The organism is Pseudomonas sp. GW821-FHT01C01, from assembly GCF_059422645.1.
Map to the genome: position 1 here is coordinate 1 of NZ_JBWKXF010000047.1, position 46,984 is coordinate 46,984.

Sequence of the window (46,984 nt, forward strand, 5' to 3'; positions counted from 1 at the left end):
AGCGGTGGGTCAGTCGACATCAATGTTGAATGTCCGACCGCTTTCGCGAGCAAGCCCGCTCCCACAGTAGGTAGGGGGCGCCCGGCAGAATTGTGTCAGCCGAGCATTTCCCGCATCCGATACCAGAACATGCCAATTGCCAGCAGTGGCGAGCGCAAGGCACGGCCGCCGGGGAAGGTCATGTGTGGCACGGCGCTGAACACGTCGAAGCCTTTGCTGTGTCCGGCATGGATCGCTTCGCCCAACAGTTTGGCGCACCAGTGAGTCACGTTCAGGCCATGACCGGAGTAGCCCTGGGCGTAGAACACGTTCGGGTGCTGGCTCAAGCGCCCGACCTGCGGGAAGCGGTTGGCCGAGATGCCAATCATGCCGCCCCACTGAAAATCAATGCGCGCTTTGGCCAGTTGCGGGAACACCTTGAGCATCTGCGGGCGCATGTAGGCAGCAATGTCCGCCGGGTCGCGCCCGGAGTAATGGCAGGCGCCGCCGAACAACAAACGCCGATCCGCCGAGAGCCGGTAGTAATCCAGTCCGACTTTCTGATCGCACAGCGCAACGTTGTGCGGGATCAGTTGCCTGGCGGCGTCTTCCGACAACGGCTCAGTGGCGATGATGTAGCTGCCTGCCGGGAGTACTTTGCCGCTGAGCTTCGGTTCGAGTTCCTCGAGATGGGCATTGCAAGCCAGCACCAACGTGCCCGCACGCACAGTGCCACCGGCACAGCGCACTTGCACGGTGCTGCCGTGGATCAACTCCAGCACCGGGCTCTGCTCAAAGATCTGCACGCCAAGGGACTCGGCGACTTTCGCTTCGCCGAGTGCCAGGTTCAGCGGATGCAGGTGGCCAGAGCCCATGTCTACCAGGCCGCCCGCGTAAACGCCGGAGTCCACCACGTGCTCACGGATCTGGCCAGGTTCGATCAAGCGGGTTTCATGGGCATAACCGGACTCAAGCAATTCAGAGTGTTCGGCCTTCAGCCCGGCGAAATGCGCCGGGGTGTTGGCCAGTTCGCAAAAGCCCCAGCGCAGATCGCAATCGATGCCGAACTCACGGATACGATTGCCGACCAATTGCACCGATTCCGTCCCGGCATGCTCCAGATACCGCACCCCTTCGGCTCCGACATGCCTGGCAAAACCGCTGACATCATGGCCGATGCCACGAATCAACTGGCCGCCATTGCGCCCGCTGGCACCCCAGCCAATCCGTCGGGCCTCCAGCAGGATCACCGAGAGTCCGCGCTGGGCCAGTTCGATGGCGGTGTTGATGCCGGTGAAACCCGCTCCGACCACACAGACATCCGCCACCAGGTCCGAGGCCAGCGCGGGACGCTGCTTCATGCCCCTGGCGGACGCCGCGTAATAGGAGAGGGTGTGTTCCTTGGTGTACTGATTCATTGGTTGGACTTCACTTTGCTCCACGAACGGGTCATCAAACGCATGATCGACTGGGGTGGAGTGGTGGAAATATAGAGCTTGTCGAGGACTGCCTGGGATGGGTAAACCTCTGGGTTGTTCACCAGTTCAGCGTCCATGTACTGCTTGGCGGCCGGGTTCGGGTTGGCGTAACCGACCGACGCGCTGACCTTGGCAATCACTTGCGGGTCCAGCAGGTAGTTGATGAAGGTGTGGGCCTGTTGCGGATTGCCGGCATCAGCGGGGACGGCCAGCAGGTCGAACCACAAATTCGCGCCTTCCTTGGGAATGGCGTAGGCGATGTTCACGCCGTTCTTGGCTTCCTTGGCGCGGTTGGCAGCCTGGAACACGTCACCCGAATAGCCGAAGGCTACGCAGATATCGCCGTTGGCCAGGTCCGACACGTATTTGGAGGAATGGAAGTAGGTGATGTAAGGGCGGATGGCCAACAACTTGGCTTCGGCCTTTTTGAAGTCCTCAGGGTTTTCGCTGCGCGGGTCCATGCCCATGTAGTTGAGGATCGCCGGGAACACTTCATCGGCCGAGTCCATCATCGATACGCCGCACGCGCTCAGCTTCTTGATGTTTTCCGGTTCGAACAGCACGGCCCAGGAATCGATGTGGTCGATCCCCAGCACCTGCTTGACCTTGTCGACGTTGTAACCGATGCCGTTGGTGCCCCACAGGTACGGCACCGAGTGCGAGTTGCCCGGATCGTTTTTCTCCAGCAGCGCCAGCAGTTTCGGGTCGAGGTTCTTGAAGTTCGGCAACTGCTCGCGATCCAGCTTGAGGAACGCGCCGGCCTTTACCTGGCGGGCGAGGAAGTGGTTGGACGGCACCACCACGTCATACCCGGTGCGACCGGCGAGCAATTTGCCCTCCAGGGTTTCGTTGGAGTCGAAGACGTCGTAGATCACCTTGATCCCGGTTTTGGCCTGGAAGTCGGCGAGGGTGGTTTCGCCGATGTAATCGGTCCAGTTGTAGACACTGACCTGGGGTTGAGCCTGGGCGCCGGCACTGAACATCGTTGCCAGCGCGACCGGAACCATGGATTTCAATAGACGCATATCGATACCTTTTAGAGTTATTGGATTCTTCAGGTGATGTCTGGATGTTCTCGCTCTCTGTAGGAGCGGGCTTGCCCGCGAAGGCGGTCTGTCAGTCAATGATGATGTTGAATGCACCGGCCTCTTCGCGGGCAAGCCCGCTCCTACAGGGAATGTGTGATCAGCGGGGTTATCAGACGCTGAGCATCAGGAACTCACGTTCCCAGGAGCTGATGACCCGTTTGAAGTTCTCGTGCTCGGCGCGTTTGACCGCGACATAGCCCCGTACGAACTTGCTGCCCAGGTAGCGGCTGATGGTGTCGCACTCTTCCATCTGGGTCAGGGCGTCCTCGATGGTGATCGGCAGGCGCAGGTTGCGACGCTCATAGGCGCGGCCCTGTACCGCGGCACTCGGTTCGATGCGTTCGACCATGCCCAGGTAACCGCACAGCAGACTGGCAGCAATCGCCAGGTACGGGTTGGCGTCGGCGCCCGGCAAACGGTTCTCGACGCGCATGGCGTCCGGGCTGGAGGTCGGCACGCGCAGGCCGACGGTGCGGTTTTCTTCGCCCCATTCGACGTTCACCGGTGCCGAGGTGTCCGGCAGGAAGCGGCGGAACGAGTTGACGTTCGGCGCGAACATCGGCAGCACTTTCGGGATGTACTTCTGCAAGCCACCGATGTGATGCAGGAACAGTTCGCTCATGTTGCCGTCGGCATCGGCAAAGATCGGCTGGCCGGTGGCAATGTCCACCACGCTCTGGTGAAGGTGCATGGCGCTGCCAGGCTCATCGCCAACCGGCTTGGCCATGAAGGTTGCCGCTACGTTGTGCTTGAGCGCCGCTTCACGCATGGTGCGCTTGAACACGGTGATCTGGTCCGCCAGGTCCAGCGCGTTGCCATGACGGAAGTTGATTTCCATCTGTGCCGGGCCGTCTTCGTGGATCAGCGTGTCGAGGTCCAGACCTTGCAGTTCGCACCAGTCATAGACGTCTTCGAACAGTGGATCGAATTCGTTGGCGGCATCGATGGAGAACGACTGGCGTCCGCTTTCGGCACGGCCCGAACGGCCCATCGGCGCCTTGAGCGGCAAGTCCGGGTCTTCGCAGCGCTGGGTCAGGTAGAACTCCATTTCCGGCGCGACGATCGGCCGCCAGCCTTTGTCGGTGTACAGCTGCAGGACTTTCTTCAGTACGTTGCGCGGCGACAGTTCGATCGGGTTGCCGAACTTGTCGAAGGTGTCGTGGATCACGATGGCGGTCGGCTCGATGGCCCATGGCACCACGTAAACGGCATCGGCGTCCGGCTTGCAGACCATGTCGATATCGGCCGGGTCGAGCAGGTCGTAGTAGATGTCGTCGTCGACAAAGTCCCCGGTTACCGTTTGCAGAAGGACACTTTCCGGCAGGCGCATGCCTCGCTCATGCAGGAACTTGTTGGTCGGTGCAATTTTGCCGCGTGCAATGCCGGTCAGGTCGCTGACGACGCACTCGACTTCGGTAATCTTGTGATCTTTCAGCCAAGTGAACAGCTGATCGAAAGGGACATTCATAAAGACCTCGTTATTGGTTTTATTAACGCCAGGAGAGGCCGGTTTCATCCGCCGGACACTTCCCCTGTAGCGCGTTGAGGTCTATCTTGGGCGACCCTTGCGGTTCCATCTATCCACTTTAAGCAGTACAAAACGCACCAAAAGAGTGCGTAAGGTCGCCCCATGACAGGTTCCAACTCCCTCCAGGTCCAAGCGTTCAACACCGCCGATGTCGCCGAGCAAATCCGCGCCACGCCGGGTTGGACTCAACATTACCAGCAGATGTCGCCGGGGCATTTTGCGGGTCTGGTGCGCTATCTGGATCTGCAGGGTGTGGAGATTTACGAAGAGTCGATGAACACCCGCGTCGAGCAGAATTTCAGCGCGCCCCAGGGCTCGCTATCGTTCTGTTTCGATCGCGGTGACAACGCGCTGTACGTGTTGAATGGCGAGAGCCGCAACATCTGGATCACCCCGGAGAACTACCAGGAAATCGCCGTGGTGTTCGGCCCGGAGTTTGTACAGCGTCACAGCCTGGACATCGCCCGGCTCGAAGGGCTGTTCATGGCGCCGCTCAACTCCCAGCAGAACGCGCTGTTCTGCCGTTGGCTCAGCGGGACGTTGACGCGGTTGTCGCAGACCTTCGATCCACCCAGCCGCGAAGCGCTGACCCAACAGTTGCTGGAAGACTGCCTGTTCATTCTCGACAACGCCTGTGTCGGCCTCGACCAGGGTGCCTTGCAGCGTCGGGCCGGGGAGCGGGCGATCATGAAACGGGTCGGGGAATGGGCGGCGGACACCCCGGAAGAACACCTCAACCTGTTGGAGCTGTCCCAGGTTGCAGGGGTTTCACTGCGCCAGTTACAGCATGCATTCAAGACCTACACCGGCATGGCGCCGACCCAATGGCTGCGTCTGCGTCGACTCAACAGCGCCCGCCGCGAATTGCTCTGCCGCACGCCGACGCAAACCACCGTGGCCGAAGTGGCCATGCACTGGTCGTTCTGGCATCTGGGGCGGTTTTCCAGCAGCTATCGCGCGCTGTTCAAGGAGTTACCGAGTGACACCCTCAAGCGTGCGAGTGTCATCCAGTCAAGCGGTCGCGGCCGACGTTAGAAGGTCGGCGGCGTAATCACCCAGATCACTACCGCATCGACATCGCCGGGGTTGCCGTAGCGATGCGGTTCCTGGCTGGAAAAGCTGAAGCTGTCGCCTTCATTGAGCTGGAAATAGCGCTCGCCGACCCACAGTTCGAAGCTGCCGGACAGCAGGTAACCGGCTTCTTCGCCTTCGTGGCTGTAGCTTTGCTGGCTGTAGGTGCCGGGCGGGAAACGCGAGTGCAGCATTTCCAGTTGGCGGTTGGCTTGCGGCGTCAGCAACTGGTCGACGATGCCGTCTTCGTAATGCACGTTCAGGCGGCTGTGCTTGCGCACGACAATGCCGTCATCTTCCGGGTCGGTGACCGCTTCGCTGGCGAAGAACCACTGGATGGTGACGCCGAGACTGCGGGCAATGTTGAACAGCGCCGGAATCGACGGGTAGGCGAGGTTGCGTTCCAGCTGGCTGATGTAGCCGGCGGTGAGTTCGCTCTGGTGCGCCAGTTCCGCCAGGGTCATGCCCCGACGCTTGCGCAGGCCGCGAATGCGTGTGCCGAGAAAATGCGGTTCGGCGTTGCCGGGTGCGGGCTGTGTGGTGCTTTTGTTGCTCATTGAGAGATCCAAACCGGGCCGAACGTGAACCCTTGTAGGAGCTGGCTTGCCAGCGAATGCTCCAGCTCGATGTATCTGATACACCGCCTTCGCTGGCAAGCCAGCTCCTACAAGGTGATTGGAAAGCCCCGGAGTATAAACAGCCTCAGAGCTCCCACGCGACTTTCAGGCCTTCATAAATCGCTTCTTCGGCGGTGCGCGGTGCCAGGCAGTCGCCGATGCGGCGAAACTCCACCAACCCTTGTAGCTCGGCGCCCAACGTATCCACCGGTTGATGGCCCTGGCACAACACCAGCGTATCGATGTTTTCCATCAGCATCGGTTCGCCACTGGCGGTGTGTTGCAGGTAGACCGTGTTGTCATCGCAGCCATACAGCCGCGCATACGGTGTGATCGGCACGCCCAGTTTATGCAGCTCGCCGGCCAGTTGATCGCGCACGTACAGTGGCAGGTTTTCCCCACAGTGGGTGCCATTGACCGCCAGTTGCACCTGATGCCCGGCGCGTACCAGGCGCTCGGCGATGCCAGGGCCGATCCAGTCGCAGCGCCAGTCGACCACCACCACCGAGCGGCCGATTTGTACTTCATCGCGCAATACTTGCCAGGCATCCACCACCTGCAGCTCACCGCCGCGTTCGAAGGGCGGCCAGTAAGGCTCGGCACCGGTAGCGACGATCACCATGTCCGGTTTTTCCTGTTCCACCAGCGCCCGGTTGACCCGGGTGTTGCGCACCACGCGTACGCCGGCCAGCTCCATTTCCCGCTGCAGGTTGGTGCTGGCACCGCCAAACTCACTGCGCCGTGGCAGCAGCTGCGCGAGCAACACCTGGCCGCCCAGTTGTGAACCGGCTTCGTAAAGGGTCACGTCATGTCCACGCTGGGCCGCGACGGCAGCGGCTTTCATGCCGGCCGGACCGCCGCCGGCGATCATGATGCGTTTGCGATTTATCGCTGGTCGGCGTTCAGCAAAAATCAGTTCGCGCCCGGTTTCCGGGTGCTGGATGCAGGAAATCGGCAAGCCTTTGTGAAAGTGCCCGATGCACGCCTGATTGCAGGCGATGCAGGCACGTACATCTTCAACGCGGCCGGTGTCGGTCTTGTTGGGCATCTGCGGATCGCAGATCAACGCCCGGGTCATGCCGCAGACATCGGCCTGACCCCGGGCCAGAATCAGCTCGGCTTCCTGGGGCTGGTTGATACGCCCGGTGACGAACAGCGGAATGTTCAAACTGGCCTTGAAAGTCCCGGCTTCCTTGGCCAGGTACGCCGCTTCGATCGCCATCGGCGGCACGATATGCACCGCGCCACCTAGCGACGCCGAAGTGCCGGCGACGATGTGCACGTAATCGAGCTGCGTTTGCAGCGACTGCACGGCGGCCAGGGATTCGTCTTCGGTCAGGCCTTCCGGGTCGCGCTCGTCGGCGGAGATGCGCAGGCCGATGATGAACTGCTCATCGGTCGCCGCACGCACGGCTTTGATGACTTCACGCAGGAAACGCAAGCGCTGTTCCAGCTCACCGTTGTAGCCATCGGTACGCCGGTTGACCCGCGGATTGATGAATTGCGCCGGCAGGTAACCGTGGCTGGCCACGACCTCGACACCATCGATTCCAGCCTGATGCAGGCGCCGGGCCGCAGCGGCATAACCGGCGACGATTTCGTCGATCATTGCTTGATCGAGTGCGCGGGGCATCACGCGGAAGCGTTCGTTGGGCACCGACGATGCGGAGTAGGCCACCGCCAGCAGGCCATCGCTGGACTCCATGATCTCCCGCCCCGGATGGAACACCTGGGACAACACCACGGTGCCGTGGGCGTGGCAGGTTTGCGCCAGTTTGCGGTAGCCCTCGATGCACGCATCGTCGGTAGCCATCAGCACGTGGGAGGTGTAGCGCGCACTGTCGTGCACGCCGGCCACTTGCAGCACGATCAGCCCGGCGCCGCCTTCGGCACGCGCCCGGTGATAGGCGATCAATTGTTCATTGACCAGGTTGTCGGTGGGCATCGACGTGTCGTGCCCGCTGGACATGATGCGGTTTTTCAGGCGCTTGCCACGGATCTCCAGGGGTTCGAACAGGTGCGCGAAGGCAGGTGTCGAGGTCGGCATGGTGCAGTTACTCCAGGCAGGCTGACCTGTGTAGGAGCGAGCTTGCTCGCGATGGACGTTAACGATAACGCTGGGTACCTGACACCCCGCGGCGTTCTCAGGCCCATCGCGAGCAAACTCGCTCCTACAGAGGTAGCAGGTTTTGTGTGTTGTTATTATTGGCCTATAGAAATTTACCTTAAGTAAAAAATCAACTTGTTTTTTTACTGTGCCTTGCAGTAATTTTGCTTCGAGCCCGTTCCTGGGGCTTACCTCACAACAATAAAAAAGGGCCTGAGCGGCATCTGTCCGCAGGGCACCTGCAAGAGGAACCACTGATGACATCGAAAACGCTCAAGCACGGTTTTTATCCTTTGGTGCTGACCTGCGCCTTGGGCCTGGGCAACGCTCAGGCAGCATCGGACATGGTGGTGGTCGGATACGGCGGAGCCGGACAAAAAGCCCAGGACGTGGCGTTCTTTCAACCGTTCGCCGCCGTGGATCAAAGCAAAGTGATCCAGAGCGAATACAACGGCGAGATGGCCAAAATCAAAGTGATGGTCGACACCGGCAACGTCGACTGGGACGTAGTGCAGATTGAAGGCCCGGACTTGATGCGTGGCTGCGAGGAAGGCATGTATGAGCGGCTGGACTGGACCCGTCTGGGCCACGCCGACCAGTTGATCCCCGACGCGGCGCAGGAATGCGGTTCCGCTGCGCTGGTGTGGAGCGTGGCGATTGCCTACGACACCGACAAACTGGCCCAGGCCCCGACCTCGTGGGCAGACTTCTGGGACGTGAAGAAAACCCCCGGCAAACGTGGATTGCGTAAACGCGCGGTGTACAACCTGGAGTTTGCTTTGCTGGCGGACGGGGTCAAAACCGAAGACGTCTACAAAGTACTCGGCACCCCGCAAGGCGTGGACCGGGCATTCGCCAAGCTCACTGAACTCAAGCCTTACATCCAGTGGTGGGAAGCCGGCGCGCAACCGCCGCAATGGCTGACCGCCGGCGATGTGGTGATGACCTCGACCTACAGCGGGCGCATCGCCGACGCGGCGCAGAAAGGCAGCCACCTCGGCCTGGTCTGGCCCGGCAGTCTGTATGGCATGGATTACTGGGCAATCATCAAGGGCTCCAGGCACGTGGATCAGGCCAAGCGTTTCATCGCCTTCGCCAATCAGCCAGACGCCCAGGTCAACTACGTGCAACAGATCCCTTATGGCCCGACCAACATCCAGGCCGCCGCACGGCTCGACGACAAGCTGGCGCAATGGGTGCCCACCGCGCCGCAGAACCTCAAGGGCGCGTTGTCGATGAACGTCGGCTTCTGGGTCGATCATGGCGAAGAGCTGGAAGAGCGTTTCAACGCCTGGGCCAGTAAATAACCTGACTGTATAGGCGCTGGCTTTGTAGGAGCTGGCTTTGTAGGAGCTGGCTTGCCAGCGAAGACGATCTCATGGTCGGCGCAAGTCTCAAGGCCGCCTTCGCTGGCAAGCCAGCTCCTACAGAATGGCGTTAGCCATATCCGTGGCTGGACGTACCCTAGCGTCCAGCCTTACTGTCCGCCCCAGCCGATCAGCCTGGAGAACCACGACCATGAACAACATCGCCAGCCACTTGGCCCCTGAGCGCAGCGCCACCGAGCAGCGCCTGCGTGAGGAACTGGCGGCCTGCTACCGCCTGATTGCGCACTTTCGCATGACCGATTTGATCTTCACCCACATCTCGGTGCGCATTCCGGGGCCGGAGCATCACTTTCTGATCAACCCTTACGGGCTGATGTTCGACGAGATCACCGCGTCCAATCTGGTGAAAATCGATCTTGATGGCCACGCTGTAGAGCCATCGCCGTACCCGGTGAACCCGGCCGGTTTCGTGATCCACAGCGCCATTCATGGCGCCCGTGAGGATGCGCAATGTGTGCTGCACACCCACACCAAATCCGGGTGTGCGGTGGCAGCGTTGAAGTGCGGGTTGTTGCCGGTCAATCAGATTTCCATGGAGTTCTATGGCCGCGTCGCTTACCACGACTACGAAGGCGTGGCGCTGGACTTGAGCGAGCAACAACGGCTGGTGTCGGACATGGGTGACAAGCCGGTTCTGATGCTGCGTAACCACGGATTGCTGACGGTGGGCGAGACGGTGAGCCAGGCGTTCCTGCGCATGTACTACCTGGAAAAAGCCTGTGAAATCCAGTTGGCGGCCATGGCGGCGGGAGAGATCGTACTGCCATCGGCGCAGGTTTGTGAGCATACCGAGCGTCAGTTCAATGATCCGGGGCGGCCGTTGGATGAAGGTGAACTGAGCGATCCGGATGCGATGCAACTGGCGTGGGCAGCATTGTTGCGAATGCTGGATCGAGCGGCGCCGGGTTACCGCGACTGATCCAGATTCTATGTTGTTTCAACTGGCCTCTTCGCGAGCAAGCCCGCTCCCACAGGGAATTGCGTCGTATGCAAAACCCTGTGGGAGCGGGCTTGCTCGCGAAGGGCGCGCCACGGTCTTTCAGATTGGCAAGTGACTGGAGACTTCCCCCGCTCTTGCTGTACAGTCGTTCAGCCCGCCGCTAACCCGCGCAGGCCCAAACGATTGAACCAAGGAGCGTGTCGCCCATGAACCAGGAAGCCCGTTTTTCCCGCATGGAACCGGAGTTGCGCAAAGCCAACCTGATCGAGGCGACGCTGGTGTGCCTCAAGCGTCACGGCTTCCAGGGCGCGTCGATCCGCAAGATTTCCGCCGAGGCCGGGGTCTCGGTGGGGCTGATCAGCCATCACTATTCCGGCAAGGATGAACTGGTGGCCGAAGCCTATATGGCGATCACCGGGCGGGTCATGACTCTGCTGCGCGACGCCATGGAGCAAGCCGCACCGAATGCCCGGGAGCGGTTGTCGGCGTTTTTCCGCGGTTCGTTCTCTGCCGAATTGCTCGATCCGCAACTGATCGATGCGTGGCTGGCGTTCTGGGGCGCAGTGAAAACCGCCGAGGCCATCAACCAGGCCCACGATCATTCCTATGGCGAGTATCGCGGCATCTTGCGCAAGGTGTTGGCGGAACTGGCCCAGGAGGAGGGCTGGGAAAACTTCGACGCCGACCTCGCCGCCATCAGTCTCAGCGCCTTGCTCGATGGCTTGTGGCTGGAGTCCGGGCTGAACCCCGGCACCTTCACCCCGGAACAGGGCATCCAGATTTGCGAGGCCTGGGTCGACGGTTTGCAGGCCGGCGGACGCCAGCGTTTTTGCGTACAGACGAGCGACTGTTGATCAGTTGTTCAGCACTGGATACTCTCTGGCGCCGATGCAGGAAAACACTCTAATAAGAAACTGGCCTTCGGGCCTGAGCCGGACACCAAGCGATGACTCCTCGGGTATTGATCGTCGATGACGATCCGCTGATTCGCGATCTGCTGCACGCCTACCTGTCCCAGGAAGGCTACGACGTCCATTGCGCTGCCACGGCGGAACTGGCGGAAACCTTTCTGGCCAGCCAGACCGTGGACCTGGTGATGCTCGACATCCGCCTGCCGGGCAAGGACGGCCTGACCCTGACCCGCGAGCTGCGGGTGCGTTCGGAAGTCGGGATCATCCTGATCACCGGGCGCAATGATGAAATCGACCGCATCGTCGGCCTCGAATGCGGCGCCGATGACTACGTGATCAAACCCCTCAATCCAAGGGAACTGGTGTCCCGGGCGAAAAACCTGATTCGCCGGGTACGTCATGCCCAAACGCCACAGCCGGCCGTTGCGGCGGCCAAACCGGTCAAGCAGTTCGCCGACTGGTCACTGGATACCGACCGCCGTCGCCTGATCGATCCGTCCGGCAACGAAACCCTGCTGACCCACGGCGAGTACCAGTTGCTCAGCGTGTTCCTGCGCAACAGTGGCCACACCCTCAGCCGCGACCAGTTGATGGACCAGATCCGCAACCGCGAATGGGTGCCCAACGATCGTTCCATCGACGTGTTGGTCGGGCGTCTGCGCCGCAAGTTGCACGACGATCCGGCCGAACCCCAGTTGATCATCACCATTCACGGTGCCGGTTACCTGTTCACCGCCGGCGTGGCGGCCTGAACCTGATGGCGCGATGGCTTTGCCTGCTGGCGGTGCTTGTGGCCGGCCATGCCGTCGCGGCGGACAAGGTTCGCTATTGCGATTACCCGGTCTACCCGCCAGTGTCCTGGAGCGATGGCAAGCAGGTGCGCGGCCTGGCACCGAACGTGGTGAAAAACCTGTTCGGCCAGTTGGGTTACGAGGTCGAGATGGTCGTGCTGGGCAACTGGAAACGCTGCCTGCTGGACGCCGCCGAAGGCCGGGTCGATGTGGTGCTGGCCTACAGCACCGCGCAACGGGAGCAGAGCATGCTGTTTTCGACGGTGCCGGTACTGCGTGAAGAAGTGGCGCTGTTCATCAACCGTCAACACCCGGTGAAATTCGAACAACTGGACGACCTGGCCCATTACCGCGGCGGCCTGTTGTTCGGCGAGAGCTACGGTGTGGAGTTCGATCGCATGGTTGCGCGCAACAACAATATCGAATGGGTTTCCGACAGCCACCAGAACTTCGGCAAGCTGATTCGCGGACGCATCGATTTCATTACCCAGGAGCGGCGCACCGGCCAGTTGTACGTGGAAAACCTGCCTGGCGGCCAGGACATCGTTGCCTTGCCCAAGGCATTGAGCGTGGACTATTTGCGGATCGCCGTATCACGGCGCTCGCCATTGGCCAATCGCATGCCCGAGATCGATGCGCAGTTGCAGCGTATGGTCGATGCCGGTGACATCGAGCGCTGGCTCAACGAGAGCGAAGTAACCTACCGCGACATGATCAAACTGCCGGCGGATGCGCAATGATTCGCGCGCGTCCTGGTGGACTATTGCGGCGCCTGTTGCTGTTCATTCTGCTGTTCAGCCTGTGCTTCACCGTGCTGGCCAGCAGCGTGCAACTGTACATCGAGTATCGACGGGAAATGCGCGACATCGATTCGCGCATGGAACTGATCCGCGCCGGTTATCTGGCCAGCCTGGAACGCAGCCTGTGGGACTTGAACCAGGAACAGCTGAACGTGCAGTTGCGCGGACTTGTGGATTTCTCCGACGTCGCGCGGGTGCACTTGACCAGCGCTGATTTCGACCTGCAGCAGGGCAATCCAGCACCCACGGGACCGCTGCGTATCGAGCGCTTTGCCCTGGACTATCAGCCGCCGTCCGGCCCTTTGCGCAACCTTGGCGAGCTGGAGGTCAGTACGGATCTGGGGGCGGTGTACCAGCGTCTCTACGCTACCGGGTTGACCAGCCTGTTGTGGATGGCGGTGTTTCTCTGCGGACTCGCGGTGGCGTTGTCGGGGCTGTTTTATCGACTGGTGACCCGGCACCTGAAAGTCATGGCCGAGTTTGCCCGGCGCATCGCCGCCGGTGAATGGCAGGAGCCCTTGCACCTGGACAAGCGCCGCGGCAGTGACGAAATCGACACCGTGGCCCACGCCCTGGACGACATGCGCCGGGCAATCCTGCGGGATATCGAGCGCCGGGAAACCGATCGCCTGGCCTTGCAGGACAACCGTGACGAACTGCTGAAAATGGTCGAGCGCCGTACCGCCAGCCTGATGCGCGCCAAAGACGAGGCGGAAGCCGCCAACCTCGCCAAGTCGCGGTTTCTGGCGACCATGAGCCATGAACTGCGCACGCCCCTCAATGGCATCCTCGGCATGGCCGAACTGCTGCGCGGCGCACGTCTGGATGCGCAGGACAGCAAACGCCTGGATGCCTTGTACAAGGCCGGCGAAGGCTTGCTGACGATCCTCAATGAAGTGCTGTACTTCGCCAAACTGGAGGAGGGCGTCAGCCACCCTGAACCGGTGGATTTCTCGCTGCGCCAATTGCTTGATGAGGTGCTGACACTGTTGGAACCGCGAGCGCTGAACAACGATACGATCCTGAGTTGCCGGGTCGATCAGCGGATTGCCAAGCAACACCACGGCGCCGAGCAGTTCCTTCGTCAAGTGCTGAGCAACCTGTTGGCCAACGCGATCAAGTTCACCGAGGGCGGAGAAGTCAGCGTCGAGGTGGCGCTTCTCACCGAAACGGGCGATCAGCCGGGGCAGCGCCTGCGAGTCAGTGTCACTGACGACGGCATCGGCATTGCCCCGGCGATGCAGGCGAAGATTTTCGAGCGTTTCACCCAGGCCAGCGAAGAAGTGGCCCAGCGATTTGGCGGTACGGGGTTGGGGTTGGCAATCTGCAAACACCTGGTGGAGCAGATGGGCGGCTGCATCGGCGTGGACAGTGAAGTGGGGCGCGGCAGTTGCTTCTGGTTTGAACTGTCCTTGCAGCCGGCCAGTGGTGTGGCTGAGATTGAGCCGGTTCGGGTGGTGGGGCCGGCACTGAAAATCCTGGTGGTCGAAGACGTGGCGCTCAACCGCGAAGTGGCCAAGGGCTTGCTGCTACGGGACGGCCATCAAGTGTGGCTGGCCGAAGAGGCGGAACAGGCGCTGGAACACTGCGCGGCGCAGGCTTTCGATCTGCTGTTGCTGGACGTGCATCTGCCGGGCATCAGCGGTGTCGAGTTGTGCCGACAGATCCGCAACCTCGACGGGCCGAACCGCAACACCCGCATCTTCGCCCTGACCGCCAGCGTGCAACCGACACTGGTGCGCGGTTATCTGGAGGCCGGCATGGACGGCGTCCTGGCCAAGCCCTTGAAACTGGAAAACCTGCGCCAGGTGCTGGAAGGGCAATCACCCATCGAAGAATCGCCTGCGGGTGATGAAACGATGGATTGGCCGTTGTTACAGACCCATCGCACCTTGCTCGGTGCGCAAAAGGTCCAGGGTCTGCTGGCGGTGCTGCGCGACTCGATCCTGCAGCACCGCGATGCGCTAAGTGAAGCCATTGCCGCCGACGACTGCACCGAGGTCGCGCAACTGGCTCACCGTCTGGCGGGTAGCTGCGATTCGCTGGGCTTTCGTGCCTTGGCCACCACGTTACGGGCGCTGGAGACGTTGGCGCTGGTCAACGATGAGTCGGCGATCCAGCGAATGACACCGGAACTGGATGAGCAATTGCAACACGCGCTGCAGACCCTCAAAGGCCTGTTGCAGAGCTGACGTACAAGTTTGTTACGACTTTGTACAACTTCGATCCTTACGGTCAACGCGAACTTACATGGCTTTCCAATAATCGACGCAACCGCCGCAGCGCGGTCTTCGAAGCTTATTGGAGATAATAATAATGAAATGCCGCAAAGCTGATTCCCCCCTGCGCCGTGACGTCCCGTCATGCGCTGTACACCTCACTGACTGCTGAGGTGCCGACATGAACGAAAACACTGATCGCAGCACGGGTCATAAAGGCATCCAGCTGACCCGTGCCCTCAAAAGCCGGCACATTTTCATGCTGTCCCTGGGCGGCGTCATCGGCACCGGGTTGTTCATGGGTTCCGGCGTGACCATCAACCAGGGCGGACCGGTCGGGGCGATTCTGGCTTATCTGGTCGCGGGTTTCCTGATGTACCTGGTGATGGTCTGCCTGGGCGAACTGTCGGTGCAGATGCCGGTGTCCGGTTCGTTCCAGACCCACGCCACCAAATACATCGGCCCGGCCACCGGGTTCATGATCGGCTGGGTGTACTGGATGAGTTGGGCCACCACCGTGGGCCTGGAGTTCACCGCGGCCGGCATGCTGATGACCCGCTGGTTCCCGCATGTGCCGATCTGGTACTGGTCGGCACTGTTCGTGGTGGTGCTGTTCGGCATCAATGCCCTGGCGACCCGCGCTTTCGGTGAAGCGGAATACTGGTTTTCGGGGATCAAGGTCGCGGCGATTCTCGGTTTCATCGTGGTTGGCGTGCTGGTGATCTTCGGCGTGATGCCCCTGAGCAGTGGTGCACCCGCGCCGATGATGACCAACCTGATCGGCGATTCGCTGTTCCCCAACGGCCTGTCGGCGGTGTTCGCGGTGATGATGACCGTGGTCTATGCGTTCCAGGGTTGCGAGATCATGGGCGTGGCGGCCGGTGAAACCGATCAGCCGGAAAAAAGCATTCCCCGCGCCGTACGCAACGTGGTGTTCCGCGTGCTGATTTTCTACGTACTGGCGATTGTCGTGCTGTCGGCCATCGTGCCATGGCAGCAGGCGGGTTTGATGGAAAGCCCGTTCGTGCAGGTGTTCGACATGGTTGGCATTCCCTACGCCGCCGACCTGATGAACTTCGTGATCCTCACCGCGATCCTGTCGGTAGGCAACTCCGGCCTGTATGCCTCGACGCGCATTCTGTGGGCAATGTCGAAAACCGGCATGGCGCCGAAAAGTCTTTCGCCATTGAGCAAGCGTGGCGTGCCATTGCGCGCCTTGAGCATCACCTTGTGCTTCGCGCTGGTGTCGCTGTTGACCAGTTTCGTCGCCGCCGACACCTTGTTCATGGTGCTGATGGCGGTGAGCGGCATGTCCGGCACCGTGACCTGGATTGTCATCGCGCTGGCGCAGTACAAGTTCCGCAAGGCTTATCTGCGTGACGGCGGCAAACTCAGCGACCTGAAATACCGCGCGCCATGGTTCCCGGTATTGCCGCTGATGTGCATCACGCTGTGCTGCTCGTTGTTCGTGTTCCTGGCCCTGGATGAAACCCAGCGTCCGTCGCTGTATTGGGGCTTTGGATTCGTTGCGCTGTGCTATGGCGCGTACTTCCTGATTCATCGCAAGCGTCAGGGCGTGTTGGCGCCGAGCTTGCCGACTGCCTGATTTCTTGAACTAAACACTTCCCCCCTGTGGGAGCGGGCTTGCTCGCGAAAGCGGAGTGTCAGTCACCATCAATGTTGACTGACAGGGCCTCTTCGCGAGCAAGCCCGCTCCCACAGTGTTTTTTGCGTACATGAAGATCCCTGTAGGAGCTGGCTTGCCAGCGAAAGCGGCCTTGAATCTTGCGTCAACATTGAAAGCGCCTTCGCCGGCAAGCCGGCTCCTACAGGTTGTGTCGCCATTTGTTCGAAGTTGTAACAGCCATCCCCGCAGCAAACCGAATTCAATCAATAAAACCTTTTAAAACAAAGTGTTAAACGATTGTTCAGTCCGTTACAGCTGAACTTTCTTCTAATTGCCGCCTTACTGAACACTCGTTTAGTATGGCCTCAAGTCGCATCACCTCAGACCAATCACAATAATTCGAGGATTCCCATGACCACTCAATCGTCGCTGCTCAGCCAGGTCGAAGCAGGCGTTGCCTGGATCACCCTCAATCGCACTGCCCAGCGCAATGCACTGGACATTCCGACGCTGAAAAACCTGCACACCTTACTCGACGGGTTCAATGCCGATCCAGCGGTGCGTGTGGTGGTACTGACGGGCAGTGGTCGCAGCTTCTGCGCTGGCGCCGACCTCGATGAATGGGCCGATGCCGAAGCCCGGGGCGCACTGGAAACCTACGGCTGGACCGAAACCGCCCACGCCTTGATGACCCGCCTGCACAGCCTGGAAAAACCGACCATCGCCGCCATCAACGGCACCGCCGTCGGCGCCGGGATGGACCTGACCCTGTGCTGCGACCTGCGCATCGCCGGGCAATCGGCGCGTTTCAAGGCCGGCTACACCAGCATGGCGTACTCGCCGGATGCTGGCGCCAGTTGGCACCTGCCACGCCTGATCGGCAGCGAACAGGCCAAGCGCCTGCTGTTCCTCGACGAATTGTGGGGCGCCGACCGTGCCCTGAGTGCTGGCCTGGTCGGTGAAGTCTGCGCGGATGATCAACTGTTGACCGTAGCCAGTGAACTCGCCGCACGCCTGGCCAGCGGGCCGACCTTCGCCTTCGCCCAGACCAAAAAACTCATGCGCGAAGGCGCCGAACGCAGCTTGCCCGAACAACTGCAGGCCGAGCTCGCCGCCGGCCTGTTGTGCGGCCGCAGCGAAGACGGCAACGAAGCCCTGCGCGCCGCCATGGAAAAACGCCCGGCACGTTTCGTCGGCCGCTAATCCGGCCTTCCACCGCCTTACACATCTTTTGTAGGAGCTGGCTTGCCAGCGAAGGCTTTTAGCCTCGTCCCCAATCTCTGTTAACGAACAACAGGTAGCACCATGAATTTCCAACTGACCCAAGAACAAGAAATGTTGGTGGACTCGGTACGCAGCTTCGTCGAGAAGGAACTGCTGCCCTATGAAGAGCAAGTCGACCGCGCCGACGAGGTGTCTCCGGAGCTGGCGGCGCAGATTCGCGGCAAGGCGATTGCCGCTGGTTTCTATGCTTTCAACATGCCCGAAGAAGTGGGCGGCGGTGGCCTGGATTACCTGTCCCAGGCGCTGATCGAGCGTGAACTGTCGAAGGTGTCCTGGGCGCTGCACGTGTTCGTCGCACGGCCGTCGAAAATCCTCATGGCCTGCACCGGCGACCAGATCAACGACTACCTGTTGCCGTGCATCCAGGGCGAGAAAATCGACTGCTTCGCCCTGACCGAGCCGGGTGCCGGTTCCGATGCCAATGCGATCAAGACCCGCGCCGTGCGTGAAGGCGACGACTTCATCCTCAACGGCAGCAAGCATTTCATCAGCCATGCCGGCCATGCCGATTTCGCCATCGTCTTCGCCGTCACCGACACCTACGAACACAACGGCAAAAAGCGTAACGCCGTGACCTCGTTCCTGGTCGACCGCAACACGCCGGGCATGACCATTCGCCGTGGGCCAAAGTGCGTGAGCAACCGTGGTTACCACACCTTCGAGATGTTCTTCGACGACTGCCGTGTGCCGGCCAGCAAAGTGCTGGGCGAAGTCGGCAAAGGCTGGGATGTGGCCAACGCCTGGCTGACCGCCGGGCGGGTGATGGTCGCGGCCAACTGCGTCGGTCAGGCCCAGCGCGCACTGGATGTGTCGTTGCAATGGGCGGCGGACCGCAAGCAATTCGGCCAGCCGATCGGCACCTACCAGGGCGTGTCATTCAAATTGGCCGACATGGCCACGCAAATCCGCGCCGCCGAACTGCTGACCCTGCACACCGCCTGGAAAATGGATCAGGGCACCATGACCGATGGCGAGGCCGGCATGGCCAAGCTGTTCGCCAGTGAAGTGCTGGGCCGTACCGCCGATGAAGCGGTACAGATTTTCGGCGGCATGGGCCTGATGGACGAAGGTCCGGTGGAGCGCATCTGGCGTAACGCGCGGATCGAACGGATCTGGGAAGGCACTTCGGAAATCCAGCGCCACATCATTTCCCGCGAGCTGCTGCGGCCGCTGCTGCGCTGATCGGACCGGAGAACAACCATGTCCCAGAAGATTCGTGACAACCTCAAACGCATGCTGGCGCCGCAACACGTCGCGTTTGTCGGTGGCCGCAGCATGGCGCGCGCCCTCAAGCGCTGTGCCGAGGGTGGCTACCAAGGGCAAATGTGGCTGGTCAATCCACAGCACGACAGCCTTGAAGGTGTGCCGTGCGTGCGCAGCGTTGCCGAGCTGCCTTGCGGCCCGGACGCCGTGTTCATCGCCACCAACCGCGAACTGACGCTGACTTGCGTGGCCGAACTGGCCGCCATCGGCGCCGGTGGGGCGATCTGCTACGCCTCGGGTTTCGCCGAAACCGGCGCCGAAGGCCAGGCCCTGCAACAGCAACTGCTCCAGGCGGCGGGCGACATGGCGTTGCTCGGCCCCAACTGCTACGGCCTGCTCGACTACCTGCACAGCTCCGCGCTGTGGCCGGTGGCCCACGGCGGTAAAGCGGTGGAGAAGGGCGTGGCGGTGCTGACCCAGAGCGGCAATTTCGCCTACAACCTGTCCATGAGCGACCGCTCGCTGCCGGTGGCCTACATGGCATCGGTGGGCAATCAGGCGCAACTGGGCGTGGCTGAATTGATGGACGTGCTGCTCGACGAGCCGCGAGTCACTGCCATCGGCCTGCACCTCGAAGGCCTGAAGAACGTGCCGGGTTTTGCCCGCGCCGCGCACAAGGCGCTGGAGAAGGGCATTCCGATCATTGCCCTGAAAACCGGCGTGTCGCAGATCGGTGCCGAACTGGCCTTGAGTCACACCAGTTCGCTGTCCGGCTCCGATGCACTGTACGACGCCTTGTTCGACCGTCTCGGCGTGATCCGCGTCAGCGGCCCGGTGAGTTTTGTCGAAACCCTGAAAGCCGCCGCATGCGGCAACCTGCCAATGGGCAACAGCCTGATCGCGCTGGCCTGTTCCGGCGGTGACGCCGGCCTGATTGCCGACTACGCCGAACGCAACGACCTGGGCCTGCCGAAACTCGATCAAGGGCAGGTCGGCGAACTCGCGCAAGTGCTGCCGAGCTACGCCAACCTGGTCAACCCGCTGGATTTCACCACGGCAATCTGGGGCGACGGCGAAGCATTGAACCGCATGCTCGACAGCGCGCTGCGCACCGAAGCCGATGCGGCGATGCTGGTACTCGACTACCCGTCGGAGTTCACCGGCGAGCGCAAGGAATGTGACCTGCTACTGGAGCTGTACTGTGCGGCACTGCAACGTCACGGCAAGACCGGTTTTGTCACGTCGGCGTTCCCCGAATTGCTGCCGGCCCATGCCCGTGAGCGTCTGCACGCGCAAGGCGTCGCGGCCTTGCAGGGCGTTGAAGACGGGCTGGCCGCGTGGGGCCGCATCGCCGGTTATCAGCGCAATCGCCAGGCCTTGCTGGCTTTGGGCGAATCGGCACTGGTGCCGCTGTGCCCGCACGCACTGGAAGGCGAGGGGCGCTTGCTCAATGAATGGGATTCCAAACAGGCGTTGAAAGCCTTTGGCCTGCCGACGCCAAACGGCGTATTGAGCACCCCGGAACAAGCCCTGAAGGATGCCGAATCACTGGGCTATCCGCTGGTCTTGAAAGCCGTCAGCGCACAGCTTCCGCACAAAACCGAGGCCGGCGCCGTGGCGCTGAACCTCAAGGATGGCGCGGTATTGAGTGCGGCGCTGGAGAAGATGCGCGCGAGCATTGCCGTTTACGCCCCGGGCGTAGCGTTCGATCAGCTGTTGCTGGAGCCAATGGCCAAACCGCCACTGGCCGAACTGATCGTGGGCATCAAACGCGAAAACGATTTCGGCCTCGCGCTGGTGATCGGTGCCGGCGGCATTCTGGTGGAATTGCTCAAGGACAGTCGCAGCCTGTTGCTGCCGACCACCGACGGCGCCATCCGCAATGCTTTGCTCAGCCTGCGCAGCGCGCCGTTGCTGCAAGGTTTCCGTGGTCGCGAGTCCGCAGACCTCGACGCCCTGGTGACTGCAATTCGCGCCGTGGCCGATTACGCCTGCGAAAACGCCGGGCAATTGCTGGAACTCGATGTGAACCCATTGTTGGTCGGTGCCCAAGGCACGACTGCGGTCGATGCGTTGATTCGCCTCGGCCACGAGTGAGGACATGAATATGCAAAGCAAAACCTTGACCGGTGGCCAGGCCCTGGTGCGTCTGTTGGCCAACTACGGCGTCGATACCGTGTTCGGCATCCCCGGCGTACACACCCTGGAGCTGTATCGCGGCTTGCCCGGCAGCGGCATTCGCCACGTGCTGACCCGTCATGAGCAGGGCGCCAGCTTCATGGCTGACGGTTATGCCCGGGTCAGCGGCAAACCCGGCGTGTGCTTCGTCATCACCGGCCCCGGCGTGACGAACGCCGCCACCGGTATCGGCCAGGCCTACGCCGACTCGATTCCGATGCTAGTGATTTCCAGCGTCAACCACAGCGCCAGCCTGGGCAAGGGCTGGGGCAGCCTGCACGAGTGTCAGGATCAACGGGCGATGACCGCGCCGATCACGGCGTTCTCGGCCGTGGCGCTGACCGCCGAAGACCTGCCGGAACTGGTCGCCCGTGCCTACGCGGTGTTCGACAGCGAGCGGCCGCGCCCGGTGCACATCTCGGTGCCGCTGGATGTGCTATCGGCGCCGATCGCCCGTGACTGGAGCAACGACGTGGTGCGTCGTCCGGGCCGTGGTCCGGCATCCGCCTCTGCGCTTGACCAGGCCGTGGCCAAACTCAAAGACGCGAAGCGACCGATGATCATCGCCGGTGGTGGTGCATTGAATGCCGTGCAGGAACTGAGCGAACTCAGCACACGTCTCGCTGCGCCACTGTTCACCAGCGTCGCCGGCAAGGGCCTGCTGCCACCGGATGCACCGCTCAACGCCGGTTCCTCCCTCTGTGTGGAGCCGGGCTGGAACCTGATCGCCGAGGCCGACGTGGTGTTGGCGGTCGGCACTGAAATGGCCGACACCGACTTCTGGCGCGAACGCCTGCCGCTCAAGGGTGAACTGCTACGCGTCGATATCGACCCGCGCAAATTCAACGATTTCTACCCCTGCGCAGTGGCGTTGCATGGCGATGCACAACAAACCCTCAGCGGTTTGCTTGAGCGCCTGCCATCGGACGTGCGTGATGCCGGCACTGCGATTGCCTCGGTTGCCGCGTTGCGTGAAGCGGTCAAGGCCAGCCATGGCCCGTTGCAGTCCATCCATCAATCGATTCTCGAGCGTATTGCCGCGGAGCTGCCGGAAAACGCCTTCATCAGCACCGACATGACCCAGCTTGCGTATACGGGTAACTACGCCTTTGACAGCCTGGCTATCCGCAGCTGGTTGCATCCGACCGGCTACGGCACCTTGGGTTATGGCTTGCCGGCGGGGATCGGCGCCAAGTTCGGCGCACCGCAACGGCCCGGTCTGGTGCTGGTCGGCGACGGTGGTTTCCTCTACACCGCCCAGGAACTGGCGACCGCCGTCGAAGAGCTGGACAGCCCGCTGGTGGTGCTGCTGTGGAACAACGATGCGCTTGGGCAGATCCGCGACGACATGCTCGGTCTGGACATCGAACCCATCGGCGTACTGCCGCGCAATCCGGATTTCGCCGCCCTCGGTCGTGCGTTCGGCTGCACCGTGACTCAGCCGCAAAACCTGACGGAGTTGCAGGCTGACTTGCGCCACGGCTTCAAGCGCAACGGCGTGACCCTGATCGAACTCAAGCACGCCTGTGCGCACTGATCTGTATTTCAAGGGGATGAAGCCATGCGCTTTTCCGATCTGACTCAACGAATCGCCGGCGACGGCGCCGCCGCCTGGGATATTCATTACCGTGCGCTAGCCTTGCGCGAGCAAGGCGCAGACATTCTGCTGTTGTCCGTGGGTGACCCGGATTTCGATACGCCGCAGCCTATCGTGCAGGGCGCCATCGACAGCCTGCTGAGCGGCAACACTCACTATGCCGAGGTGCGCGGCAAGCGTGCGCTGCGTGAAGCCATCGCCAAGCGTCATCAACAACGCAGCGGCCAAAGCGTTTCGGCCGATCAGGTCACCGTGCTGGCCGGGGCGCAATGTGCGCTGTTCAGCGTGGCCCAATGCGTGCTGAATCCGGGTGACGAAGTGATCGTCGCCGAACCGATGTACGTCACCTACGAAGCGGTGTTCGGTGCCTGCGGCGCCGTCGTGGTGCCGGTGCCGGTGCGTTCGGAAAACGGCTTTCGCGTGTTGCCTGAAGATGTCGCCGCGCGCATCACCCCGCGCACCCGGGCCTTGGCGCTGAACAGTCCGCACAACCCGTCCGGCGCGAGTCTGCCGCGCAGCACGTGGGCTGCTTTGGCCGAGTTGTGTATCGCCCACGACCTGTGGCTGATTTCCGATGAGGTCTACAGCGAATTGCTGTTCGACGGCGAACACGTCAGCCCGGCGAGTCTGCCGGGCATGGCGGAGCGCACGGCGACCCTCAACAGCCTGTCGAAATCCCACGCCATGACCGGATGGCGCGTGGGCTGGGTGGTGGCGCCGCCATCGCTGGCCGCGCACCTGGAAAACCTCGCGCTGTGCATGCTCTACGGTTCGCCGGATTTTATTCAGGACGCTGCGGTCATCGCGCTGGAAAGCAACCTGCCGGAACTGGAAGCCATGCGTGAAGCCTATCGCCAGCGTCGTGATCTGGTGTGCGACAGCCTGGCCGGCTGCCCCGGTGTGCGGGCGTTGAAACCTGACGGCGGCATGTTCGTAATGCTCGATATCCGCCAGACCGGGCTCAGTGCCCAGGCGTTTGCCGACCGTCTGCTGGATCGCCACGGCGTGTCGGTATTGGCGGGCGAGGCCTTTGGCCCGAGTGCGGCGGGGCATATCCGACTCGGTCTGGTGGTCGGCGCTGAACCGCTGCGCGATGCCTGCCAGCGCATTGCCCGTTGTGCCCAAGAACTGATGGAGGCTCAGGTTAATGCTTAATCACAACGCATTGTTTATTGATGGGCGCTGGCAAAAACCGTCGGGGCAAGGGATCGCCGAGGTGATCAACCCGGCCACCGAGGAAGTGTGCGGCAGTGTTCCGCTGGGTGATGAACTCGATGTAGAAAACGCTGTGGCAGCTGCACGCCGGGCATTCGCTTCATGGTCGCGCACGCCGTCCAGCGTGCGGGCCGGTTACATCAGCGCACTGGCCGGGCAATTGCGTGCCCGCGCAGATGAGATGGCCTCGGTCATCACCACTGAATTGGGCATGCCGGTGCAATGGTGTCGCTCGGTGCAGGTCGACGGGCCGATCATCGGCCTTGAGCAGTACGTCGAACTGGCCGGGCTGATGGACGAAGTGCGCGAAGTCGGCAATTCGCTGGTGATCCGCGAGGCAGTGGGCGTCTGCGCGTTCATCAATCCGTGGAACTACCCGCTGCACCAACTGATCGGCAAACTTGCCCCGGCCCTGGCCGCCGGTTGCACCGTGGTGGTCAAGCCAAGCCAGGAAACGCCGCTGCATGCCTTCCTGTTGGCGCAAATGATCGAGGACATCGGTTTGCCTGCCGGGGTGTTCAACCTGGTCAGCGGGCCGGGCTCGAAAGTCGGCGAAGCGCTGGCCAAGCATCCGGACGTGGACATGGTGTCGTTCACCGGCTCCACCGGCGCCGGAGTGCGGGTCGCACAAGCGGCGGCACCTTCAGTCAAGCGCGTATGCCTGGAACTGGGCGGCAAGTCGCCGTTGCTGATCGCCGAGGATGCGGACCTGGACGCGGCCGTGCGCTACGGCGTGCAGGACGTGATGATCAACTCCGGCCAGACCTGCACCGCGTTGACCCGCATGTTGCTGCCGGCCAGCCGTTACGCCGAAGCCGTGGAAATCGCCCTGCAAGAGACCCTGAGCCTGCGCATGGGCGATCCCCTCGACCCGCAAAGCTTCCTCGGCCCGATGTGTTCGGCCGGGCAACGGCGCACCGTGCTCGATTACATCAAGGTCGGCCAACAGGAAGGCGCACGGCTGCTGTGCGGCGGTGACACGCCGTCGGCGTTCGAGCGCGGCTTCTATGTCAGCCCGACGCTGTTCGCCGATGTCGACAACCGCATGCGCATCGCCCAGGAAGAAATCTTCGGTCCGGTGCTGTGCCTGATCCCTTATGCCGATGAGGCGCAAGCGGTGCAGATGGCCAATGACTCGCCATTCGGCCTGTCCAGCGGCGTCTGGGCCGGCAGTGCCGAGCGTGCCTTGCACCTGGGCCGGCAGATGCGCGCCGGTCAGTGCTTCCTCAATGGCGCGGCGTTCAATTATCAGGCGCCGTTCGGTGGCTACAAACAGTCGGGTAACGGTCGCGAATGGGGTGAGGAGGGGCTGAACGAGTTCGTCGAAGTGAAGGCGATCCAGGTGTGACGGCTGGCGATTCAAACGTTGTATGCACCGGGCCCTGGCCCGGTGTCTTGCGTGGTTTTGAACCGGTATTCCATTAGCTTTTATCAGGGGCAATGCAATGAGCGATAACAAAAACAAGATTACTCAAGCGAACCATGAATTCAGTTTTCCACGTCGAGACTTCTTGAAGTACAGCGCGGCGGCTGCGGCGATGGCCGGGGCGTTCTCCATGGGCCTGCCGTTTGGCGCTTTCGCTGAAGAAGCCAAGCCCAAACCCGGCGGCGTGTTGCGCCTGGGTCTGGCCGGTGGCAGCACCACCGACTCGAAAGATCCGGGCTCGTGGAGCGACACCTTCACCTTCGTCGGTTTCTCGGCGGTCTATAACACCCTCACCGAAATTGCCGTCGACGGCACCGCGATCCCGGAACTGGCCGAGAGCTGGACCTCGACCCCGGACGCGCGCGTCTGGACCTTCAAAATCCGTCAGGGCGTGACCTTCCACAACGGCAAGACCCTGACCGCCGATGACGTGGTGGCATCGATCCAGCATCACCTCGGCGAGAAATCCACCTCGGCGGCCAAGACCGTACTCGGTGACGTGGCCAAAGTCAGTGCCAACGGCAACGACAGCGTGGTGTTCGAGCTGCACTCGGGCAATGCTGACTTCTCTTACGTGGTCGCCGATTACCACTTGGCAATCATGCCCGGCAAAGATGGCGTGGCGGACTGGCAGGCCGGCGCCGGCACCGGTGGCTATCGTCTCAAGGACTTCGAACCGGGCGTGCGCATGACCCTGGAACGCAGCCCGGATTACTGGAAACCGGGACGGGCGCACTTCGCCAGTGCCGAACTGATTGCCATCGCCGACGGCGCTGCACGGGTCAATGCGCTGGTTACCGGGCAAGTGGATGTGATCAACAAGGTCGACCTGAAAACCGTCGCGCTGCTCAAGCGCAACCCGAACCTGGTCATCGAAGAAACCAAAGGCGCCCAGCACTACACCTTCCCGATGCTCACCGACAGTCAGGCGTTCCAGAACAACGACGTGCGCCTGGCGATGAAACACGCGATCAACCGCGAAACCCTGCTGGCCTCGGTGTTGCACGGTTATGGCCTGGTGGGTAACGACCACCCGATCCAGCCCGGCAGCCGCTTCATTAACACCGCGCTGGAACAACGCACCTACGATCCGGACAAGTCGCGCTTCTACCTGAAAAAGGCCGGTCTGGATTCGCTCAAGGTGCGCCTGCAAGCCTCCGACGCGGCCTACACCGGCGCCGTGGACGCCTCGGTGTTGTTCAAGGAACAGGCGCGTGCCGCCGGGATCGACATCGACGTGGTGCGCGAGCCGGCCGATGGTTTCTTCTCCAACGTGTGGATGAAACAACCCTTCACCACTTCGTTCTGGTACAGCAGCCTGACCGCCGACCGCATGTTCAGCATCGGCTACGCCAAAGGCGCGGCGTGGAACGAAACCCACTGGGACAACCCGCGTTTCAATCAACTGCTCAACGCCGCTCGCGGCGAAATGAACGACCCGCTGCGCCGCGAGATGTACAACGAAATGCAGGCGCTGTGCCGGGACGAGGGCGGGGCGATTGTGCCGCTGTTCGCCAGCTCCGTGGCGGCGCGTTCCAACAAGGTCGTTCATGGCGGGCAAACCGCACCCTATGGCGAACTGGATGGCCTTCGGGTGATCGAGCGGTGGTGGCAGGCGTGAAACCGGGATCTATCGAACGGTGAAGATCAACTGTGGGAGCGGGCTTGCTCGCGAATAGAGTCTGTCAGCTGACTCAGTTGGCGACTGACACGCCGCTTTCGCGAGCAAGCCCGCTCCCACAGTAGACATTTAGTGTCTTCAAAGGCGTGCCCAATTCAAGGAACTGCACGATGAGAAGTATTTTCAAGCTGTTGGGACAGCGCCTCGCATTAGGCCTGCTGTCCCTGTTCGCCGTTTCAGTGATCATCTTCCTGGCCGTCGGCATGCTCCCGGGCGATATCGCCCAGGCGATGCTCGGCCAGTCGGCCACCCCGGAAACCGTGGCGGCCTACCGTGCGCAACTGGGGCTGGATATGCCGCCATTGACCCGCTTCGGCCACTGGATCTGGCACTTGCTGCAAGGCGACCTCGGTGTATCGCTGGCCAACCAGCGGCCGATCGCTGAACTGGTCGGCGCGCGTTTGGGCAACACCTTCAGCCTGGCGCTGTTGGCGGCATTGGTTTCTGTGCCGTTGGCCTTGTTGCTGGGGATGCTCGCCGCGTTGTACCGCAACAGTTGGTTCGACCGTTTGCTCAACACCTCGGCCCTGAGCGCGGTGTCGTTCCCCGAGTTCTTCGTCGCCTACATTCTGATCCTGGTATTTGCGGTGAAGCTCAACTGGTTCCCGAGCATTTCCAACCTGGCGCCGGACGCTTCGCTGGGTACGATCCTGCAGCGCTCGGTGCTGCCGGTGGCGACCCTGAGCCTGGTGGTGATCGCACAGATGATGCGCATGACCCGCGCCTCCCTGATCAACCTGTTGGCCAGCCCCTACATCGAAATGGCCCGGCTCAAGGGCATCAGCCAGTCGCGGATTATCTTCCGCCACGCCTTGCCCAATGCCCTGGCACCCATCGTCAACGTGGTCGCCCTGAACCTGGCGTACCTGGTGGTCGGTGTGGTGGTGGTCGAAGTGGTGTTCGTCTATCCGGGCCTTGGCCAGTTGCTGGTGGACTCGGTGGCCAAGCGTGACATCCCGGTAGTCCAGGCCTGCAGCCTGATCTTTGCCGCGACCTACATCCTGCTCAACACCAGCGCCGATGTGCTGTCGATTGCCAGCAACCCACGCCTGATGCATCCGAAGGGGTAGACCATGAGCCTGTTAAAACAAGTGTGGCGGGCGCCGTTGAGCGCCAAATTCGGGTTGTCGATGATCTTGCTGTACGTGCTGGTGGCGGTGTTCGCGCCGGTATTGGCACCGTTCGGCGAAACCCAGGTGGTGGGTGAGGGCTTCGCGCCGTGGAGCGGGCAGTTCCTGTTGGGCACCGATAACCTGGGGCGTGACATGTTCAGTCGCCTGGTCTATGGCGCGCGCAACACCCTGGGCATTGCCTTCCTGACCACCGTGCTGGCGTTTCTGCTCGGTGGCTTGAGCGGTCTGATCGCGGCGATCAAGGGCGGTTGGGTCGATCAGGGCCTGTCGCGGGTGGTGGATATCCTGATGGCCATTCCGCAACTGATCTTCGCCTTGCTGATTCTCAGCGTGGTCGGCACCACGGCGACTTCACTGGTGTTGGTGATTGCGTTGCTGGATGCGACCCGGGTGTTTCGGCTGTCGCGGGCCGTGGCGATGAACGTGGTGGTGCAGGACTTCGTCGAAGCTGCGCGCCTGCGCGGTGAAGGCTTGTGGTGGCTGGTCACCCGCGAAGTGTTGCCCAACGCTGCCGCGCCGCTGATTGCCGAGTTCGGCCTGCGCTTCTGCTTTGTGTTCCTGTTCATCAGTGCGCTGTCGTTCCTCGGCCTGGGCATTCAACCGCCCACCGCCGACTGGGGCAGCATGGTGCGTGACAACGCCGTACTGATCACCTTCGGCGACATCAGCCCGTTGCTGCCCGCCCTGGCCGTGGCGTTGATCACGGTCAGCGTCAACTTCGTCGTCGACTGGATGCTGCACAAATCCAGCGGCCTCAAGGAATGCTGAACATGACGACCACAAAACCTTTGCTGGAAATCCGCAACCTGCACATCGAAGGCCACTACGAGGATGCCTGGCACCCGCTGATCAAGGGCATCGACCTGACCCTGCAACGCGGCGAAGTACTGGGGCTGATTGGCGAGTCTGGCGCGGGCAAGTCGACCCTCGGCCTGTCAGCCATGGGCTACACCCGCGACGGCTGCCGGATCACCGGCGGCTCGGTGCACTTCGATGGCATCGACTTGCTCAATGCCAAGCCTGAAGCCCTGCGCAAACTGCGCGGCCTGCGTATTGCCTACGTGGCGCAGAGCGCAGCAGCCTCGTTCAACCCGGCCCATCGGCTGATCGATCAACACGTCGAAACTGCCGTGAAAAACGGCGGCATGAGTCGCGACCAGGCCATGCGCGACGCGGTGGAACTGTATCGGGTACTGCGCTTGCCCAATCCCGAAACCATTGGCCAGCGCTATCCGCATCAAGTCTCCGGCGGCCAGTTGCAGCGAGTCATGACCGCCATGGCCATGGCTTGTCACCCGGACCTGATCATCTTCGACGAACCGACCACCGCGCTCGACGTCACCACCCAGATCGAAGTGCTCGCCGCCATTCGCGATGCTGTCGCGACCTACGGCAGCGCGGCGATCTACATCAGCCACGACTTGGCGGTGGTGGCGCAAATGGCCGACCGCATCATGGTGCTGCGCCACGGCAAGCTGGTGGAGGAGGCCGAGACCCGCCAGATGCTCGGCGACCCGCAGGAGGACTACACCAAGTCTTTATGGGCAGTGCGCAGTTTCCGCACCGAACCCAAGGCCTTACCGCAACAGGAACAGCCGCTGCTGGAACTGCGCAACAGCTGTGCCAGTTACGGCCAGCAACCGGTGCTGCACGACGTTTCCATGAAGCTCTATCGGGGCCAGACCCTCGCGGTGATCGGCGAATCCGGCAGCGGCAAAAGCTCCACGGCGCGGCTGATCACCGGTTTGTTGCCGCCGACTTACGGCCAGGTGTTGTACGACGGCGAAGCCTTGCCGGCGGACTTTCGCCAGCGCAGCAAGGAACAACTGCGGCGCATCCAGATGATTTACCAGATCCCCGACACCGCGCTGAATCCACGTCAGCGCATCGTCGATATCATCGGCCGGCCGCTGACTTTTTATCTGGGCCTCAAGGGCAAGGCCATGCGCGCCCGGGTCGCCGAACTGCTGGAGATGATCGAACTCGACCCGGCCACCTTCATGGAGCGCCAACCCCGGGAATTGTCCGGCGGGCAGAAACAACGCATCTGCATCGCCCGGGCGCTGGCGGCCGATCCGCAACTGATCATCTGCGATGAAGTGACCTCGGCACTGGACCAACTGGTGGCCGAAGGCGTATTGAAATTGCTCAACCGCATCCAGCAACAACTGGGTGTCGCATACCTTTTCATCACCCACGATGTTGCTACTGTTCGGGCGATTGCCGATGAGGTATTGGTGATGCAACGGGGCAGGGTGGTGGACCACGGCTCGCGCAGCCAGATTTTCACCCCGCCACATCAGGACTACACCGGGCTGCTGTTTTCTTCCGAACCGCAAATGGACCCCGACTGGCTCGACCGGTTGCTGGCCGCACGCGCTTCCAAACCTACTACCGATACGCTGGAAAAAGTCTAAGGAACCACCATGAAAGTACTGATCGTCCACGCTCACCCGGAGCCGCAATCCTTCACCGCCGCCCTGCGCGACCAGGCTGTCGCCACCCTCGAAGCCCAGGGCCATGAAGTGCAGGTCAGCGACCTGTACAAAATGAACTGGAACCCGGTGGCCAGCGACGCCGACTTCTCAAATCGGGAAAACCCCGAGTACCTGGTCTATGCCCTGGAACAACGCCTGGGCGTGAAAAGCCAGTCGCTGGCGCCGGATATCCAGGCCGAACTGGACAAGCTGTTGTGGGCCGACCTGTTGATCCTCAACTTCCCGATCTTCTGGTTCTCCACCCCGGCCATGCTCAAGGGCTGGATCGATCGGGTGCTGGTGTCCGGCATCTGCTATGGCGGCAAGCGCTTCTATGATCAGGGCGGTCTGGCCGGCAAGAAGGCGCTGGTGACGGTGACCCTGGGCGGGCGTGAACATATGTTCGGCGAAGGTGCGATCCACGGTCCGCTGGAAGACATGCTGCGGCCGATCCTGCGCGGCACGCTGGCGTACGTCGGGTTTGATGTGCTGGAACCGTTCGTGGCCTGGCATGTGCCGTACATCAGCGACGAAGCGCGCCAGCAGTTTTTGGTTGATTACGGCCAGCGGCTGCAACACCTGAGTGATGACCAGCCATTGGTGTTTCCGAAGTTGGCGGAGTTTGATGAGCAGCTTTATCCGCTGATGTAGATAAGCAACTGCCAGCTCCTGATTGAAACAATGCCCCATCGATTGATCCCCTGTGCGAGCACAATCGATGGCCTCTTGAATGAGCGACGTACCTGCTCCATTAACGGAAGTTTTCATCTCTAATCGATGCCAATTTGTTTTCCAGTGTGGACCTTGTTTGTCGCATGGGTGATATGCGTTGCTGATAATTTTCCGCTAGTTGCATGAATCTGCCACGGTCTCGGTTAGGATTAACGTGACTCCCCTGTGAAGCAATCCAGTCAAGATTGGAGATACTCAGCTTGTCGCTAAAATGACTACTGGTTTCTTCATAGAAATGTTTAATGGTATTAGTTTCTGATATTTTAAATTTTGCTTTGCTTTTTATGAATCTATTTAGTGGGTTTGGTAGTTGGCTGGAGTCTATTCTGCTATCTGAATTGATAGCGTCTGCCGCAATGTCTTGCAAGGAGATTTGTTGTGATTTTAGAGGTGGTGCGTAGGAGTTACTTTTGTCCGCTTTAAAGGTTTTCTGCAATAGTTCTTCAGTTGTGTCGAGTTCCTTTAATATTATTTTCATTTCCCTTCTTGCACGCATCGCCTGCACTATTGTTATTTCCGGCCGCATCTTAAAAGTTGTGCCATCTATCTTTATGGTTCGTGTAAATAGTGCTCTGAAGAAAGCCGATGGCGATTTTCCATCTGGGTCGCCTTGATTTACAGGATCTCCCAAGCAATACGCATACGAATTCAGCCCGCCTTTTCCAAACGGACTCAAGCTATCCGGACTATTAAACCGCATCAACACCGGATTAAACGCCCGATACCCATTCCCCAACAAGTAATGCCCGGTCACCGGGTCCGGTTGTTCACCGTTGAACCCCAGCAAACTGGTCAGCCCGCTTTCGGTGGGGCGATGGCCGTAGGGGGAATACGCGATGGGTTGTTTCTGGTTTGCCTTGAGCGTATGCAACACCGAACGTTGCAGGTCTGTCGCCAGCAGGGTCGTAACAAGCCCACCGTTGTGGCGCTGGTGCTGGGCCAGCAGCAAGTCACCGTGCTGAACAATGGAGTGCCCGACCGCACCTTGTACCTCGGTGGCCAGGCGGCTTTTGCAGTAGAACCGCTGAAGCTCTGGGGTCGCTGATTGGGCGTGGCCGATCAGGCGATCAAGCGGGTCGTAGCGGTACTGGCAGAGCAGGGTTTGCTGTGGGGATGGCATAGGTCGCGCTCCTGGTGTTCAGAAACTGTCAGGGCTCAAGTATCGACTTGACTGATTCGGGTGGGTACTAGCAGAACTGATAGGAGAGGGGGGCATCCAAGAATGCCTGACTGACACAATTCCCCCCTGTGGGAGCGGGCTTGCTCGCGAATGAGATCTGTCAGTTGACCCAGATGGCGACTGACACACCGCCTTCGCGAGCAAGCCCGCTCCCACAGTTTGATTTTCAGTGCGTTCGAATCCCCGCGCCATTGTTCTGAATACGCAAACACTGATGTCGCCGAGAATGGAATTGTTGGTGCAGTGGTGGACTTGTAGCCTCCATTACGCCGAACACCACGATCTGCCTACGATCGAGTGGAGCCCGGGCCAGGGCTCATCAAGACGTCATACCTTGTTTTCGGCCTCATGCCCCTTCGGGGGATTGGCGCCTAATAAAAATAAGGAAGGCAGGTATGAGTATTCGTGCATGGGTTTGCGCAGCAACCCTGTTCGCGCCCGTTCTGGGTGCGGACGTCATGTTCCCCTCAATGGCTTGCGCCGCGGACGATCCTATGGGTTCGCTGGTGCGCAATGTGTTCGGCGACAGTCTTGAGCGTGAACACGGCATCAAGATCTATGGCTGGGGCCAGGTGGGTGTGAGCTACAACAACAACGGCACGGATGACGTCAGCAAACAAAGCTTCTTCACTACCGATGAAGGCTTCAACCTCAACCAGTTCGCCCTGGCCGTGGAGAAAAAACCCAAGAGCAATGTGGTCGGTCGTGTCGGACCGTTTCCCGGGCCGATGCCGCAAGAAGCCGACTGGGGTTTCAACGTCACGGCGCTGTACGGCAAGGACGCGCGCTTCTTCAAGACCTACGGCTGGGATGAAGACCTGAGCGTCAATCGCAACAACAAGGCCGAAGATCCGGCGTTGACCATTGCCCAGGCGTACGCTGATTTTTACTTCCCGGTGCTCGGCGGTTCGGATCTGATGATCGGGATTTTCCACACGCCGCTGGAAAACGAAATCGGCTTCGCCTTGCCATCCCCGGCACCGACGGACTTCTACTCGCATACCTATTCATTCATGCACGGCCCGGCCAAACATGCCGGTGCGCTGTACTCGTTCAAACTGCCTTCGAAACCGGGCGAAAGCATGCTCGGCTTCGAACTGGGCGTGGTCCAGGGCTGGAACAACCTGCAGGATCCCAATCACTCGCCAGACGTGATCGCTAACGTACGCTGGCGCTCGGCGGACTTCGGCACCTGGATCGACTGGGAAAACATCTACGGCAACGGCGCTGGCGACAGCTTCGCCGAATGCAGTTGCGGCTCGCCGCTGCCGGCGGGCACCAAGGATGACGACTACAAGCGCCTGGCGTCTTATCTGACCCTTTCGCAAGTCATCGATCCAAACAACCGCGTGGCGCTGGAGTTGAACTACGGCAAGCAGGAGCAGGGCGCTTTCGCCGGGTTTGCCAACAAAAAAGACGCCACCTGGTACGGCACGGACGTTAACTGGTACCACAAGCTTAGCGAAAACCTGATGTGGAACAGTCGCGCCGAGTGGTTCTACACCGACGCCCCGGTCCACGTGATGATGGCCAACATCGACCCGCACACCGGCATTCCCGATCCAACCTGGGGCAGTTTCTACGGTGTCACCACCAACCTGGCCTGGACACCGACACCCAACGTGCGCCTGCGCCCGGAACTGCGCTACGACATCCATTCAGGCCCCGGCCGTGATGCCTATGCCGACGGCGAAAAGGATTCACAAGTGGTCGCGTCATTCGACGTCAGTTTCTTTTTCTAAACGGATTTCCCTGCTTTACCCCAGACCCTGCGTGATGGCCCGGCCACACGCGGCGACCCTGTTCGTCCAGGCTTTTGGAGTACTTACATGACAGACAACAACGATAAGAACCTGTTTGGCCGCGACTTCTCACGCCGTGATTTCCTGCGCGGCACCGGCGTCGCTGCCGGTGGCGTGGCGCTGTCCAGCCTGCCGTTCAACTTTGCCATCGGCAGCGAGCGGGTGATCAAGCTTGGCTATGTCAGCCCGCAGACCGGGCCGTTGGCGCCGTTTGCGGCGGCCGACAACTACATCATCGAGTCGCTCAAGCAAGTGCTGAAGAATTCGATCAATGTCGCGGGCAAGGCCTATCGACTGGAGGTCATCGTCAAGGACAGCCAGTCCAACCCCAACCGCGCGGCGGAAGTGGCGAGCGAGCTGATTCTCTCGGACCAGGTCGACCTGATGCTGGTGTCGTCGACCCCGGAAACCACCAACCCGGTGTCCGACCAATGCGAAATCAACGAGATTCCATGTATCTCCACCGTGGCGCCGTGGCAGCCGTGGTTCTTTACCCGTGGCGGCAAACCGGACCAGGGCTTTGAGTGGACGTACCACTTTTTCTGGGGCCTGGAAGATGTGATCGGTACTTACAGCGCCATGTGGGGGGCGATGCCGTCCAACAAAGTTGTCGGCGGTCTGTTCCCCAACGATGGCGACGGCAATGCGTGGGGCGACCAGAAGCTCGGTTTCCCGCCGGTACTGGCGCAAAAGGGCTTTCAACTGGTCGACCCTGGCCGCTTCCAGAGTCTGACCGACGATTTCTCCGCGCAGATTGCCGCGTTCAAAAAGGCCGACGTCGAGATCGTTACTGGCGTGGTCATCCCGCCGGACCTGAGCACGTTCTGGACCCAGGCCCGGCAGCAAGGCTTCAATCCGAAAGCCGTGTCGGTGGGCAAGGCATTGCTGTTTCCGACGGCAGTCGAGGCATTGGGCAAGGCCGGCAACAACCTGTCGACCGAAATCTGGTGGAGCCCGACGCATCCGTTCAGCTCGTCATTGACCGGCGCCAGCGCCGGCCAATTGGCCCAAGGCTTTACCCAGGCGACCGGCAAGCAGTGGACGCAACCGTTGGGGTTCGTGCATGCCCTGTTCGAACTGGCCGTGGACATCCTCAAGCGCACCGAAGAAATCGGCAACGCCCAAGCGGTCCGCGATGCCTTGCTCAAAACCAACCTCAACACCGTGGTTGGCCCGATCAACTGGAGTGGCGGGCCGGTGAAGAACGTCGCCAAGACACCGCTGGTCAGCGGCCAGTGGCGACTGGGCAAGGACAATAAATACGACCTGATCGTGACCAGCAATGCCACCGCGCCAGCGATTCCGCTGGGCGGCGAAATGCAGGCCATTACGTATTGATCGCGCAAAAGGACACCGGTGCACCATGCAACAGCCACTTCTACAAATGACCGATGTGCACAAAAGCTACGGCGAGGTGAAGGTCACGGATGCCATGAGCCTGAGCCTGCAACCGGGTGAAGCCCTGGGCATTATCGGGCCCAACGGCGCGGGTAAAAGCACGTTGTTCAACTTGATCGCCGGTGGCGTAGCGGCCGACAAAGGACAGATCCATTTCGAAGGCCGCAACGTCACCCGCGAACCCGTGTTCAAGCGCTGCCAGCAAGGCATTGGCCGCTCTCATCAGATTCCGCATCCGTTCGTGAAAATGACCGTGTTCGAGAACCTGCTGGTGGGCGCGACCTTCGGTGCGCGGCTACGTGACAACGAAGCCAGCCAGTGGTGTGCGCAAACACTGGAGCTCACCGGCCTGATGCGCAAGGCCAACGTGCTGGCCGGCTCACTGACCTTGCTCGACCGCAAACGCCTGGAAATGGCCCGAGCCTTGTCGACCCGACCGCGCCTGTTGTTGCTCGACGAAATTGCCGGAGGCCTGACCGAACCGGAATGCCTGGCACTGGTGGAAACCATTCAAGGCATCCACAAGTCCGGCGTCGCCATCATCTGGATCGAGCACATCGTGCATGCCTTGCTGGCGGTGGTCAGTCGCCTGACGGTGATCAACTTCGGTGCCAAATTGGCCGAAGGCGAACCGCGAAGCGTCATGGCCGATCCACGGGTCCAGGACATCTACATGGGCATCGGGAGCTGACGCATGCTGACCATCGAAAAACTCTGCGCCGGCTACGGTGATTTTCAAGCGCTGTTCGACATCAGCCTGACCCTGGAACAGGGCGAAACCGTGGCGATCATCGGCTCCAACGGCGCGGGCAAGTCGACGTTCCTGCGCTCACTCGCCGGGCTGATCAAAAATCAGCCGGGCGCCATCCACTTCAAGGGCCAGGCCATCGGTGACCTGGCGGCCAATCAGGTGTTGGAGCGGGGCATCGCGCTGGTGCCGGAAGGCCGCAAGCTGTTTCCCTCGCTGACGGTCGAAGAAAACCTGTTGATCGGTGCCTACAGCAAACGCCCCGGTCCATGGACCCTGGCGCGGATCTATCAGCTGTTCCCGGTGCTGGAAAAACTACGCAAGCGTCCCGGCACTGCGCTGTCCGGCGGCCAGCAGCAAATGGTTGCGATTGGCCGGGGCCTGATGGCCAACCCGCATTTGCTGTTGTGCGACGAAATCAGCCTGGGCCTGGCACCGACGACGATCAAGGACATCTACGCTGCGCTGCCCTCGATCAAGGCTGACGGCACCACGGTGATTCTCGTCGAGCAAGACATCAATCAGGCACTGAGTGTGTGTGACCGCTTCTATTGCTTCCAGGAAGGGCGCGTGTCCCTCACCGGTCGGCCTGGGGATGCGGACAAAGCGCAAATCAAAGCCGCGTATTTCGGGATCTAGATATGGAATGGCTCAATACTTTGCTGCAAGGCATGTTGCTCGGCGGCCTGTACGCGATGTTCGCGGTGGGGTTGTCGTTGATGTTCGGCATCATGCGCCTGGTCAATATCGCCCATGGCGATTTCATCGTCCTGGCGTCGTATCTGGCACTGATGGTGGTCAATCATCTGGGGTTCAGCCCGTTGGCGAGTCTGCTGATCGTGGTGCCGCTGATGTTCTGTTTCGGCTATCTGCTGCAACGGCTGTTGCTCAACCGCACGCTGGGCACGGACATCCTGCCGCCGTTGCTGGTGACGTTCGGCCTGTCGATCATTGTGCAGAACGTGCTGCTGGAATTCTTCAGTGCCGACAGCCAAAAACTCGCTCAAGGAGATCTGGAGGTGGCCAGCGTCGGCATTGGCAGCCTGAGCGTCGGCGTGATGCCGCTCATTGTGTTCTGCAGTGCACTGCTGATCATTGGTGGCCTGCAATTGCTGTTTTACAAAACATCGTTGGGCCGGGCGTTTCGCGCCACCTCTGATGACCAGCACACCGCACGGCTGATGGGCGTCAACAACGCGCACATTTTCGGCCTGGCCATGGCGCTGGCGATGGCCGTGGTGTCGATTGCCGGCGTGTTCCTGGCGATCCGCACCAGTTTTGATCCTACGGTCGGGCCGGCGCGGCTGTTGTACGGCTTCGAAGCGGTGATCATCGGTGGCCTGGGCAGCCTGTGGGGCACGTTGGCCGGAGGGGTGATTCTCGGCGTTGCGCAAACCCTGGGGGCAAAAATCGATCCCGGCTGGCAAATCCTCGCCGGTCATCTTGTGTTTCTGCTGATCCTGGTCGTGCGCCCGCGTGGCCTGTTTCCCCGGAGTGTCGACTGATGAATGCCTTGAACAACCCCGCGCTCAGGTTTCGCGTACAACGCACGACCACCAGCAGCACCATCGGCCTGTCGTTGCTGGGCCTGTGCGTATTGATCTTGCTCAGTGCACCCTTGTGGGCCGACCGGGCGAGCCTGCGCCTGGTGGTGGAGTTCGCCTATTACCTGGCATTGGCGCAAATGTGGAACTTGCTGGCGGGCTACGCCGGCATGGTCTCGGTAGGGCAGCAGGCCTTCGTCGGTTTGGGCGGCTATCTGCTGTTTATGCTGGCGAGCCAATTCGGTGTGCCGCCTTTGGTGGCGGTGTTGCTTTCAGGCGTGTTGGTGGCGCTGTTGGCGATTCCCACGGCGCTGATCGTGTTTCGTCTGCGTGGCGCCTACTTCGCCATCGGTACATGGGTGGTGGCGGAGGTCTTCCGTTTGGGCCTGGCGCAGATGAGCAGTCTGGGTGGCGGTTCAGGGCAAAGCCTGCCGGCGGCGATTGTGCGGCAGATCGGCAATGACCGGGACGGACGTGAAACGCTGATCTATTTCACTGCGCTGGCCATCGCCATTGCCGCCGTGGCAGTCGTGTTCTTTCTGTTGCGTTCACGTCAGGGCCTGGCACTGGCATCGATTCGTGATTCTGAACCAGCGTCCGGCAGTCTCGGGGTGGATACGTTCCGTACCAAGCTGATGGTCTATGTACTGGCCGCTGGTTGCACGGGTGTGGTCGGGGCGCTGATCTTCCTGCAAAAACTGCGCATTTCCCCGGACGCTGCGTTCAACCTGCAGGACTGGACGGCGGTGGTGATCTTTATTGTGATCATCGGTGGCATCGGCACCCTGGAGGGACCTTTGATCGGTACGCTGATTTACTTTGTGCTGCGCGGTTGCCTGGCGCAGTACGGTGCGGTGTACATGATTATCCTCGGCGTGGTTGCGGTGGTGATGATGCTCAAGGCTCCGCAAGGGGTGTGGGGACTGATCAGCGAACGCCTGGGCTGGCAGGTTTTCCCCATGCAGCGCCGGTTGTCCGTGTAGGAGCGAGCTCGCTCGCGATGGACGTTAACGATGATGCGGATAACCTGACTCACCGCGGTGCTCTCTGGATTTTCGCGAGCAAGCTCGCTCCTACAGGCAGGTTTTCTCACTGGATATGGAGCGACAGGCTAACCTCGCTGTTGCGACAAGAACAAAAGCCGCCAGAGAACCTGCCCCCATGGATCGTTTACTCAGTGTCGAAGCCTTTGTGAGGGTTGCTGAAACCGGCAACTTCGCCAAGGCGGCCCAGCAACTGGGCGTGACCCGCTCGGTGATCACCCACCGCATTCAGCAACTGGAACAGTTCATCAACGCGCCGCTGTTCCACCGCAGCACGCGCCATGTACGGCTTTCCGAAGTGGGCGAGACCTACTACAAGGAGTGCGCCGACATGGTCGCGGGTTTCAACTCGCTGACCGAGCACATGCGCGAACAGCGGGCCAAACCCACCGGCAAATTGCGTGTGCAGATGCTGCCGGGGTTTGCCATCGGTCACTTCGGCCGCATGCTGGCCGAGTTCACGCGGTTGTACCCGGACATCGAAGTGGACGTGATCGTCAATGACCGGGTCGTCGACCCCATCGAAGAAGGTTTCGATGTGGCGTTCCAGATGTTCCCGCCCATGGCCGAAACCCTGATCGAGCGCAAGCTGTTCAGCGTGCGCCGACTGTTCTGCATGTCGCCCGATTACGCCGGCGAATTCGGCGTACCAACCCATCCCCAGGAGTTGCTGCAACACAAGATCGCCTTGTACGAAGGCTATCCGTCGCGCAACCGCTGGATCTTCACCCGCGACGACGAGCAAGTGGAACTCAGCCTGCCGGGCCAAGTGCGCTCGAATTCGGTGCATTTGCTGCGCGATTACGCGCAAACAGGGGTGTGCATTGTCTGCCTGCCGACCCTGGTGGCCAGCGATGACTTGCTCAGTGGCCGCTTGATTCCGGTGCTGCCGGAATATGCGTTGTCCTCTTTCAACTTCTCGGCGGTGTATCCCGCCACCCAGCGCCGGGCCTTGAAGGTCCGTACGTTGATCGACTTTCTGGTGGACAACTTCGGCGATGAGCCATGCTGGGACAAGCCCTTGCTGGAGCGTGGCTGGGTCCGCTGAGTCAATACACGAACCCTGTAGGAGCGAGCTTGCTCGCGAAGCTTTCCAGTGCGCCGCGTGCATCCAGACAGAACGTGTTTTCGTTAACGTCCATCGCGAGCAAGCTCGCTCCTACAAGGGTTGCTCTGACGCCAGTGTTTGCGTTTCGCAAACACTGTTGTCGCCGGTCCTCTAATTGTCCGTCGAGCGGGTGCGACGTACTGTTGGCTCACTGTTACTACAACAACAAAACGGTGAAAACCATGAGTAGCGCTGCAATCGAAACGGTCTTCGGCTCGCTGGACAACTACACCAAAGGGTCGGTTGAAATCATCAGCGGCCAAGCCAGCCACTACGCCTTTTCCAACATTTTCGAAGTGGCGGATAAATCCCTCCCTTATGAAAAAGTCGTGGTCGGTTTCAATCTCGGCTACGTCGTCGAAACCCTGCGCGCCGAAGGCCAGTCGCCCTGGTACACCGCAACGCACGATGAGTTCGCCATCGTCATGGACGGTGAGGTTCGCGTGGACTTCCTCAAGCTCGATACGCCGTTGACAGCCGGCGAGGGCACGCGCCTGGCCGGTGAAATGCCGGCGGGCAAACCGATGGGTTATGTGTTGCTCAAGCGCGGCCATCAGTGCCTGTTGCCAGTCGGCACCGCTTATCGCTTCGAAGCCAGCCGCCCGGGTGTGATCCTGCAGCAGACCATCAAAGGCCCGTTGTCGGTCGAGAAATGGGCCGACATCTGCTTCAAGTGATCTGCCGCGCCCGACCGCCCAATCCACAAAAACCAAAGGAATCCCGTCATGGCCATGCTTGAAACCGCTGCCGACACCGCAAACTTTGCCGACGATGAAGTCCAGGCCAGCGCTCCCCACGCCATTACCGGCTACTGCTCATTCAAACTCGGCGCCTTCGAGCTGTCGCGCGACGAGTACTTCGCCCGCATCACCTGGCCGGCCAAAGGCCAGACCCGTTCGCACCTGATCCCGGTCGACGCCTTCCTGCGCGCCATGATGCGCGACGTGGCCTGGGGCTTTTTCTATGGCTGGGTCAACTTTGACCACGTCATTGGCACCCGCAACTACTACGGCAAGGTTGACCTGTACGCCGGCACCTTCAACGGCACGCTCAAGGCGGCCGGGGTCAATTACACCGAAAACTTCGAAACGCCGCTGATCATGGCCACCTTCAAGGCCATCCTGCGGGACTGGACCAACGCGACCTTCGACCCCTTTGCCGCTCCGGAAGAAACCGGTAGCGCATTCGGGCGCAAGAACGGCAACAACATCGAAGCCATCGAGCGCTCGCGCATCGCCACCAAACGCATGCCGGGCCTGAAGGATGACTCGCCGCTGCGTGACGACCTGCCGGTCAATCGCCAGTTCATCGATGTGCCGCAGGACGAACCGGAGGTCCATGCCGCCGAAGGCTTCGAAGGCGAACTGCACGCCTTCAACCTGTTCAAGTACCTGTCGCGTTCCGACGTGACCTGGAACCCGTCGGTGACCTCGGTGTGCAAGGCCAGCCTGTTCTGCCCGACCACCGAGGAATTCATCCTGCCGGTGTTCCACGGCAACGACCGCATCGAATGGTTCTTGCAGATGTCCGACGAAATCATCTGGGACGTCGGCGACAAGGACGATGGCAATCCCCGGGCGCGCATCACCATGCGAGCCGGCGACATCTGCGCCATGCCCGCGGACATCCGTCACCAGGGCTACTCGACCAAACGCTCGATGCTGATGGTTTGGGAAAACGCCACGCCAAACCTGCCGCAACGCTACGAAAGCGGTGAACTCAAGCCGTATCCGATCGAGTTCTAGGACCTGGTGTCCGGCCCGGCTTCGCGCCGGGCAAAGCGCTCAAGAATCAATTCGTCAAACACTGCGCCAGCCGCGCGGTGCGAGGAAACCATTATGCAAAATCAGCTCTATATCGATGGCCGTTTCGTGGATGCAGTCGCCGGTGGCACCATCGACGTGGTATCGCCCCACGACGGTTCTTTAATCACCCGCATCGCTGCCGCCGAAGCCGCTGACATCGACCTCGCGGTCGCCGCAGCCAAACGTGCGTTCCCTGCCTGGTCTGCCTTGGGCGCCGCCGAACGCGGACGCCTGTTGCTCAAACTGGCGGACAAGATCGAAGAGTGCGGTGAAGAACTGGCGCAGCTCGAATCCCTCAATACCGGGCACCCGATCCGTGACTCCCGTGGCCTCGACGTGCCGCGCACGGCGGCGTGCTTCCGTTATTTCGGCGGCATGGCCGACAAGATCGAAGGTTCGGTGATTCCGGTCGAAGCCGGGTTCCTCAACTACGTGCAGCGTAAGCCGATTGGCGTGGTGGGGCAGATCGTGCCGTGGAACTTCCCGCTGATGTTCACCAGCTGGAAAATGGGGCCGGCGCTGGCGGCGGGCAACACCATCGTCATAAAGCCTTCGGAAATCACCCCGTTGTCGACCTTGCGCATTGTTGAGCTGATGACGGAAGTCGGCTTCCCCAAAGGCGTGGTCAACGTGGTGCCGGGCTACGGTCATACTGCCGGACAAGCGCTGGCAGAACACCTCGACGTGGGCAAGATTGCCTTTACCGGTTCGACCGCCACCGGGCGTCGGATCGTCGAAGCCTCCCGGAGCAACCTCAAGCGCATCCAATTGGAACTGGGCGGCAAGGGCGCGAACATCGTGTTCGAGGACGCCAACCTGGACGCGGCGGTCAACGGCGCGGCCTGGGCGATCTTTCACAACCAGGGCCAGGCCTGCATCGCCGGCTCGCGGCTGATTCTGCACAAAGACATCGCTGACCAGTTCCTGGAGCGTTTCATCGCCCTGGCCAAGTCCATCCGCCTGGGCGATCCCTTGGACCCGGAAACCGAAATGGGTCCGCTGACCTCGGCGCTGCACCGCGACCGGGTATTGGCGTACATCGACATCGCGATAGAGCAGGGCGGCAAGGTCCTCGCCGGCGGCAAGGCTCCGGACGATAAAGCATTGGCCAATGGATTTTATGTCGAGCCGACAGTGGTCGAGGCCAAGCCCGGTGACCGCGTTTTCCAGGAAGAAGTCTTCGGCCCGTTCGTCACCGTGGTGCGCTTCAGCAGCGACGAAGAAGCGTTGGCCATCGCCAACGACTCTGAATACGGACTAGGCAGTGGCCTGTGGACACAGAACCTGAGCCGCGCGCACAAAATAGCCGACGCAATTCACGCCGGTATGTGCTGGATCAACTGCTACAAACGGGTCAACCCGGGCAGTCCGTTTGGCGGTGTCGGTCAGTCCGGCTATGGCCGGGAAATGGGTTTCGAAGCGATCCACGATTACACCGAAGCCCGTTCGGTCTGGGTCAACGTCGACGCCAACATCCCTGCGTATTACAAACGCTGAGGCCAGTCATGAATCCTTTTGTTTATCAAAGCCTGCCGACCCGTGTGGTGTTCGGCTGGGGCAAGCTTTCGGCACTGGCCGAGGAAATTGAACGACTGGGTGCGCGGCGCGCGCTGATCCTGACTACGCCGGAACAGTGCGGGCTCGGCGAACAGGTCGCCGCGTTGCTCGGTGATCGTGCGGCGGGTGTTTATCCAAAAGCCGTGATGCACGTTCCGCTGGAAGTGGCGCAAGCGGCGCGCATTGAGGCGGCGCGGCTGGACGCCGATTGCTGCGTGGCCATTGGCGGTGGCTCGACCATCGGCCTGGGCAAGGCGATTGCGATGGATTCCGGCCTGCCCATCGTGGCAGTGCCGACCACCTACGCCGGTTCAGAGATGACGCCGATCTATGGCTTGACCGAAAACCGCCTGAAAAAAACCGGACGTGATATTCGGGTTTTACCCAAGACCGTGATCTACGACCCGCAATTGACCCTGACCCTGCCCACGCAGATATCCGCGTGTTCGGGCATGAACGCCATGGCCCATGCCGTTGAAGCGCTGTACGCCCAGGATGCCAACCCGATCATCGGTTTCATGGCCGAAGAGTCGATTCGCTCGCTGGCGCAGGCATTGCCGGGTGTCGTCAACAATCCCGATGACCCCGAGGCGCGCAGCCAGGCGTTGTATGGCGCGTGGCTGGCGGGCATTTGCCTGGGCTCGGTCGGCATGGCTTTGCACCACAAGCTCTGTCACACGCTGGGCGGGACGTTCAATCTGCCTCACGCACAAGCACACGCCATCGTCTTGCCCCACGCCGCGCATTACAACCGCGAAGCGGCGGCAGGCCCACTGCAACGGGCCGCACGTGCACTGGGTGGGCGCGAAGCGAGCGAGGTCGGTGCCTTGTTGTACGCGCTGAACCAGAAACTGGGTATTCCACTGGCCCTGGCGGACATCGGCTTCCCGGCGAACGGCCCGGCCGAAGCCGCGCAAATCGCTTGTGCCAGCCCTTACTACAACCCGCGGCCGTTCGAACAAGGCCCGATTGAGGCGTTGTTGAACCGTGCCCTGACAGGTCAGGCCCCAGCCTGATCTGCCAGACACTTTTATCCTCGTCGGAATAACAACAATGACCGATCAAGACAAAGCCATAGAGTCACTGATCTCCCAACAGGCAGTGAACAGCTTCAACGATGCGCCGAATGCGCGTTACAAACAGATCATGCAAAGCCTCGTGAGCCACCTGCATGCGTTTGTCAGCGAGGTCGAATTGACCGAACAGGAGTGGTTCGAAGGCATTCGCTTTCTGACCGACACCGGGCACAAATGCGATGGCCTGGTGCGTCAGGAATTCATCCTGCTGTCGGACACCCTTGGCGTTTCGATGCTGGTCGACGCGATCAACCATCGCCACAGCGCAACCGCCACCGAAACCACCGTGTTCGGGCCGTTCTACATGGATGGCATGCCGGATCGCGAGTTCGGCGAAAACATGGCCTTCACTCCCGGCGAAACGGCGCTGGTGCGCGGGCGCGTGGTCGACATTCACGGCAATGCCCTGGCCGGTGCGGTACTGGACGTGTGGCAGACCGCCGAAAACGGCATGTATTCCGGACAGGACACCGAACAGCCTTTCGGCAACTTGCGCGGGCGTTATCGCACCGACGCGGATGGCTGCTTTGCGATTCGCACCATTGTCCCGGTGGCCTATCCGATACCGACCGATGGCCCGGTAGGGCGCATGCTGGATGCCGCCAACCGCCATGCGTGGCGGCCAGCTCACCTGCATTTCATGATTGATGTGCCGGGCTATCGCAAACTGGTCACGCACCTGTTCAACCACGATGATCCGTATCTGCAATCCGATGCCGTGTTTGGGGTGAAACAGTCGTTGCAGGTGATCTATGAAGACCTGAACACCCACGACGATGTGTCCGCCAGGCTGGGTATGGACGTGCCGTTCAAGCGTGCGTGTTATGAATTTGTCATGGAGTCAGCGTGAATCATGGGCCAGTTCTTTGCGGTATTTGCCACTGACCATGCGGATTGCCAGACACTGCGCCAGCGTTTGCGGCCCAGCCATCAGGCGCATTTGCGTGCTACTGGAGACCATCGAGTGGTGGTGCGGCTCGGCGGTCCGATGCTTGACGATGCCGGCGCGGCGATGAATGGCACGTTGCTGGTGATCGAGGCGGGTAGCCTGCCGGAGGTGGAAGCGTTCATGCAGGACGATCCCTATGTCCGGGCCGGATTGTTCGCCAGCCTTCAGATCCGCCCCTGGCACTGGAGCCTGGGTAACCCGGAACTGCGCGGTTTTCCATGATCACCATTCCTTTATGCCGACTCGACGACATCGCCGACGGCGGGGCGCTGGGGCTGCCGCAACACCAGCAATTGCATCCCGCCGGGCTGGTGGCGGTGCGTCAGGGCGAACAGGTGTGGGTGTACGTCAACCGCTGCCCGCATTTCTCGGTACCGCTGGACTTCAATCCGCAGCAGTTCTGCACTTATCGCAGCAAGGTCTTGATGTGCGCCCATCACAGCGCGATGTTTCGTTTCGACGACGGGCACTGCATCGACGGTCCGTGTAAAGGCGCGCAACTGCAGGCCGTGCCGGTGCGTTGGGTCGACGACCGACTGGTCATGGAGATTGGGCCCACCGCCGGTCAGTAACCGGGTGGCTGACAGGGGCTGATCTAAACTCCTGTTGGGGGTGAACCACGTTCATCCGGAGGTCATCATGAAAAAATTGTCACCCATCACTCTGTGCCTCGCATTGTCGGTTTTGAGTGCCCCAGGATGGGCACAAACGGTGGTGCCGATGAAAGGGCAAAGTTCGCAACAAACCCAGGCCGACATCAACGAATGCAACAGCATCGCCGCCAGCCAAAGCGCCTCGACGACTTCCACGCCTTCGGGCGGGCGGGTCAAGGGTGCCGCTGTGGGGGCCGCCGCCGGTGCGACGGCTGCCCAGGTGCGCGGGAATCAGCATGATGAGGCTTATGATCGAGTCGACGATGACAGGAAACAGGACTATCGCCAGAACCGCGCCAAGGAAACGGCAGCGGCCGGCGTCGTGGTCGGTGGTTCACGTCAGCGCCAGGAACGCCGGGAGCAATCGAAAACCACCCAGACGAACACCGCGACGGCTTACACCAGCTGTTTGCAGGGCAAGGGTTACCAGGTCAACCCTTGATGCAGGAGCGAGCTCGCTCGCGATGGTCGTCAACGATAACGCTGGTTGGCAGGTGCCCCGCGGTGCTCTCCGGTTTATCGCGAGCAAGCTCGCTCCTACAGGGGGCATTGGTCGCCGGCGAAAACACAAACTCTGTAGGAGAGAGCTCGCTCGCGATGGTCGTCAACGATAACGCTGGTTGGCAGGTGCTCCGCGGTGCTCTCCGGTTT

Annotated in this window: 40 protein-coding genes; 34 read left to right on the forward strand and 6 right to left on the reverse strand. The window is 61.0% G+C overall.

Annotation, left to right across the window (positions count from 1 at the left end; genetic code table 11):
• Nucleotides 1-95: 95 nt before the first annotated feature.
• The 3 genes from AC07XF_RS22765 to AC07XF_RS22775 form a co-directional block, all read right to left on the reverse strand.
• Nucleotides 96-1,397, reverse strand: a complete 1,302-nt coding sequence (locus AC07XF_RS22765; RefSeq protein WP_495028267.1) for an NAD(P)/FAD-dependent oxidoreductase — start codon at nt 1,395-1,397, stop codon at nt 96-98.
• The gene (locus AC07XF_RS22770; RefSeq protein ID WP_495028268.1) at nt 1,394-2,482 is read right to left on the reverse strand and encodes a polyamine ABC transporter substrate-binding protein; all 1,089 of its coding nucleotides are present in this window, start codon (nt 2,480-2,482) and stop codon (nt 1,394-1,396) included. The genes AC07XF_RS22765 and AC07XF_RS22770 overlap by 4 nt, the downstream gene beginning before the upstream one ends.
• Before the next feature lie 172 nt (nt 2,483-2,654).
• Entirely contained in the window at nt 2,655-4,013 is a 1,359-nt protein-coding gene (locus tag AC07XF_RS22775; protein WP_090455086.1) for a glutamine synthetase family protein, read from the reverse strand.
• A 162-nt stretch (nt 4,014-4,175) separates the two neighbouring features.
• Here AC07XF_RS22775 and AC07XF_RS22780 point away from each other — a divergent pair, with 162 nt between their 5' ends.
• On the forward strand, nt 4,176-5,108 hold the full coding sequence (locus AC07XF_RS22780) for a helix-turn-helix domain-containing protein (protein ID WP_495028269.1): 933 nt from the start codon (nt 4,176-4,178) through the stop codon (nt 5,106-5,108).
• On the opposite strand, the gene AC07XF_RS22785 is transcribed toward AC07XF_RS22780, so the two are convergent.
• Both AC07XF_RS22785 and AC07XF_RS22790 read right to left on the reverse strand, forming a co-directional pair.
• Nucleotides 5,105-5,701, reverse strand: a complete 597-nt coding sequence (locus AC07XF_RS22785; RefSeq protein ID WP_495028270.1) for a cupin domain-containing protein — start codon at nt 5,699-5,701, stop codon at nt 5,105-5,107. The genes AC07XF_RS22780 and AC07XF_RS22785 overlap by 4 nt on opposite strands.
• Nucleotides 5,702-5,846: 145 nt before the next feature.
• On the reverse strand, nt 5,847-7,808 hold the full coding sequence (locus AC07XF_RS22790; RefSeq protein WP_495028271.1) for an oxidoreductase: 1,962 nt from the start codon (nt 7,806-7,808) through the stop codon (nt 5,847-5,849).
• 317 nt (nt 7,809-8,125) lie between these two features.
• Here AC07XF_RS22790 and AC07XF_RS22795 point away from each other — a divergent pair, with 317 nt between their 5' ends.
• From AC07XF_RS22795 to AC07XF_RS22880, 18 genes are all read left to right on the forward strand, one after another.
• Nucleotides 8,126-9,175, forward strand: a complete 1,050-nt coding sequence (locus AC07XF_RS22795; RefSeq protein WP_495028272.1) for an ABC transporter substrate-binding protein — start codon at nt 8,126-8,128, stop codon at nt 9,173-9,175.
• A gap of 211 nt (nt 9,176-9,386) precedes the next feature.
• Nucleotides 9,387-10,175, forward strand: coding sequence for a class II aldolase/adducin family protein (locus AC07XF_RS22800; RefSeq protein WP_495028273.1), 789 nt, complete (start codon nt 9,387-9,389; stop codon nt 10,173-10,175).
• Nucleotides 10,176-10,402: 227 nt separating this feature from the next.
• Entirely contained in the window at nt 10,403-11,050 is a 648-nt protein-coding gene (locus AC07XF_RS22805) for a TetR family transcriptional regulator C-terminal domain-containing protein (RefSeq protein WP_007981565.1), read from the forward strand.
• A 92-nt stretch (nt 11,051-11,142) separates the two neighbouring features.
• Entirely contained in the window at nt 11,143-11,859 is a 717-nt protein-coding gene (locus AC07XF_RS22810) for a response regulator (RefSeq protein ID WP_108229532.1), read from the forward strand.
• Nucleotides 11,860-11,864: 5 nt separating this feature from the next.
• On the forward strand, nt 11,865-12,638 hold the full coding sequence (locus AC07XF_RS22815) for a substrate-binding periplasmic protein (protein ID WP_495028274.1): 774 nt from the start codon (nt 11,865-11,867) through the stop codon (nt 12,636-12,638).
• The gene (locus tag AC07XF_RS22820; RefSeq protein WP_495028275.1) at nt 12,635-14,890 is read left to right on the forward strand and encodes an ATP-binding protein; all 2,256 of its coding nucleotides are present in this window, start codon (nt 12,635-12,637) and stop codon (nt 14,888-14,890) included. The genes AC07XF_RS22815 and AC07XF_RS22820 overlap by 4 nt, the downstream gene beginning before the upstream one ends.
• A 208-nt stretch (nt 14,891-15,098) precedes the next feature.
• Nucleotides 15,099-16,523: an amino acid permease gene (locus AC07XF_RS22825; protein WP_495028276.1), complete on the forward strand. Its 1,425-nt coding sequence runs from the start codon at nt 15,099-15,101 to the stop codon at nt 16,521-16,523.
• A 432-nt stretch (nt 16,524-16,955) separates the two neighbouring features.
• Complete coding sequence (locus AC07XF_RS22830) at nt 16,956-17,747, forward strand: enoyl-CoA hydratase/isomerase family protein (protein WP_495028277.1); 792 nt, start codon at nt 16,956-16,958, stop codon at nt 17,745-17,747.
• A 102-nt stretch (nt 17,748-17,849) separates the two neighbouring features.
• The gene (locus AC07XF_RS22835; RefSeq protein WP_007981552.1) at nt 17,850-19,010 is read left to right on the forward strand and encodes an acyl-CoA dehydrogenase family protein; all 1,161 of its coding nucleotides are present in this window, start codon (nt 17,850-17,852) and stop codon (nt 19,008-19,010) included.
• A gap of 18 nt (nt 19,011-19,028) precedes the next feature.
• Complete coding sequence (locus tag AC07XF_RS22840) at nt 19,029-21,128, forward strand: acetate--CoA ligase family protein (RefSeq protein WP_495028278.1); 2,100 nt, start codon at nt 19,029-19,031, stop codon at nt 21,126-21,128.
• Nucleotides 21,129-21,138: 10 nt separating this feature from the next.
• The gene (locus AC07XF_RS22845) at nt 21,139-22,746 is read left to right on the forward strand and encodes a 5-guanidino-2-oxopentanoate decarboxylase (RefSeq protein ID WP_495028300.1); all 1,608 of its coding nucleotides are present in this window, start codon (nt 21,139-21,141) and stop codon (nt 22,744-22,746) included.
• A gap of 24 nt (nt 22,747-22,770) precedes the next feature.
• Nucleotides 22,771-23,961, forward strand: coding sequence for a pyridoxal phosphate-dependent aminotransferase (locus AC07XF_RS22850; protein ID WP_495028279.1), 1,191 nt, complete (start codon nt 22,771-22,773; stop codon nt 23,959-23,961).
• A complete protein-coding gene (locus AC07XF_RS22855) occupies nt 23,954-25,369 on the forward strand; it encodes an aldehyde dehydrogenase family protein (RefSeq protein ID WP_495028280.1) in 1,416 nt (471 codons plus the stop codon). The genes AC07XF_RS22850 and AC07XF_RS22855 overlap by 8 nt, the downstream gene beginning before the upstream one ends.
• Before the next feature lie 97 nt (nt 25,370-25,466).
• On the forward strand, nt 25,467-27,068 hold the full coding sequence (locus AC07XF_RS22860) for an ABC transporter substrate-binding protein (RefSeq protein WP_495028281.1): 1,602 nt from the start codon (nt 25,467-25,469) through the stop codon (nt 27,066-27,068).
• A gap of 170 nt (nt 27,069-27,238) precedes the next feature.
• Nucleotides 27,239-28,198 (forward strand): ABC transporter permease, encoded by a 960-nt coding sequence (locus AC07XF_RS22865; RefSeq protein ID WP_116261327.1) that lies wholly within the window; start codon nt 27,239-27,241, stop codon nt 28,196-28,198.
• A gap of 3 nt (nt 28,199-28,201) precedes the next feature.
• Nucleotides 28,202-29,029, forward strand: coding sequence for an ABC transporter permease (locus AC07XF_RS22870; RefSeq protein WP_495028282.1), 828 nt, complete (start codon nt 28,202-28,204; stop codon nt 29,027-29,029).
• A gap of 2 nt (nt 29,030-29,031) precedes the next feature.
• The gene (locus AC07XF_RS22875; protein WP_495028283.1) at nt 29,032-30,678 is read left to right on the forward strand and encodes an ABC transporter ATP-binding protein; all 1,647 of its coding nucleotides are present in this window, start codon (nt 29,032-29,034) and stop codon (nt 30,676-30,678) included.
• Between the two features lie 9 nt (nt 30,679-30,687).
• On the forward strand, nt 30,688-31,389 hold the full coding sequence (locus AC07XF_RS22880; RefSeq protein ID WP_495028284.1) for an NAD(P)H-dependent oxidoreductase: 702 nt from the start codon (nt 30,688-30,690) through the stop codon (nt 31,387-31,389).
• Nucleotides 31,390-31,489: 100 nt separating this feature from the next.
• On the opposite strand, the gene AC07XF_RS22885 is transcribed toward AC07XF_RS22880, so the two are convergent.
• Complete coding sequence (locus AC07XF_RS22885; protein WP_495028285.1) at nt 31,490-32,590, reverse strand: RHS repeat-associated core domain-containing protein; 1,101 nt, start codon at nt 32,588-32,590, stop codon at nt 31,490-31,492.
• Nucleotides 32,591-33,045: 455 nt separating this feature from the next.
• On the opposite strand from AC07XF_RS22885, the gene AC07XF_RS22890 reads away from it, so the two are divergent.
• From AC07XF_RS22890 to AC07XF_RS22960, 15 genes are all read left to right on the forward strand, one after another.
• Nucleotides 33,046-34,392: an outer membrane beta-barrel protein gene (locus AC07XF_RS22890; RefSeq protein ID WP_495028286.1), complete on the forward strand. Its 1,347-nt coding sequence runs from the start codon at nt 33,046-33,048 to the stop codon at nt 34,390-34,392.
• Nucleotides 34,393-34,479: 87 nt separating this feature from the next.
• Nucleotides 34,480-35,790 carry an ABC transporter substrate-binding protein gene (locus AC07XF_RS22895; protein ID WP_495028287.1) on the forward strand — a complete coding sequence of 437 codons (1,311 nt, stop codon included), beginning with the start codon at nt 34,480-34,482 and terminating at the stop codon, nt 35,788-35,790.
• Nucleotides 35,791-35,815: 25 nt separating this feature from the next.
• Nucleotides 35,816-36,541 (forward strand): ABC transporter ATP-binding protein, encoded by a 726-nt coding sequence (locus AC07XF_RS22900; protein ID WP_495028288.1) that lies wholly within the window; start codon nt 35,816-35,818, stop codon nt 36,539-36,541.
• Nucleotides 36,542-36,544: 3 nt separating this feature from the next.
• The gene (locus tag AC07XF_RS22905) at nt 36,545-37,237 is read left to right on the forward strand and encodes an ABC transporter ATP-binding protein (protein WP_495028289.1); all 693 of its coding nucleotides are present in this window, start codon (nt 36,545-36,547) and stop codon (nt 37,235-37,237) included.
• Between the two features lie 2 nt (nt 37,238-37,239).
• A complete protein-coding gene (locus AC07XF_RS22910; RefSeq protein WP_495028290.1) occupies nt 37,240-38,103 on the forward strand; it encodes a branched-chain amino acid ABC transporter permease in 864 nt (287 codons plus the stop codon).
• A complete protein-coding gene (locus AC07XF_RS22915; RefSeq protein WP_495028291.1) occupies nt 38,103-39,125 on the forward strand; it encodes a branched-chain amino acid ABC transporter permease in 1,023 nt (340 codons plus the stop codon). The genes AC07XF_RS22910 and AC07XF_RS22915 overlap by 1 nt, the downstream gene beginning before the upstream one ends.
• A gap of 178 nt (nt 39,126-39,303) precedes the next feature.
• Nucleotides 39,304-40,233: a LysR family transcriptional regulator gene (locus AC07XF_RS22920; RefSeq protein ID WP_495028292.1), complete on the forward strand. Its 930-nt coding sequence runs from the start codon at nt 39,304-39,306 to the stop codon at nt 40,231-40,233.
• Nucleotides 40,234-40,475: 242 nt separating this feature from the next.
• Entirely contained in the window at nt 40,476-40,970 is a 495-nt protein-coding gene (locus AC07XF_RS22925; RefSeq protein ID WP_495028293.1) for a cupin domain-containing protein, read from the forward strand.
• A gap of 48 nt (nt 40,971-41,018) precedes the next feature.
• A complete protein-coding gene (locus tag AC07XF_RS22930; RefSeq protein ID WP_310063985.1) occupies nt 41,019-42,038 on the forward strand; it encodes a hydroxyquinol 1,2-dioxygenase in 1,020 nt (339 codons plus the stop codon).
• Between the two features lie 93 nt (nt 42,039-42,131).
• Nucleotides 42,132-43,595, forward strand: coding sequence for an aldehyde dehydrogenase family protein (locus tag AC07XF_RS22935; protein WP_495028294.1), 1,464 nt, complete (start codon nt 42,132-42,134; stop codon nt 43,593-43,595).
• A gap of 8 nt (nt 43,596-43,603) precedes the next feature.
• On the forward strand, nt 43,604-44,671 hold the full coding sequence (locus AC07XF_RS22940) for a maleylacetate reductase (RefSeq protein ID WP_495028295.1): 1,068 nt from the start codon (nt 43,604-43,606) through the stop codon (nt 44,669-44,671).
• A 37-nt stretch (nt 44,672-44,708) separates the two neighbouring features.
• Nucleotides 44,709-45,581, forward strand: a complete 873-nt coding sequence (locus AC07XF_RS22945; RefSeq protein WP_495028296.1) for a dioxygenase family protein — start codon at nt 44,709-44,711, stop codon at nt 45,579-45,581.
• 3 nt (nt 45,582-45,584) lie between these two features.
• Nucleotides 45,585-45,902, forward strand: a complete 318-nt coding sequence (locus AC07XF_RS22950; protein WP_495028297.1) for a YciI family protein — start codon at nt 45,585-45,587, stop codon at nt 45,900-45,902.
• Complete coding sequence (locus AC07XF_RS22955; protein ID WP_495028298.1) at nt 45,899-46,252, forward strand: Rieske (2Fe-2S) protein; 354 nt, start codon at nt 45,899-45,901, stop codon at nt 46,250-46,252. The genes AC07XF_RS22950 and AC07XF_RS22955 overlap by 4 nt, the downstream gene beginning before the upstream one ends.
• Nucleotides 46,253-46,319: 67 nt before the next feature.
• Complete coding sequence (locus AC07XF_RS22960) at nt 46,320-46,775, forward strand: hypothetical protein (protein ID WP_495028299.1); 456 nt, start codon at nt 46,320-46,322, stop codon at nt 46,773-46,775.
• Nucleotides 46,776-46,984: the final 209 nt, after the last annotated feature.

Excerpts from the sequence above, each read along its gene's own strand:
- AC07XF_RS22785 (WP_495028270.1), bottom strand. The coding sequence starts at position 5,701 with ATGAGCAACAAAAGCACCACACAGCCCGCACCCGGCAACGCCGAACCG.
- AC07XF_RS22765 (WP_495028267.1), bottom strand. The coding sequence starts at position 1,397 with ATGAATCAGTACACCAAGGAACACACCCTCTCCTATTACGCGGCGTCC.
- AC07XF_RS22900 (WP_495028288.1), top strand. The coding sequence starts at position 35,816 with ATGCAACAGCCACTTCTACAAATGACCGATGTGCACAAAAGCTACGGC.
- AC07XF_RS22810 (WP_108229532.1), top strand. The coding sequence starts at position 11,143 with ATGACTCCTCGGGTATTGATCGTCGATGACGATCCGCTGATTCGCGAT.
- AC07XF_RS22885 (WP_495028285.1), bottom strand. The coding sequence starts at position 32,590 with ATGCCATCCCCACAGCAAACCCTGCTCTGCCAGTACCGCTACGACCCG.
- AC07XF_RS22780 (WP_495028269.1), top strand. The coding sequence starts at position 4,176 with ATGACAGGTTCCAACTCCCTCCAGGTCCAAGCGTTCAACACCGCCGAT.
- AC07XF_RS22845 (WP_495028300.1), top strand. The coding sequence starts at position 21,139 with ATGCAAAGCAAAACCTTGACCGGTGGCCAGGCCCTGGTGCGTCTGTTG.
- AC07XF_RS22950 (WP_495028297.1), top strand. The coding sequence starts at position 45,585 with ATGGGCCAGTTCTTTGCGGTATTTGCCACTGACCATGCGGATTGCCAG.
- AC07XF_RS22930 (WP_310063985.1), top strand. The coding sequence starts at position 41,019 with ATGGCCATGCTTGAAACCGCTGCCGACACCGCAAACTTTGCCGACGAT.
- AC07XF_RS22945 (WP_495028296.1), top strand. The coding sequence starts at position 44,709 with ATGACCGATCAAGACAAAGCCATAGAGTCACTGATCTCCCAACAGGCA.
- AC07XF_RS22805 (WP_007981565.1), top strand. The coding sequence starts at position 10,403 with ATGAACCAGGAAGCCCGTTTTTCCCGCATGGAACCGGAGTTGCGCAAA.
- AC07XF_RS22935 (WP_495028294.1), top strand. The coding sequence starts at position 42,132 with ATGCAAAATCAGCTCTATATCGATGGCCGTTTCGTGGATGCAGTCGCC.
- AC07XF_RS22800 (WP_495028273.1), top strand. The coding sequence starts at position 9,387 with ATGAACAACATCGCCAGCCACTTGGCCCCTGAGCGCAGCGCCACCGAG.
- AC07XF_RS22960 (WP_495028299.1), top strand. The coding sequence starts at position 46,320 with ATGAAAAAATTGTCACCCATCACTCTGTGCCTCGCATTGTCGGTTTTG.
- AC07XF_RS22940 (WP_495028295.1), top strand. The coding sequence starts at position 43,604 with ATGAATCCTTTTGTTTATCAAAGCCTGCCGACCCGTGTGGTGTTCGGC.
- AC07XF_RS22855 (WP_495028280.1), top strand. The coding sequence starts at position 23,954 with ATGCTTAATCACAACGCATTGTTTATTGATGGGCGCTGGCAAAAACCG.
- AC07XF_RS22820 (WP_495028275.1), top strand. The coding sequence starts at position 12,635 with ATGATTCGCGCGCGTCCTGGTGGACTATTGCGGCGCCTGTTGCTGTTC.
- AC07XF_RS22850 (WP_495028279.1), top strand. The coding sequence starts at position 22,771 with ATGCGCTTTTCCGATCTGACTCAACGAATCGCCGGCGACGGCGCCGCC.
- AC07XF_RS22795 (WP_495028272.1), top strand. The coding sequence starts at position 8,126 with ATGACATCGAAAACGCTCAAGCACGGTTTTTATCCTTTGGTGCTGACC.
- AC07XF_RS22815 (WP_495028274.1), top strand. The coding sequence starts at position 11,865 with ATGGCGCGATGGCTTTGCCTGCTGGCGGTGCTTGTGGCCGGCCATGCC.
- AC07XF_RS22830 (WP_495028277.1), top strand. The coding sequence starts at position 16,956 with ATGACCACTCAATCGTCGCTGCTCAGCCAGGTCGAAGCAGGCGTTGCC.
- AC07XF_RS22870 (WP_495028282.1), top strand. The coding sequence starts at position 28,202 with ATGAGCCTGTTAAAACAAGTGTGGCGGGCGCCGTTGAGCGCCAAATTC.
- AC07XF_RS22890 (WP_495028286.1), top strand. The coding sequence starts at position 33,046 with ATGAGTATTCGTGCATGGGTTTGCGCAGCAACCCTGTTCGCGCCCGTT.
- AC07XF_RS22895 (WP_495028287.1), top strand. The coding sequence starts at position 34,480 with ATGACAGACAACAACGATAAGAACCTGTTTGGCCGCGACTTCTCACGC.
- AC07XF_RS22865 (WP_116261327.1), top strand. The coding sequence starts at position 27,239 with ATGAGAAGTATTTTCAAGCTGTTGGGACAGCGCCTCGCATTAGGCCTG.
- AC07XF_RS22840 (WP_495028278.1), top strand. The coding sequence starts at position 19,029 with ATGTCCCAGAAGATTCGTGACAACCTCAAACGCATGCTGGCGCCGCAA.
- AC07XF_RS22880 (WP_495028284.1), top strand. The coding sequence starts at position 30,688 with ATGAAAGTACTGATCGTCCACGCTCACCCGGAGCCGCAATCCTTCACC.
- AC07XF_RS22910 (WP_495028290.1), top strand. The coding sequence starts at position 37,240 with ATGGAATGGCTCAATACTTTGCTGCAAGGCATGTTGCTCGGCGGCCTG.
- AC07XF_RS22955 (WP_495028298.1), top strand. The coding sequence starts at position 45,899 with ATGATCACCATTCCTTTATGCCGACTCGACGACATCGCCGACGGCGGG.
- AC07XF_RS22860 (WP_495028281.1), top strand. The coding sequence starts at position 25,467 with ATGAGCGATAACAAAAACAAGATTACTCAAGCGAACCATGAATTCAGT.
- AC07XF_RS22770 (WP_495028268.1), bottom strand. The coding sequence starts at position 2,482 with ATGCGTCTATTGAAATCCATGGTTCCGGTCGCGCTGGCAACGATGTTC.
- AC07XF_RS22825 (WP_495028276.1), top strand. The coding sequence starts at position 15,099 with ATGAACGAAAACACTGATCGCAGCACGGGTCATAAAGGCATCCAGCTG.
- AC07XF_RS22920 (WP_495028292.1), top strand. The coding sequence starts at position 39,304 with ATGGATCGTTTACTCAGTGTCGAAGCCTTTGTGAGGGTTGCTGAAACC.
- AC07XF_RS22775 (WP_090455086.1), bottom strand. The coding sequence starts at position 4,013 with ATGAATGTCCCTTTCGATCAGCTGTTCACTTGGCTGAAAGATCACAAG.
- AC07XF_RS22925 (WP_495028293.1), top strand. The coding sequence starts at position 40,476 with ATGAGTAGCGCTGCAATCGAAACGGTCTTCGGCTCGCTGGACAACTAC.
- AC07XF_RS22915 (WP_495028291.1), top strand. The coding sequence starts at position 38,103 with ATGAATGCCTTGAACAACCCCGCGCTCAGGTTTCGCGTACAACGCACG.
- AC07XF_RS22790 (WP_495028271.1), bottom strand. The coding sequence starts at position 7,808 with ATGCCGACCTCGACACCTGCCTTCGCGCACCTGTTCGAACCCCTGGAG.
- AC07XF_RS22875 (WP_495028283.1), top strand. The coding sequence starts at position 29,032 with ATGACGACCACAAAACCTTTGCTGGAAATCCGCAACCTGCACATCGAA.
- AC07XF_RS22835 (WP_007981552.1), top strand. The coding sequence starts at position 17,850 with ATGAATTTCCAACTGACCCAAGAACAAGAAATGTTGGTGGACTCGGTA.
- AC07XF_RS22905 (WP_495028289.1), top strand. The coding sequence starts at position 36,545 with ATGCTGACCATCGAAAAACTCTGCGCCGGCTACGGTGATTTTCAAGCG.